The 47,857-nt window shown below is 35.4% G+C and carries 43 protein-coding genes; 39 read left to right on the top strand and 4 right to left on the bottom strand.

Features of this window, described 5'->3' with window-relative positions; translation table 11 throughout:
• Positions 1 to 355 precede the first annotated feature (355 nt).
• The 3 genes from FLJC2902T_RS14395 to FLJC2902T_RS14385 all read left to right on the top strand — a co-directional run bounded on the left by FLJC2902T_RS14395 (position 356) and on the right by FLJC2902T_RS14385 (position 2,533).
• Positions 356 to 787 (top strand): response regulator, encoded by a 432-nt coding sequence (locus FLJC2902T_RS14395; RefSeq protein ID WP_023580533.1) that lies wholly within the window; start codon positions 356 to 358, stop codon positions 785 to 787.
• Positions 788 to 791: 4 nt separating this feature from the next.
• Positions 792 to 1,781 carry a response regulator gene (locus tag FLJC2902T_RS14390; RefSeq protein ID WP_023580532.1) on the top strand — a complete coding sequence of 330 codons (990 nt, stop codon included), beginning with the start codon at positions 792 to 794 and terminating at the stop codon, positions 1,779 to 1,781.
• A 365-nt stretch (positions 1,782 to 2,146) separates the two neighbouring features.
• Positions 2,147 to 2,533 carry a response regulator gene (locus FLJC2902T_RS14385; RefSeq protein ID WP_023580531.1) on the top strand — a complete coding sequence of 129 codons (387 nt, stop codon included), beginning with the start codon at positions 2,147 to 2,149 and terminating at the stop codon, positions 2,531 to 2,533.
• A 450-nt stretch (positions 2,534 to 2,983) separates the two neighbouring features.
• Here the strand turns inward: FLJC2902T_RS14385 and FLJC2902T_RS14375 are convergent, their stop codons facing one another.
• From FLJC2902T_RS14375 to FLJC2902T_RS14365, 3 genes are read right to left on the bottom strand one after another with little or no spacing between them, the layout of a single operon-like run.
• Positions 2,984 to 5,626, bottom strand: a complete 2,643-nt coding sequence (locus tag FLJC2902T_RS14375) for an alpha/beta hydrolase family protein (RefSeq protein WP_023580530.1) — start codon at positions 5,624 to 5,626, stop codon at positions 2,984 to 2,986.
• A 2-nt stretch (positions 5,627 to 5,628) separates the two neighbouring features.
• The gene (locus FLJC2902T_RS14370) at positions 5,629 to 7,056 is read right to left on the bottom strand and encodes a RagB/SusD family nutrient uptake outer membrane protein (protein ID WP_023580529.1); all 1,428 of its coding nucleotides are present in this window, start codon (positions 7,054 to 7,056) and stop codon (positions 5,629 to 5,631) included.
• Positions 7,057 to 7,073: 17 nt separating this feature from the next.
• Positions 7,074 to 10,106: a SusC/RagA family TonB-linked outer membrane protein gene (locus FLJC2902T_RS14365; protein ID WP_035678996.1), complete on the bottom strand. Its 3,033-nt coding sequence runs from the start codon at positions 10,104 to 10,106 to the stop codon at positions 7,074 to 7,076.
• 561 nt (positions 10,107 to 10,667) lie between these two features.
• Between FLJC2902T_RS14365 and FLJC2902T_RS14360 the strand changes: the two genes are divergently transcribed.
• On the top strand, positions 10,668 to 10,889 hold the full coding sequence (locus FLJC2902T_RS14360) for a helix-turn-helix domain-containing protein (protein ID WP_035678994.1): 222 nt from the start codon (positions 10,668 to 10,670) through the stop codon (positions 10,887 to 10,889).
• A gap of 53 nt (positions 10,890 to 10,942) precedes the next feature.
• On the opposite strand, the gene FLJC2902T_RS14355 is transcribed toward FLJC2902T_RS14360, so the two are convergent.
• Positions 10,943 to 11,701, bottom strand: coding sequence for a hypothetical protein (locus FLJC2902T_RS14355; protein WP_023580527.1), 759 nt, complete (start codon positions 11,699 to 11,701; stop codon positions 10,943 to 10,945).
• A gap of 534 nt (positions 11,702 to 12,235) precedes the next feature.
• Here FLJC2902T_RS14355 and FLJC2902T_RS14350 point away from each other — a divergent pair.
• The 35 genes from FLJC2902T_RS14350 to FLJC2902T_RS14165 all read left to right on the top strand — a co-directional run bounded on the left by FLJC2902T_RS14350 (position 12,236) and on the right by FLJC2902T_RS14165 (position 47,786).
• Complete coding sequence (locus FLJC2902T_RS14350; RefSeq protein WP_023580526.1) at positions 12,236 to 13,096, top strand: ABC transporter permease; 861 nt, start codon at positions 12,236 to 12,238, stop codon at positions 13,094 to 13,096.
• A gap of 68 nt (positions 13,097 to 13,164) precedes the next feature.
• Positions 13,165 to 14,454, top strand: coding sequence for an ABC transporter ATP-binding protein (locus FLJC2902T_RS14345; protein ID WP_023580525.1), 1,290 nt, complete (start codon positions 13,165 to 13,167; stop codon positions 14,452 to 14,454).
• A complete protein-coding gene (locus tag FLJC2902T_RS14340; RefSeq protein ID WP_035678991.1) occupies positions 14,454 to 16,337 on the top strand; it encodes a DCC1-like thiol-disulfide oxidoreductase family protein in 1,884 nt (627 codons plus the stop codon). The genes FLJC2902T_RS14345 and FLJC2902T_RS14340 overlap by 1 nt, the downstream gene beginning before the upstream one ends.
• Before the next feature lie 5 nt (positions 16,338 to 16,342).
• Complete coding sequence (locus FLJC2902T_RS14335; RefSeq protein WP_023580523.1) at positions 16,343 to 17,038, top strand: class I SAM-dependent methyltransferase; 696 nt, start codon at positions 16,343 to 16,345, stop codon at positions 17,036 to 17,038.
• A 147-nt stretch (positions 17,039 to 17,185) separates the two neighbouring features.
• On the top strand, positions 17,186 to 18,028 hold the full coding sequence (locus FLJC2902T_RS14330; protein ID WP_023580522.1) for an NAD-dependent epimerase/dehydratase family protein: 843 nt from the start codon (positions 17,186 to 17,188) through the stop codon (positions 18,026 to 18,028).
• Positions 18,007 to 18,984, top strand: a complete 978-nt coding sequence (locus FLJC2902T_RS14325; RefSeq protein ID WP_035678988.1) for an ATP-grasp domain-containing protein — start codon at positions 18,007 to 18,009, stop codon at positions 18,982 to 18,984. Before FLJC2902T_RS14330 ends, FLJC2902T_RS14325 begins: the two co-directional genes overlap by 22 nt.
• Before the next feature lie 2 nt (positions 18,985 to 18,986).
• Complete coding sequence (locus FLJC2902T_RS14320; protein WP_023580520.1) at positions 18,987 to 19,625, top strand: HAD family hydrolase; 639 nt, start codon at positions 18,987 to 18,989, stop codon at positions 19,623 to 19,625.
• Positions 19,622 to 20,251 (top strand): acetyltransferase, encoded by a 630-nt coding sequence (locus tag FLJC2902T_RS14315; RefSeq protein ID WP_035678986.1) that lies wholly within the window; start codon positions 19,622 to 19,624, stop codon positions 20,249 to 20,251. The genes FLJC2902T_RS14320 and FLJC2902T_RS14315 overlap by 4 nt, the downstream gene beginning before the upstream one ends.
• Positions 20,251 to 21,375 carry a dTDP-4-amino-4,6-dideoxygalactose transaminase gene (gene rffA / locus FLJC2902T_RS14310; RefSeq protein WP_035678984.1) on the top strand — a complete coding sequence of 375 codons (1,125 nt, stop codon included), beginning with the start codon at positions 20,251 to 20,253 and terminating at the stop codon, positions 21,373 to 21,375. Before FLJC2902T_RS14315 ends, rffA begins: the two co-directional genes overlap by 1 nt.
• Positions 21,368 to 22,531, top strand: a complete 1,164-nt coding sequence (locus FLJC2902T_RS14305) for a TDP-N-acetylfucosamine:lipid II N-acetylfucosaminyltransferase (protein ID WP_035678982.1) — start codon at positions 21,368 to 21,370, stop codon at positions 22,529 to 22,531. Before rffA ends, FLJC2902T_RS14305 begins: the two co-directional genes overlap by 8 nt.
• Complete coding sequence (locus tag FLJC2902T_RS16095) at positions 22,524 to 23,501, top strand: glycosyltransferase family 2 protein (protein ID WP_023580517.1); 978 nt, start codon at positions 22,524 to 22,526, stop codon at positions 23,499 to 23,501. The genes FLJC2902T_RS14305 and FLJC2902T_RS16095 overlap by 8 nt, the downstream gene beginning before the upstream one ends.
• On the top strand, positions 23,498 to 24,406 hold the full coding sequence (locus FLJC2902T_RS14295; protein WP_051364426.1) for a glycosyltransferase family 2 protein: 909 nt from the start codon (positions 23,498 to 23,500) through the stop codon (positions 24,404 to 24,406). Before FLJC2902T_RS16095 ends, FLJC2902T_RS14295 begins: the two co-directional genes overlap by 4 nt.
• Before the next feature lie 4 nt (positions 24,407 to 24,410).
• Positions 24,411 to 25,304 carry a glycosyltransferase gene (locus FLJC2902T_RS14290; protein WP_081712574.1) on the top strand — a complete coding sequence of 298 codons (894 nt, stop codon included), beginning with the start codon at positions 24,411 to 24,413 and terminating at the stop codon, positions 25,302 to 25,304.
• Positions 25,301 to 26,527: a hypothetical protein gene (locus FLJC2902T_RS14285; RefSeq protein ID WP_023580515.1), complete on the top strand. Its 1,227-nt coding sequence runs from the start codon at positions 25,301 to 25,303 to the stop codon at positions 26,525 to 26,527. Before FLJC2902T_RS14290 ends, FLJC2902T_RS14285 begins: the two co-directional genes overlap by 4 nt.
• Positions 26,511 to 27,200, top strand: coding sequence for an FkbM family methyltransferase (locus FLJC2902T_RS14280; protein ID WP_081712573.1), 690 nt, complete (start codon positions 26,511 to 26,513; stop codon positions 27,198 to 27,200). Before FLJC2902T_RS14285 ends, FLJC2902T_RS14280 begins: the two co-directional genes overlap by 17 nt.
• A 6-nt stretch (positions 27,201 to 27,206) precedes the next feature.
• A complete protein-coding gene (locus tag FLJC2902T_RS14275) occupies positions 27,207 to 28,223 on the top strand; it encodes a glycosyltransferase family A protein (protein ID WP_023580513.1) in 1,017 nt (338 codons plus the stop codon).
• Positions 28,224 to 29,135 (top strand): glycosyltransferase family 2 protein, encoded by a 912-nt coding sequence (locus FLJC2902T_RS14270; RefSeq protein WP_023580512.1) that lies wholly within the window; start codon positions 28,224 to 28,226, stop codon positions 29,133 to 29,135.
• Complete coding sequence (locus FLJC2902T_RS14265; protein WP_035678979.1) at positions 29,125 to 29,787, top strand: acylneuraminate cytidylyltransferase family protein; 663 nt, start codon at positions 29,125 to 29,127, stop codon at positions 29,785 to 29,787. Before FLJC2902T_RS14270 ends, FLJC2902T_RS14265 begins: the two co-directional genes overlap by 11 nt.
• 41 nt (positions 29,788 to 29,828) lie before the next feature.
• Positions 29,829 to 30,869: an N-acetylneuraminate synthase gene (neuB, locus tag FLJC2902T_RS14260; protein WP_023580510.1), complete on the top strand. Its 1,041-nt coding sequence runs from the start codon at positions 29,829 to 29,831 to the stop codon at positions 30,867 to 30,869.
• A gap of 149 nt (positions 30,870 to 31,018) precedes the next feature.
• A complete protein-coding gene (locus tag FLJC2902T_RS14255) occupies positions 31,019 to 31,231 on the top strand; it encodes a GIY-YIG nuclease family protein (RefSeq protein ID WP_316929382.1) in 213 nt (70 codons plus the stop codon).
• A 209-nt stretch (positions 31,232 to 31,440) separates the two neighbouring features.
• A complete protein-coding gene (gene neuC, locus FLJC2902T_RS14250; protein ID WP_023580509.1) occupies positions 31,441 to 32,571 on the top strand; it encodes a UDP-N-acetylglucosamine 2-epimerase in 1,131 nt (376 codons plus the stop codon).
• A complete protein-coding gene (locus tag FLJC2902T_RS14245) occupies positions 32,561 to 34,012 on the top strand; it encodes an MBOAT family O-acyltransferase (protein WP_035678976.1) in 1,452 nt (483 codons plus the stop codon). Before neuC ends, FLJC2902T_RS14245 begins: the two co-directional genes overlap by 11 nt.
• A 4-nt stretch (positions 34,013 to 34,016) precedes the next feature.
• Positions 34,017 to 34,931 carry a hypothetical protein gene (locus tag FLJC2902T_RS14240; protein ID WP_023580507.1) on the top strand — a complete coding sequence of 305 codons (915 nt, stop codon included), beginning with the start codon at positions 34,017 to 34,019 and terminating at the stop codon, positions 34,929 to 34,931.
• Between the two features lie 155 nt (positions 34,932 to 35,086).
• Positions 35,087 to 35,482, top strand: a complete 396-nt coding sequence (locus tag FLJC2902T_RS16445) for a glycosyltransferase (RefSeq protein ID WP_023580506.1) — start codon at positions 35,087 to 35,089, stop codon at positions 35,480 to 35,482.
• A gap of 13 nt (positions 35,483 to 35,495) precedes the next feature.
• Positions 35,496 to 35,681 carry a glycosyltransferase family protein gene (locus FLJC2902T_RS16440; protein ID WP_023580505.1) on the top strand — a complete coding sequence of 62 codons (186 nt, stop codon included), beginning with the start codon at positions 35,496 to 35,498 and terminating at the stop codon, positions 35,679 to 35,681.
• A 610-nt stretch (positions 35,682 to 36,291) separates the two neighbouring features.
• Positions 36,292 to 37,275, top strand: coding sequence for a polysaccharide deacetylase family protein (locus tag FLJC2902T_RS14220; protein WP_035678971.1), 984 nt, complete (start codon positions 36,292 to 36,294; stop codon positions 37,273 to 37,275).
• A complete protein-coding gene (locus FLJC2902T_RS14215; RefSeq protein WP_035678968.1) occupies positions 37,275 to 38,108 on the top strand; it encodes a GNAT family N-acetyltransferase in 834 nt (277 codons plus the stop codon). Before FLJC2902T_RS14220 ends, FLJC2902T_RS14215 begins: the two co-directional genes overlap by 1 nt.
• Before the next feature lie 6 nt (positions 38,109 to 38,114).
• Positions 38,115 to 39,506 carry a hypothetical protein gene (locus FLJC2902T_RS14210; RefSeq protein WP_023580503.1) on the top strand — a complete coding sequence of 464 codons (1,392 nt, stop codon included), beginning with the start codon at positions 38,115 to 38,117 and terminating at the stop codon, positions 39,504 to 39,506.
• A gap of 652 nt (positions 39,507 to 40,158) precedes the next feature.
• Positions 40,159 to 41,004 carry a class I SAM-dependent methyltransferase gene (locus FLJC2902T_RS14195; RefSeq protein ID WP_245594758.1) on the top strand — a complete coding sequence of 282 codons (846 nt, stop codon included), beginning with the start codon at positions 40,159 to 40,161 and terminating at the stop codon, positions 41,002 to 41,004.
• Positions 41,001 to 41,813 carry a hypothetical protein gene (locus FLJC2902T_RS14190; protein ID WP_035678961.1) on the top strand — a complete coding sequence of 271 codons (813 nt, stop codon included), beginning with the start codon at positions 41,001 to 41,003 and terminating at the stop codon, positions 41,811 to 41,813. Before FLJC2902T_RS14195 ends, FLJC2902T_RS14190 begins: the two co-directional genes overlap by 4 nt.
• Positions 41,814 to 41,818: 5 nt before the next feature.
• A complete protein-coding gene (locus FLJC2902T_RS14185; RefSeq protein WP_245594757.1) occupies positions 41,819 to 42,895 on the top strand; it encodes a glycosyltransferase family 4 protein in 1,077 nt (358 codons plus the stop codon).
• Positions 42,892 to 44,040, top strand: coding sequence for a glycosyltransferase family 4 protein (locus tag FLJC2902T_RS14180; protein WP_035678955.1), 1,149 nt, complete (start codon positions 42,892 to 42,894; stop codon positions 44,038 to 44,040). The genes FLJC2902T_RS14185 and FLJC2902T_RS14180 overlap by 4 nt, the downstream gene beginning before the upstream one ends.
• Positions 44,040 to 45,581, top strand: a complete 1,542-nt coding sequence (locus tag FLJC2902T_RS14175) for a glycosyltransferase family 2 protein (RefSeq protein ID WP_035678953.1) — start codon at positions 44,040 to 44,042, stop codon at positions 45,579 to 45,581. Before FLJC2902T_RS14180 ends, FLJC2902T_RS14175 begins: the two co-directional genes overlap by 1 nt.
• Before the next feature lie 4 nt (positions 45,582 to 45,585).
• Positions 45,586 to 46,584 carry a glycosyltransferase family 2 protein gene (locus tag FLJC2902T_RS14170; protein WP_035679001.1) on the top strand — a complete coding sequence of 333 codons (999 nt, stop codon included), beginning with the start codon at positions 45,586 to 45,588 and terminating at the stop codon, positions 46,582 to 46,584.
• Complete coding sequence (locus FLJC2902T_RS14165) at positions 46,581 to 47,786, top strand: glycosyltransferase family 4 protein (protein WP_035678950.1); 1,206 nt, start codon at positions 46,581 to 46,583, stop codon at positions 47,784 to 47,786. Before FLJC2902T_RS14170 ends, FLJC2902T_RS14165 begins: the two co-directional genes overlap by 4 nt.
• Positions 47,787 to 47,857 lie beyond the last annotated feature (71 nt).

Raw genomic sequence — 47,857 nt, 5'->3', positions numbered from 1 at the left:
CAGACTCCGCAGATTTTCGCAGATTTTGGGCATTATAAAAAGGAACATGATAGGACTTAATTTGTGGAATGTTTTTTTGCCGCAGATTTCTGAGATTTTTGCAGATTTTATGGGTGTTTAAAAAAGGGGGAGTAATTAAATAAAAAGTATGTGGAAATTTGTGTCAGGATTTTTTTAAGGCAAAAAAAGCGGATTTTTTTTAACAAAAAAAATGCTTTATAGGTAAAATCTTTCGTATATTTAACTCAGCAGTAGTGCGTTTTGGAATAATTTTGCCGTGGAAACTTTTGTTTCCGAATAGAAAAATAAATCAAAATGATTGGCCCCAAATCAATCAGAAAATCAAACTAAAGAGATGAAATCAGCAGATATTTTATTAGTTGAAGACAATGAAGGCGATATTATTCTGACCATAGAAGCCTTGGAGGAGAGTAAGATCGTAAACAAGATTGATGTTGTGCGTAACGGGAAAGAAGCCATTGACTATGTTTTCAACGATGGAAAATACAAGGATGTCACGTTACCGGATCTGATATTGCTGGATGTGAATTTACCTCTCAAAAGCGGTCACGAAGTACTTTCCATTATCAAGGAAGATGAAAGAACCAAGCACATTCCCGTAATTATGCTCACCACCTCTTCCTCTGAAAGGGATGTCAATCTCTCCTATAAGCATCATGCTAATTGTTTTATCACCAAACCTGTGGATTTAACAGATTTTTTTGAAACTGTTACGAGTATTGAGCAGTTTTGGTTTAATATTGTAAAATTACCTGTCGGAAAATAAAACAATGCATAAAGACAAAAAGAAATACAGTATAATTGTTGTCGAAGATAATGCGGGCGATTTTTTTCTCCTGCAGGACTATCTCGAAGAAATGATTCTGATTCCGGATATCATTCATGTGAAGTCTTTTAAAGAACTGGAATCGTTTCTGGGTTCGAATACGGAAGCCATCGATATCGTTTTACTCGACTTAAGTCTGCCCGATAAAAGAGGTGAAGAACTTATAAAAGATACACTGGCCCTGGTAACCACGACGCCTATCGTCGTGCTAACAGGTTATCCCGATTTTTCTTTTGCCGTAAAATCACTTGCCTTGGGTATTTCAGACTATCTTCTTAAAGATGATCTGAATGCCGCCACGCTTTACAAGAGTATTATTTACAATATTGAGCGGAACAAAAACCTGGTCAAGTTAAAGGAATCGGAACAGCGGTATTCAGATCTGTTCCATCTGAGCCCTCAGCCGATGTGGGTTTACAATCCGGAAAGCCTGCGGTTTCTGGATGTTAATCTGGCAGCACTTACCCATTACGGTTATGACTACGATGAATTTCTTTCGATGACCACAGCGGATATTACCTCCGAAACTGCCGATGAGGCCATGTTTTTTGATATCATTTCCGATAATTTCAAGGATGTTTCCCGCCACAGGAAAAAGAGCGGAGAAGTAATCTATGTTGACACAAGAAGTAATACCATTACCTATAAGGGCAGTGATTCCAAAGTGGTACTGGCGCGTGATATCACCGAGAGTTTAAAACATCTGGAGGCGATCGAAAAGCAAAACGAACAACTAGTGGAAATCGCATGGACGCAATCGCATGTGGTCCGGGCTCCTCTGGCACGCATTATGGGGCTTGTTGAACTGATGTCTGATGCGACCACACCGACCGAAGAAAAACTGGAACTGCTTCCGCATGTTTTGAATTCGGCCAACGAACTGGACGAAATCATCAGGGAAATCGTTGTGAAGTCGAAATTGATTATTCCTTAGAGGGGGTGTGAATTGCGAATTGTGACTTATGATTTGTGATTTGGAAACAAGAAGCAAGAGACAAGAAACAAGAGACAAGAGACAAGAGACAAGAGACAAGAGACAAGAGACAAGAAGCAAGAAACAAGAAGCAAGAGACAAGAAGCAAGAGACAAGAGACAAGAGACAAGAGACAAGAGACAAGAAATAATATAACATATAGGGACATTGGGAAAAAGAGGGAATACCCATTCTTGGTTTTACATAGCTTATAATTGGCTATAATTAAGTGAAAGGCCTTGAAAGAGATTCTAAAAAAGATGTTTCTATGTGGTTGAGAAAAATAAAATAAATTAAGCCCAACGGGTTAAAACAATACATTACTTATGCCGGTACGACACGTTTTTATCGTAGATGATGATCCCATTGCGGTTATGATCATGAAAAGGTTAATAGCGAAAAGTGATTTTCATCCCTCGCCGATGCCCTTTGAAAACGGCCTGACGGTGTTGAATCATCTGAAAGGAATTTATACTCCGGCTGACCAGTATGTAATTTTTCTGGATATCAATATGCCGGTGATGAACGGCTGGGAATTTCTGGATGCCATCACTGATTTTGCCGATACCGGAAATACAATCGTTTTTCTGGTAACTTCTTCTACGGATGAGGCAGACAGGGTTCGATCCGAACAGTATTCTTTAGTGGCTCGCTATTTATCTAAGCCAGTTTCTGTTGCTGCTTTGGAGGAGTTGAAGGGTAGTGTTCAGTGAGTAGTCTCAGTTTTCAGTCTCAGTTTTCAGTCTCAGTTTTCAGTCTCAGTGATCAGGATTTCCCTGTAGGGATTTTTATTTATTGTCTTTGCGGGTAGGAGTTACTTATCTGCACTATCAGGATTGCAATTCCTCACCATCAAATCCTTAAAAATTTTAAAAAACAAGGATTCAAATCCTTAAAAGTTGTATTTCCGTATTAGTATATCCAGTAAGTATTATCATCCTATGTTTGTACTTTGATAAGATTGTTTAGAAGTTCATTATTCAAGCTGTATGTCAAGACAGGTAATGCCATGATAGGTGTGCAAAAGAATGGCATTAAGGAGTATAACCTTACCCTGTATAATGTGATCCACTAAAGATTTTCTAAATATGGGAAAAACAAGAGGCTGTCCGAAAAGTAATTTCCAGACAGCCTCTTGTTTTTTTATTTTACACCATCCGTCTTTAATCATTGTAATTGGCAGCCATCCATGAAGGGAATTCTTTTCCTTTCAGGTAATAATCAAACCAAGCTTCTATCTTGTTGGTTAAGTCTTCTGTATTGGTACTTTCACTTAGGGCGTGTTCTTCGCCGGGATAGATCAACATTGTGCTTTTCTTTTTTAAGCGGCGAAGTGCCAAATAAAATTCATAACTCTGTTTCGCGTTAATCTGTAAGTCCAATTCTCCTGTCCAAATCAACAGTGGTGTATTAACCTTTGGGGTGTGAAGTACCGGTGAATTCCGCAAATATCCTTCAGTGTCTTCGAATAACGATTTACCCATACGGAACTGATGGTGTTCAAACCTCCAAAAATCGGGTTTTGAATAGTTCCATGATACCCCAAGATAAGCACTTACAAAATCGGACAGGCCTGCTCCAGATACTGCAGCAGCAAACATATCAGTTTGGGTTATGATGAAATTTGTTTCAAACCCGCCAAAGGAATGCCCGATCAATCCGATTTTGTCCCGATCGATAACTCCCATATCAATTACTGCCTGTGTAGCAGCAGTTGTACAATCTGCAGCCGAAGCCCCTGTATTGCCTATTTCATAAACTATATCCGGATACAATATAAAATATCCTTTTGTAGTGAAATTTGTATGGTTCCATCCTTCATTGTTATGCAAAGAAGGATTTAAATACTTGTGGAATTCTCTTGACTGTTTTTGGTATACATGTACTACCATTGGATATTTTTTATCCGGACTGTAATTGGCAGGATAAAAAAGTACTCCTGTTAATGGTATACCGGAAGCGTTCTTATATTTTATCTGAACAGACTTACCCCAAAAATAGTCCTGTTGCTGAGGATTACTGTTGACTATATCCTGTTGTTTTTGGTTCTTTATATTGCTTATTACCAAACGTGGAGAGACATCAAAGTTTTCCTCGACATACATCAGGTCTTGTTTGTTACCAGCCAATTGAAGCCGGCTGATTCTCATTTCTTTGTAAACTATTGGCTCTTCACCCTGTGAGCGTTGCCAATAATAATACCCCGAAGCAACATGATCTTTTCCTGTGGCTTGCAAAAGCAGTATTCCACCCGTATCAAATAACCCGGTTCTGTTGCCATCGTATTTGACTTCGGGTTTTTGAATAGCCGACTGTTCCGATATTCTGAATGTGATTTCTTTTTCTTTTCCATTGGTTAGACGGGTACATACACTTCCGTTTACCGATACCTCCCATATATCGTATTTATCATATATCAAAACGGATTTTTCATCCTTTGTAAACCCCGGGTTGCCATAGGGTATCCAATCTGAATTTAGTTCAAAATCGGGTTTTGACAATTCTGCTATCCTGCTTTGAGTGATATTGGTATGTTTATCCTTTTTTATGTCATATATAAACCAGTTGGACTCTTTGAAATAGGTGATGTACTTCCCTTTTGGAGACATTAACACCATTTGATTAGCACCTGAGTATTTTTTCAACAACAACTTTTTTGTTCCTGTTTGCAAATCAACTCCATAAAAATCGCGGTCGGCTTCTCTTTTTTCCTGTGGTTCGTAAATTTCCTGATTAGAAGTAATAGCATACGTTTGATTTCCATTGAGTGCCACATGTGGTAAATCATTGTCTGCTATCTGAAAAAAACGATTGCTATCGGGATACCAAACTGATAATTTTTCTATTTTATCCCATCCGCCAAATTGGTTTTTCAAAGGGTATAGTGATTTGTCATGGGTATTCCAAACCTGTACCGTTGCTTTGGAAGTGCCTCTTGGAAGCTGCTCTTTTTTTACGCCAAAAAATACGCGCTGCCCGTCTTCTGACATTGTTATCGGAATTAAATCGTTTGCTGAAATGTTGTAATCCTTTGGAAAATTTACTTGTTTATCCGGATTGAAAACAACTAGTTTTTTGTCCTTCAAAGTGTATCTGAACAGTTTTCCTTTGGTGTTTTGTTTCTGTTGCTGCTCTAATGGATGATGCAAAAAACAAAACGCCTGGCCGTTACTTTGCCATGCAAAATTGTGAAAGCCAAGATTGTCTTCAATTGCTACCCTATTATTTTCTAAGCTTTTGTCTGTATGTATTACCTCGACCGTATGGTGCATCCCTTTAGCCGTTACATAAGCTATTGCAGTATTTTGGGGATTGGGATACCATACTTTGACATTCTCAATACTTTTTAGTACCTGTCCTTTCCAATCCTGTACCACCAAACTATTGGTATTGTTTGCTGTTGTTTTCAGTATCGCCAAATAGTTGCCGTTTGCTGCAATTTTATAATCTGCAACATCGGAAACGGTTTGTTGTTTCCCTGTTTTAATATCCAGTATGTTTAGTTTGTTATCCGGCTGCAGACAGACAAACCACTCTTCCTTACTAAAGTTACCGTTTTTTCCTTTTGGGAATGCGGTGGTTTTTCCGTTGCGGTTTTTTACAAATAAGGTATCTTCTCCCGACTCGTATCGGAGTGCATAGCTTACCCAATTGCCATTATCTGAAATTTTATCGGGATGCAACTCACTCCATAAATGGTAGTCCTGAGCCGTTAGGTGTTTCTTTTGTTTCACCTGCCCCCATAAGGGACAGGCTACAACTAACAAAAATAAAAAAAACGAGGTGTGATATTTTATTGCTTTCATGATTAATAACCGGGGTTTTGGGGATTGAGATTTGGATTCATAAGTAATTCCGATTCGGGTAGCGGTAATAATCTATCGGTAGTGTTCCATCCGTTTTTGATTCCCGACAATGCCGCATCGAGGTTGCCTGTCCTTTTTAAATCGAAGAAACGATGCCCTAATTCGGTGAAGAATTCTACCCTTCTTTCCTGAATAATGGCTGTTATAATATCCTGTTGGGTTACAGCAACCGTATCGGGTAAACCGGCAGTATTCCTGATTTTGTTCAGATCTGTCTTGGCTCCCGCAAGGTCGCCCAATTGTGCAAGAGCTTCGGCACGTATCAGATACTGCTCTGCCAAGCGAAATATAATGGAGTATTCCTGCGACGTTCCGGTGTTTGAGAACTGTTTATATTTATAGGCGTGGTACCAAGTATCCACACCATCGGTTACGGCATTTGTCCAAAGGTTTTTACGCTCATCGCCCACTTCAAAAGCCGTCATAAGATTATTGCTTAATGCAACTACCGGAGGAGGGCCTTGGGTGAAGATAAACGTACTGCCCTCTTCCGTATTCCTGCCTTCCGATTGCGGTATGAGCTGCCAAATGGTTGTGGTACTTTCTTTCAGGAAAATGTTATCCAGATTGTTTTCCCAAACATATAAACCCGTGTTGTTTATTACCTCTGAAGCTTCATTTACTGCCGCTGCCCAATCGCCTGTATAAAGATATACCCTGGCTAATAGTGCTTTGACAGTTGCTTTGTTTGGTCTTACCCTTTCCGACGTAATGTAATCCTCCGATACCATTGAAGACGACAGCAACAAATCTGATTTTATATGTTCATAGACCTCTGCTGAAGGCATACGGGACACTATACTGTTTACCCTATAATCCGTAGTGGTGATATAAGGAATATCCCCAAAAAGATTGAGCAAATAAAAATGCAGTAACGCTCTTGTAAAATAAGCCTCTCCCAATAACTGATTTTTTTCTGCTACCGATAAAGTTGTTGAATTGGTAACGCCTTCAATAACGGCATTGGTTGCATAGATTTGGCTGTAACTGCTATTCCACATTGTTGAAATATCGGTATTGGAAGCAATCAGGGTATTGTTATAGAAATTCATCGTTCCCAGAGAGCTGTTGCCGTAAAAAGTGAGTTCATCGGTGTAATTCCCCATTTGATTGGAGACTCCGGTAACGGTTCCTGCCAGCAATCCGTTATTTCTTATCCGGGCATAAATATCGACCATGGCAGCAGTTGCCGTGGTGTAGTTTTCGAATACTGCGGGTGATGTTAATTGTGACGGTGGTAAATCTACCTCAACAAAACTATCACAAGCAGCCAATAGCCCCATTAAAGTGATACACACTAATCGCAGTCCCTGTTTTATCAGATTGTTTTTTAAAGAAGCAACATTGCCACTTATATTATGATGGTTCATGATCCTTAATTTTAATGTTAGAATGACAATTGAATTCCGGTGGTGACTATTCGCAGTGGCGGCAAGAAGCCTAAAGCGGTAAACTCGGGGTCGGCGCCTTTATAAGCCGTAAACGTTAATACGTTCTGCCCCTGCAACGAAACCTTACATTGAACATTTTTCATCCATTTCTTAGGCACTTCGTAAGACAATGCAATATTTTTGAGACGAATGAAAGAAGCGTCTGTAATTGCGGCATCGCTGCTGATGTATTTGTAAAAAGCATCTACCGCAGCACTGTTTGCTCCGGAACTGTATTGCTGGTATGGTGCCGAATCGCCCGGATTTTGCCAATGATCTGTAACCACCGTTGACTGATTGGACATTGTGCCCGGTAAAGCCAATGTGGCGGCCGTATTGTAATTTTCCTGCTTTACAAACTGGAAAAGGAAATCCAGTTGCCACTGTTTGTATTTCAGTTGGTTCTGCAAGCCTCCGTAATACTGCGGGTTCAGGTCTTTTATTGTTTTCCTGTCCTCGGTTGCGGAAATTATCCCGTCGTTATTTACATCTTCGAACTGATAAATCCCTGTTTGCGGATCTACTCCGGTAAAATGATAGACTTTTTTGATATTTAAAGGCTGTCCGATTACCAACTGGTTGGCATAGGTTGAAGTTTCCAAGCCGGGGAAGGACACCAATTTATTTTTGGTTGATGTAAAATTCAGACTTGTTGTCCAGCTGAAATCCTGTTTCTGAAAATTAACGGTTCGCAGTGTGAATTCCCATCCTTTGTTTTCGACAGCGGCATCCAGGTTTGCCTGTATGGAAGTAAACCCTGTTGTGCCCGGAAGCGGAATACCCACCAATTGGTTTGACGAGCGGTTGTTGTACCAAGCCGAAGTGAGGGTAATCCGGTCGTTGAAAAAACCGGTTTCGAGTGCCGCTTCCAACTTTTTGTTTATTTCCCAACCGAAATCGGGATTGTATAAACGTGTTGGTTGTAAACCGATAGTACCCTGATAATTGTTACCCGAAGTACTGTACGTATTTAAAAACTGATAATTCCCAATCTGGTCGTTACCTGTAGTTCCGTAGCTGGTACGCAGTTTTCCGAAACTTAAAAAGTTTACGTTATCGTTAAAAAACGTTTCGTCTGAAAAAATCCATGCCGCTCCTATGGCACCGAAATTGGCGTATTGTTTTCCGGGGCCGAAACGGCTGGAACCATCGCGACGCCCTGTGATGTTTATGATGTACCGCTTGTCCCAATTTAGGTTTACCCGACCGAAAAACGCCTGGTATTTGTATACCGTAGCCTCGTCTGTAAAAACGGAAATATCTGAAGCTGCCGACAGATTATAAATAAGGCTGTTACTTATAAAACCACTTGCCTGTTGTACCAGTTGTGCGTTGTTTTGCTGTTGGAATGTACTCCCTAAGAGCGCTTCCACTTTTGCTTTCCCAAACTGTCTGTTCCAGTTTAATTGCGGTTCTATAATCCAAGAATTACGGGAAGTGTTGTTTGCGAAAAGAATTGAATATTCGCTGCCCACACCATAAGCAGGATTGTAGATTGTTGAAGGGAACGTACTGCTCTCGGTATGGTGCAAATCCGTGTAGCCGAAACTAGATTTGAGTTCCAGATTCTGCAAGAATTTGTATGACAAAACCATATTTGTCACAAGGTCTTTTGTATTTGCCAATGACTTTCCTTCGAGATTTCGCAGTGGATTGTTAAACGTATTATTCTCCCAGTTTAGGTTTCCGTTTTCGTCGTACAGCGCGGGAGCATTGGGAGCGATTGACCATGCTTCGGGTGTTAAATCAGTCGATGGCTGGTTGTTGTCCTGTACTGTATAGCCAGCGGTGAAATTTATCCTGAACTTTTTGTTGTCTGACTCGTGGTTTAGGTTGGTATGCAAATTCCCTTTCTTATAACCGAAATCACCGGGAAAAACCGTTGTTTCCTTACCGAAATTACCGCTTACCAAAAACTGTGTTTGTGCGGTTCCCCCGGAAAGCGCCGTTTGGATATTTGTAATTTCGTTTGTACCGCCTAAGAGTGTTTTTTGCCAATCGGTATACCTATTTTGATCCCAAGTACCGTTGATGTCGTAAGCATCGGCAGGATATGTGGTGATACCGTCATTGGCATAAGCCTCGGCACGCATTTGCAGATACTGCTCGGTTTTCATCATGTCCATGAAACGTGCTACTTTACCCAAACCGCTGTTTATGCTTGTTGTGAAGGTTGTTTTGCCTTTCTTTCCTTTTTTGGTGGTGACAAGTACCACACCATTTGCTCCACGGGAACCGTAAATAGCGGTAGCATCGGCATCTTTGAGGACTTCGAGGCTTTCTATATCTCCGGGGTTTAAATTGTTTAGCGGACTTGTGAGTGCGGGCATGACCGTTGCCGTGATACCGCCACCAATCGCTTCAGAGGAATACGGAACCCCATCGATAACATACAAGGGTGCGTTACCGTTTGCCCGAAGACTGTTTTGCCCACGTATCTGAATATCGAAACCCCCACCGGAAACACCGGTGCTTTGTGTTACGGAAACCCCTGCCATTTGCCCCTGCATGGTAGCCAGCACATTGGTAACAGGTTGTTTTTCGATATCCTTCGAAGTCATTCTTGCGATACTGCCCGTGCGTTCTTTTTCCTTTACGGTATAATATCCCGCGTTGATTTTGACTTCCTGCAGGGATGTGGCATCTTCCTGTAGCTGTGCATTGATAACCGAGCGTCCGTTTACCGGGACGTAAAGCGGCTTATAGCCAATGAAAGAAATAACGAGGGTATCTGAAACTGCGGCGGCGATTTGATATTTCCCGTTTATATCGGACATAGTGCCTGTGGTTTTTCCTTTTATGGTTACAGAAGCCCCGGGGAGTGTACCGGTAGTATTGGTAATTGTACCGCTGACCTGATGTGTTTGTTGCAGGAATGCGGCATTTGGCAATGGTGCCAATGCCCTGACGGATGAACAAGTAAAGAGCATGCCTAAAATAAAGGAATACCATAGCCTGCTCCATCCCTTGTGGAATGAAAAGTTTTTCATAATATTGGTTTGGTTAAATGAAACGTTAGTTTTGTTTGCTTGGGCCTTCTGTACTTATGCGCCAACACTAGGCAGGAGGCTCTTTTTATTTAAAATTATTTTATCATAGGCGATACTGTTACTGTTTAACATTGTTTAAAACAATGCCACTATTAGCCTAAAGCAGCTAAGCCATAGTGGCATTTAGCGACACAGAAAAAATGATTTCCAGTCGTGTTTATTTAATACTTGCGAGACTGTGAAAAGAGAAGTTTTGCTTTGAAAGGAAGGAGAGTTTAGGGCATAAAAAAGCGTGGAACTCAGCTTATCCGCTATCAAGGCACTGGTATACCCTACGCACGAATAAGTGAGCCCACGCCAAGGACGTGAGCATCTTAACTTATCATCTCGTGCGTTAAAAATTACCAGTTTTTGATAACGAGATTCAAAGCGAATGCTTCAAATGTTTTCTATATGAAGGATCGCAAAAATATGTATTTCATTACAAATATAAGAAAATATTTTAAAATGCGGATTTCGCTCCGAATTATTTTTCCTATTTAAGAGTTCATTTGTAATTCTATGGTAGAAGTTAATCGCAAAATAGTTGATTTTATAGCAAATGAGTGGATTAGTCAAGCTAAATCCCAAAGGTCTTTTGCTTTAGATCACGGGATTGACGAAAAGACTGTTCGAAGCATTAAGAATGATGAGAACTATAAAATTAGTCTAGAGACAGTCATTAAAATCTGCGAGGCTAGAAATATTAAACTCTCCGACTTTTTTAAATTTATTGAATTATAAAAAAAGATACTGGTTAGACTGCCCCAAAAAGTAAGACACTAATAGGGGAAGAATTATGTTTTATGACAATTGATTATTGTTGCGGTGTTATTCTTTCTGTGTAAAATTTTAAATTTTCTTCTTTGTTGCAGGGCAAAACCGATGTATAAATAGACGATCTTCCAGTTTTTGCCTTCGAGTGTATCTGTTTTGAGCAGGATGTCTGTTTTTTGATTTTTTTCCAATGTTATTTCTTCGCTATAGTTGGTTTCGAAGGTTTCGGTTGTGGCGTCCCAGTCTGCTACTGCCATTTGGAGTTGGACGTGAGTAGCTTCTTCTTCTGGCCATTGCAGGTGTTTTTCCGGATCAAAGCCGGATAGAGTCAGGGTGTTTTCTCCCTCGTTATACTGGTAAGCGGTTTTCAGAACTTTGTCCAATGGTCTGTTTTTATTGCCTTCGAATCCGATGAGGATTTCGGGAATGTATTCCGATTTTATGCCTTCTTCAAAAGTTCGGGAACCTTTAGGGTTAACGGAATCTTCTTCAAGTATTTCTAACAGTATTTTGTTGCTGCGACCCGCGAAGCTGCCGTCTTTTGCTTTTTTGTATAGCTGCACTGCCATTTGCCGGAAACTGACTGCTTTTTTTGCACAGTAACCCCATTCTTTTCCATGATCCCTTATTCTGTCGAATATGGGGTTGTTGTTGAACTCTTCTGATGTTACACCTGTTTTTCCTTTCATCCTGGCGTAGTTGTTGCCGTCTGCGGTGACCGAAAAATTGATGTCGTCAAGGGTGCCTGAAATTTTGAAGGGAGCTATTATTTTTGCCATGGTTTGTTTTTTTTGTAGTAAAAGTATGAAAAATAGTAATTAGTGGTTAGTAGTTAGTCGTTAGTGGGGGCAGATGGTAGTTTCAGATGGGAAGGGGCAAGAGAGGGGGATTATAGAGTATAGATAATAGAGCCAAGAACCAAGAGGCAAGAGGCAAGAAACAAGAGACAAGAGACAAGAGACAAGAGATAAGAGATAAGAACCAAGAGACGATAGGGATAAGGAAGAATGTGAGAAATTTTCCTTTAATGTAGTGAGCGTGATGGTCTTTGGTGGGGTTTGGGGAAGGGTTTTCTTTCGTTTGGATGACTATTGTTATCGTGTGAATTCACAATTCTGCATAATAATTTTAAATTTCTTTTCAGTTCTTTAAAGTTTACTATATTTGGCACTAAAGGAAAAAATAATTTTTATTAAAAACGATTGCTGTCTGAATGCCTAAAAAAGGCTTTGAAAATCACTCGGTTCGGCAAATTACAGACTGATTGTTGTTTATATGTGCTCTATAGCATTCGGGCAAATGATTTACGATTTATGAAGGAATATAATGATGCGGGAGGAGCGGAGTGGGATCATGTGATTCAATCGCAAACGTCACTTTTTGATTTGCGACTGAGGGAAGTCTGGCATTACCGTGATTTGCTGGTGTTATTTGTGCGCAGGGATTTTGTGACGGTGTATAAGCAAACCATTTTGGGACCGCTTTGGTTTTTTATCCAACCCATACTTACTACTATTACGTTTACCATTATTTTTGGGAATGTGGCGCAATTGTCTACTGACGGAGCGCCTAAGGTGGTTTTTTACATGGCGGGAATTACGTTGTGGAATTATTTTTCGAATTGTCTTACCAGTGTTTCGGGGGTTTTCAATAGCAATGCGGGGATTTTCGGAAAGGTTTATTTTCCGCGTTTAATCATGCCGCTTACTATTGTGATATCCAATCTTATGAAGTTTGGTGTTCAGTTTTTACTCTTCCTGTGTTTTGTGGGGTATTTCTTTTCGCAGGGACAAATTCAGTCAAACTTATGGATACTATTAACACCGGTTGTGGTTATTTTGATGGCAGTTATCTCTATGGGAATCGGTTTGATACTATCTTCCATGACGACAAAATATAAAGATTTGAATCAGTTGATAGGGTTTGGTATTCAGTTGTTTATGTATGCCTCTCCTGTGATTTATCCGAGTTCTTCTGTTCCTACGGATTATCAATGGGTAGTTCATCTTAATCCTTTGGTAGGCTTGTTTGATTTTATGCGTTTTGCCTATCTTGGTGTAGGGAATTTTAGTCTGACGTCTTTATTGTATCCGACGTGTTTCGCTTTTGTGATATTGGCGGTGGGTGTTGTGGTGTTTAATAAGACGCAGAAAACGTTTATGGATACGGTTTAGCAATCAGAGGGCTAGAAACAAGAGACAAGAGACAAGAAAAGAAGAAGAATAAGAGTAGATAGATTTTAATGAGTAAAGTAGTAATAAAAGCAGAGGATATTTCCAAGCAATATCGTTTGGGGTTGGTGGGAACCGGTACCGTAAAAGACGATATGAAGCGTTGGTGGTACAACCTGCGCGGTAAGGAGGATCCTTTTCTGAAGATAGGGGAGGCTAACGACCGATCGGTGAAAGGAGAAAGCGATTATGTGTGGTCCCTTCGGGATATTAATTTTGAGATTCATCAAGGGGACTCTGTCGGGATTATTGGCCGTAATGGTGCCGGGAAGAGTACGCTTTTAAAAATATTGAGTCAGGTTACGCAGCCCACTACGGGTAAAATTTATACCAAGGGGCGTATTGCTTCCCTATTGGAAGTGGGCACCGGATTTCATCCCGAGATGACCGGAAGGCAAAATATTTTTCTCAACGGTGCCATTTTAGGCATGCGTAAGCATGAGATCCAGCGAAAACTTGATGAAATAATTGCCTTTTCCGGGGTGGAGCGCTATATTGATACTCCGGTAAAACGATATTCTTCGGGGATGTATGTGCGTTTGGCCTTTGCTGTAGCGGCGCATCTGGAATCGGAAATACTGATTGTAGATGAGGTATTAGCGGTGGGTGATGCGGAGTTTCAGAAGAAATGTCTTGGAAAAATGAACGATGTGAGTAAAGGTGAAGGAAGAACCGTTCTTTTTGTTAGTCATAATATGGCTGCTGTTAAGAGTTTGTGTACTAAAGGTATTGTGTTAGAAAACGGGAAAGTAGTTTTTGGAAGCGATGCTGAAAGTGCGGTAAATTATTATTTGACTAATGCTTCGCAAGTAAAAGATACTTCTATTGCAGATAGAACAGATCGTATAGGTAGTGGTGCAATAAAAGTTATTGGAATAGATTTGATCAATCAAAAAGGAGAAATTGTTGATCAAGTGATTTCTGGTGATTGGTTAAAAGTGCGATTGAATTTAAATATTAACTTAGGGGTCATTGATTATTCCAAGTTATTCGTTGGTATTGCTTTACGGGACCAAGAAGAAACCCGTGTTGTCTCTTTTTTTAGTGATGAAATGGGAACCGATTTTACGAAATTTAAAGACAAAGATTATATAGATTTAGTGATACCTCAATTTAATTTAAGGGGAGGCATGTATGATGTGGCCTTTCAATTGAGTTTGGGTTCTACTCGAGTAGACGATTTTATTGATGGGCTTGAAAAGGCAATGAATATTGACGTTTTGCCAGGTGATTTTTGGAAGTCAGGGAAATTAAATAGAACAGGGAATTATGCTATTTTAACTTCTAATTTTGAGAATTGATGTTTAAAAAAGTTTTTCAATCTTTATTTAATACAAAGGTTGATGCCATAGGGCTTTCTATTTTTAGAATGTTTTATAGTGTTGTTTTGTTTTTTGAGTTACAACAATTATATACTTTTAGAAGTATCATTTATGACAAAGAACCATCAAAATATGTTGGAGAATTAGATGTAAGTTTTATCTTTTATTTTTGGTTTGTTGTAGTCGCTTTTTTATTTTTAGGAGTGTTTACCCGGTATATTACGCTGCTCAATTATATTTTTGGAGTAATAATTTTTAGTTCGGCTATAAAGTTTGAATATCATGTGTTTTATGCTTATGTAGGGATTAATTTTTTATTAATATTTATGCCAGTTTCAAGAGTTTTGTCTCTTGATAGTTTATTACAAAAATTGAAATACTCCACTTTATACAAACCCTTTATTGTTGATAGAAAAGTATTAAAGATTAATTATGTTGTTCCCGTATTTGTAGCAATTGGGTTAGTGTATTTTGATTCTATTTTTCACAAATTTTCCAGCAAAATGTGGATGGATGGGCTAGGGGTTTGGTTGCCTTCCAGCTTGCCAATGGTTACATGGAATGATGCCAGTATTTTACTGAATCAAAAATGGTTAATGCTTTTTTTAGGCTATTTGGTTTTGGTTTTTGAAACCGTTTTTATATTCCTGTTTTGGTTTAAAAAGTTTAGATTGCCATTTTTTATATTAGGTGTTTTTTTTCATGTCGGAATTTTAATAGCCTATCCTATTCCTTGGTTTGCGTTAACAGTTATCGCTGTTTATTTATTGTTAGTTCCTGTTAAGTATTGGAAATTTCTTGCGTCAAAAATTAAGTGTAAAAAAACATCTTATACTTTTTATTATGATGCCGAATGTCCTTTATGCAACAAAGTAGTAATAATAATTCGTCATTTTGATGTTTTTAATACAGTTGATTGTTTGACGGTTCAAGGTAACTATAAAAATAACCCTTATTTGACAACTTATGAAGAAGAGTCTTTGTTAATAAATATTCATGGAGTAACAAATTCCGGTAAAGTTGCCTCAGGTTTTTGGGCTTATGTAGCTTTGTTGAAAGCTATGCGTTACACCTACATGTTAGGTTTGATTGCTTCGCTTCCTTTAATTTCTTCAGTTGGACAAAAAATATATAATTACATAGCAGGGAACAGGCTAACGGAACGTTGTACTTCTGAAAATTGTGCTATACCTGTTTATATGCCGTCACCAAACGAGCGTGATGATTTTTTACTTAAAGGATGGAATCAAATTCGCCTTACTGGAGCTTTCTGGAAGTTTGTCATTTTAGTTTTAAGTTTTGGACAACTTTTAATGATTTGGTTTTCTCCATTTATTCAAAATAATATGCCTAAAGTTACTCATTTAAATAAAATTGTTACTATTCCCTATGAAAGTTCAAAATGGTTTTATGAAGATTACATAGGTATTACACATCATGCAGTGTTTATGTATGGCTATCATTTTGAAAAATACAATTATAATTTTAAAATTGAAGCAGTAGACGCAAACTCAAAAAGTAATGTTGTTCCGCTGTTAAATGAGGAAGGATTAGTAAAAAATAGTTTTGCAAATGGAGCTTTGTGGGTAAATTATACTTTTAGGGTTAATAGCCCTAGATTTAAATTGAAACAATTTGAAGAATGTATAGTGCCCTATTTAAAATATTATCAAAATACTAAATCAGAACAAATTTCTCATTATAAAATCTATATGAAATCTATTAAACCTGTTGAAAATTGGAAAAAAAATTTCTTGAAAAATCAAATTAATAAAAAGTGGGAAGAAATAGGTAAAATTGAAGTAAATGAAGGTGATTTTTATTATGTCTGGAATAGAGAATTGTTAGAAATTAATAATTAAAAAAAATGGAAAATAAACCTTCATTTTATCATAATAATAGAAGATTTTACAATTGGGTAGTTTATGACGTTGCTGATGAATTTATAACCAAATATTCAAATCATTACCAAGGTGTTTTATATGATTTAGGTTGTGGAACAAAACCTTATGAAGAATATTTCAAACAGTTTTGTAACTCCTATGTTGGGGTCGATTGGTCCAATACATTACATGATTTAAAAGCAGATATAGTTGTTGATTTAAATAAGGTGTTTCCAATTGATGATGAAGTTGCTGATACTTTAGTGTCATTCTCCGTTATGGAACATTTGTGCGAGCCTCAGTTGTTTTTGAATGAGTCCTATAGGATATTAAAAAAGGATGGTGTTTTCGTTTTGCAAGTACCTTTTATGTGGCATGTGCATGAAGAGCCTTTTGATTTTTATCGCTATACAATATATGGACTTAAATATATGTTTGAAAAGGCAGGTTATACAAATATTGAAGTTGAAGCATCAACTGGTTTTTGGGTGAATTGGTTTTTGAAATTAAATTATCAATTAATAAGAGTATTGCCGGGCAACTCTTTAAAAAAGAAATTATTAAGAAGTGTTTTGAAGCCATTTGTAAAATACAATCAAAAATTAGCTGTTTATTTAGATAGAAGATGGCCTAAAACAGATAAAGAGACACAGGGCTATTGGGTTGTTGCTAAGAAATAGATTAAAGCAGAAAACAGCCATCTATAATTCCATTTTATAAAATGAAGAAAATAATTTGATCTTATTGCAGTTGTAGATGAAATTATTAATACTGATAAAAATTAAGATGTCAAAAAATCGTTTTTCACCTTATTAATTAAAATTAGAATGAAAATACTTGTAACAGGCGTTTATGGTTTTTTAGGTTTTCATTTGGCTAATTTTTTAGCTGAAAAACATGAAGTTTTTGGGTTATATCATATAAATAAAAGAGAAGGACTATCCAATGCAGTTTGCGTTTTTTCTGAACTTTCACAGCTCAATATACAACCTGATGTTGTTGTGATGTGTCATGCCGCAGTAGCTTCAGGTACTACTGTTTTGTCTGAAAATGAATTGGAAATTGGAAATGTATCTTTAACCCGAGAGATTCTTAATTATTTTCCTAAGGCTAAATTTATTTATATTTCTACAGTTGCTGTTTATGGGGATTCAGAGGTAATACTTACGGAAAATACAAAAGAGAATCCACAATCCACTTATGCATTATCAAAATTAAAGGCTGAGCAGTTGGTGCAAAAGAGTCCTTTACACGCTATTATTCGATTTTCTTCTTTGTATGGAAATGGAATGAAAGAAAATACAATTATCCCAATTTATTGTAAACAAGCGTTACATGACGGTAAAGTTTCAGTATGGGGTGATGGTACACGATTACAGAATTATATTCATGTTCGTGATGCGGTAAGTTTGATTCATAAAATAATTCAGAATACTATAGAAGTTGATTTTCCAGTATTAGGCGTAAGTAATAAAGAATATGCAAATGTTAAATTGGCAGAATTAATTGGCGCTTACACAGATTCAGAAATTGTTTTTGAAGGGAGTGATTTTTCAAAATCAGTTCAATATAACAACACTATTTCACAAAAAGCTGTAAATTGGCATCCTAAGACGGATTTAGAGACAGGAATAAAACAATTTTTAGAATGGAGGAGAAAACAGTTTTAGTTACTGGAATCGGAGGCAATGTTGGACAAGGGGTGTTACGTAATATTAGAGATTTAAATTATAATATTTACCTTATTGGAACTGATATTGCAAACTTTACAGCGGGTAACCATTTGTGTGATGTTACTTATCAAGTTCCTTATTCTTATGATGCTGATTTTATCAAAGTAATTGCTGACTTAGTTGGCAAGCACAATGTAAACTTGATACTTCCTACAACTGATTATGAGGCGTATTATTTGTCTTTACATCGAGATAAAATCAAGGCAGAAATAGCTGTAAGTGAAGCTGCAACAGCCAAAATATATTTAGATAAATACTTGACTTTTAAGCACCATTTTGCTTTAAAAATACCATTTGCTAAAACTTGGCTGCCCAGTGAATATGAAAATGATGAGAGTGAAATTATTGTAAAACCAAGGGAGGGAAGAGGATCAAGAGGAATTGAAATAAATCCAAAAAATCCTAATGCTTTTTCTGATGACTATTTAATTCAACCGTTACATAAAGGAAAAGAAATTACGACTGCTTTTTATGTAAAGAGAAATGGAGCTTTACACGGTTTGTTTACCATGGAACGTGAACTTGCCAATGGAGCTACTTCAAAGTCCAGAACTTGTAAAGATTATGATTCCGCTTTGGAAGTCATTATTCTGCAAATGATTTCCCACACAGGATTACGAGGCAGCATTAATCTGCAAAGTATTGTTGAAGAAGATGGAACGATAGTTCCCTTTGAAGTAAACTGTCGTATCTCCGGAACAAACTCAATTCGTCATAATTTAGGATTTCAAGATATTAAATATACCCTTCAAGAATATTTATATCAACAAGAACCAGATATTGTTGCACCGATTGAAGGAATAGCAGTCAGACTGTTGTATGATGTAATTTATCCGAAAGTCTCAAATGAAGACGGTTTAAATAATAATTCCAGTAACTTTAAAATCTACTAACTATGAAATATTTGCTTTTGGATGTTTCTGGAACCCTTTTATATAAGCCTGTTTTGTTTAAGAAAATTGAAGATGTTTTATTTGATTTTGGATATGTAATTCCTATTTCAAAAATTAAATACCATCATAAATTACTTTCAGAAACTATCCACTTTCCTGACAGAACTGACGAAATTTTTTATAATTTCTTTAATTCTGAACTATTATTGTCTTTGGGTGTTATTCCTAATCCTATAATTTTGAAGACACTTTTTTCATCATGCTCTTATCTGCCATGGGAGAAATATGAAGATACGATTGTTTTGGAAGACTTTCCATTACCTATAGGGATTCTATCTAACTTCAATAATTCATTAGAAAATAAGTTACATCAGTTTTTTGGTACTGTTTTTTTAGATATTTTTATTTCGGAAGTTGTAGGATTTGCTAAGCCTTCTATCGAATTTTATAAGTATGCATTGAATAAATTGGAGCTTTTACCAGAAGAAATTATATATGTAGGAGATTCGTATAAATTAGATTTTAAACCTGCTAATGAATTAGGAATTACTACTCTTGTGATCGATAGAGATGGATTTTATCCTGAAAGTAAAACTACCATTCGATCGTTGTTTGATTTAAAAAATAAATTGGTTAAATGAAAACACTTGCTATAATAGGTTCGGGTGACTTAGGTCAGCAAATGGCACATTATGCGCTTAGCGATAAGCATTATGGTAAAGTGTTTTTTTTTGATGATTTTACCACACAAACTGAAGTAAATGGTTGCAGGGTCTTAGGTAAAACGTCGGATGTTATCAGCTCATTTGAAGACAAGCAATTTGATGAATTGCTAATTGGGATTGGTTATAAGCATTTACAAGTTAGAAAAGACCTATTTGAAACCTTTTCTACAGCTATACCCTTCGGGACAATTATTCATTCCAGTTCTTGGGTTGATGACACAGTTGTAATTGAAAAGGGGTGTGTTGTTTATCCAGGTTGTATAATTGATGCAAAAACTGTAATACGAGCCAATACTGTTTTAAATATAGCTTGCAGTATTGCACATGATACTGAAATTGGTTCGCATTGTTTTTTATCGCCAAGAGTAGCCATTGCAGGATTTGTAAACATTGATGAATGTTGTGTTTTAGGCATCAACACAACCATAATTGACAATGTTAAAATTGTTGCACATACTCAATTAGGAGGAGCAACTGTAGTTATAAAATCAATAAATAAAAGTGGATTATTTGTAGGTAATCCAGCCAAATTTGTACGCTAATGATTCCATTCAATAAACCTTTTTTAACGGGTAAAGAGACTTACTATATAGAACAAGCCGTTCAGTCCGGAAAGATTTCAGGTAACGGTGTTTTTACTCAAAAATGTCAGGCTTTTTTTGAAAATCAGTATGGATTTAAGAAAGCTTTGTTGACGACTTCGTGTACCGACGCTTTGGAAATGTGTGCTTTGTTGATAGGCTGCGGCCCTGAGGATGAAATTATTGTGCCTTCTTATACTTTTGTTTCTTCTGCGTTGGCTTTTGTGCGTCAGGGAGTCAAAGTTGTATTTGCCGATTCTGAAGCTCAAAATCCAAATCTTGATGTTTCAAAATTAGAAACTTTAATTACACCCAAAACCAAAGCCATTGTTGTAGTTCATTATGCAGGAGTAGCAGTTGACATGGATGAGGTTATGCGGTTGTCTCGAAAGTATAATTTGGTTGTGATTGAAGATGCTGCCCAAGCTATCGATTCTTACTACAAAGGAAAACCATTAGGAAGTATTGGGCATTTAGCTGCGTTCTCTTTTCATGAAACTAAAAATGTTATTGCCGGAGAAGGAGGTTTGCTAGCCATTAATGATAAAAAATATGTAGAGCGTGCCGAAATTATTTGGGAAAAAGGAACCAATCGCGCTTCTTTTTTTAGAGGAGAAATTAATAAATACGGATGGGTAGATACAGGTTCATCGTTTTTACCTTCCGAAATTATAGCTGCCTTTTTATGGGCACAATTGGAAAATTTAGTAGCCATTCAAAATAAGAGAAAAGTTCTTTGGGATTCTTATTGTGATGGATTAAAATCTTTGGAAGAAAAAGGGAAACTACATTTGCCTCAAATTCCGGAATATGCCTCTAACAATGCACATATGTTTTATTTGGTATGCGATTCTTTATCAACCCGTACATCACTGATTACTAATTTGAAGGAGAAAAATATTCATGCAGTATTTCATTATTTGAGTTTGAACAAAAGTGATTTCTACTTGAAAGATAATAAAAATGTAACCTTGTCAAATGCCGATCGTTTTTCAGATACTTTAGTAAGATTGCCATTTTACTACGATTTAACGACAACCGAGCAACAAAAAGTAATTCAAGCTATTCAAGATTTTTATGCCTAAAGAATGCCAAATATTTCATATTTGTGAAGACGAAAAGTTTATCAATTCGGCTATTGAACAGTTTGAACATTGTTTTCAAGGATGTAATACGTTTTATGTTTTACCAATTTCTTTGGAGGAAAACTTTAAACATGTAAAAATTCAAGATTTTGTACATAAAACAACTCCTGAAACATTAATTAAAATCAGCACAACTTTACCAGAAAAGGCAATTATTGTATTGCATAGTTTGTCGCCTCGGTTTTATGATTTTGTGTTACGACTTCCTAAATCGGTTAAAGTGATTTGGTTTTGTTTTGGTTTTGAGGTGTACAATGATGCTAACTATTTTAAAAACAGTTATTTATTGGATGTAATAACCCGTAAAAAATTCCCAGAACGAGTACTTTCTTCAAAAGAAAAACTCATGGAGCAAGCTCGACCTTTTTATCGTTTGGTTAAACCTAGTTTACCTTTATCTCCAAAAGAATACAAACACGAAGTAATCAAACGTATTGATCATTTAGGAAGTTCTTTTGAAGAAGAGTTTGCACAAGTTTGTAAAATAATAAAGCAAAAGAAAATTTTTTTCGATTTTTGGTATTATCCATTAGAACAAATATTAGATGTTACTTCTGAAATAACTATTGATAAAAAAAGTATAATCATTGGTAACTCTGGTTTTAAAACAGGTAATCATTTGGATGTTTTTAATACAATTAAAAATTATCCATTAGATAACATTGATATTATTGTGCCTTTAAATTACGGAGAGTCAAAATATATACAAGAAGTTTTATCCCAAGGAGAAAAGTATTTTTTAGATACATTCAACCCCTTGTTGGATTATATGCCTTTAGCAGACTACAATGCCATTCTAGAATCGGTTGGAGTAGCTATTTTAAACAATAAACGCCAACAAGCTGTAGGAAATACGATTGCCTTATTATGGTTTGGAGCTAAAGTTTTTTTGAGCCATAAGAATCCTTTTTATAATTATTTAAAACGCATTGGAATTCATGTGTATTGTTACGAAACCGAATTAAATGCCAAAAGTAGTGCGCAATTTTTATCTTTGGAAGAAATTGAACGCAATAGAAAGTTGTTGTTTAAAAAATTAAATAAGGAATGTTTAGCAGAATTGTTGAAAAATCAGATTTTAAAAATAAATGCATAATCACTTGGTTTCCATAATTATTCCTACATATAACCGTGCTCATTTAATTAGTGAGACCTTGGATAGTGTACTTGCCCAAACCTATACCGACTGGGAGTGTATTGTAGTTGATGATGGTTCAACTGATACTACCGAGGAAGTGGTAATGGATTATGTAGCTAAAGATACTCGATTTCAATTTAATATACGACCAAAGAACGCGATTAAAGGAGCTAGCTCATCAAGAAATTATGGATTATCTCTTTGTAAAGGATCGTATGTTTTATTTCTTGATTCTGATGATTGGTTGCTCCCGCATTGTATTTCACAAAGAACAAGTTTTATGTTTGAAAACCCAGATTTGAGCTTTATGGTTGTTCCAATGAATACAAAAGGTAATGATAATGTTGTCAGAGTTAAAAATATTCCATTATGTGATGATTATTTGAGAGAATTCTTGTCTTACAGATTGTATTGGGGAATAATGTGTACATTTTGGAAGAAAAATTCGTTAGTTGAATTAGGAGGTTTTAACGAACACTATCCTAGGTTAAACGATCCTGAAATTCATATTCGCGGAATGTTACATTTTAAAGACAGCTATTTTATTGCTAACAATTTTCCAGCGGATTCCATTTATAGAATGGAAGAGCAAAAAAAAGGGAAGAAGTTTAGTATTAAATACATTGCTTCTTTGACTTTATTTCTTAGGGATATTGTAAAAGAATTAAATGATAATAACTATCAAAATTATAGGACTTATCTAAAATATTACTTGGTTGACTATTTAAAGAATTTTTCCTATTGTATCCCAATAAAAGAGAATTTGAAATTATTAACGTTAGCAAAAAAAAAAGAAATTATCAATGTTAAAGAGTACTTGTTGATAATGTTTTGGTCTGTAATTAGAGTTGTTCATTTTAAGATTACGAACTATTTGAATTCAAAATTGAACGTTTCAATTTATACAATTATAAAACTTTCTAAATGAACCCCTTAGTTTCAATAATAATTCCTTGTTACAATCAAGCTAATTATTTGCCTATTAGTCTGGCTAGTGTGTTATTGCAAACTCATGCGAATTGGGAGTGCATTATCATAAACGATGGTGCAACAGATAATACAAAAGAAATTGCTGAGGAATGGTGTCAAAAAGACAACAGATTTACATATGTTGAAAAAGACAACGGAGGTTTAAGCAGTGCTAGAAATTCAGGATTAGATTTAGCCAAAGGCGATTATATTCAATTTTTAGATGCTGACGATATTCTTGTTAATACAAAATTATCTGACTCATTAGAGTTGCTAAAAGATAATGAGTTTATTATAATCTCTAACTTCGCTTCTTTTGAAGATTTTAAAGGAGGACAATTAATCCCCCCCTATTGTAAATTAACGCAAGAGAAATTAAATTTTTCTTCTATTTTACATAAATGGGATATTACTTTTACGATACCGATTCATTGTGGTTTTTTTCCAAAAGTACTTTTTGAAACTATTCGTTTTAACGAAACGTTAAAAGCAAAAGAAGATTGGTTATTTTGGATACAAATAGCCCAAAAAAACATTGCTTTTCTTTATTTAGATAAAATGTTAGCTTTGTATAGAAAGCATCCAGCCAGCATGACCAAAAATAAAGGGCACATGTTTTCCAATCGAATAACGTTTTTTGATGCTTTAGAAAATTACATTCCAAGTGAGGAATACAAAAGCTTCTTTTTGCATCGTTTACAAGATAATTATGAGTACATTCATCAATTGAAAAAGCAAAATAGCGATTTAAAAAAATCCAACACTTATCAATTCGGATTGCTGTGCAAAAAAGTACTTAAAAGAATACGATTGTTGCCTATTGCCAAAAGAGTCTTTAAGAATTTAGTTCCTTTAAAAAGATAATACTTTGTTAGCCCTAGTTATCCCTTACTATAAATACGATTTTTTTGAAGCAACCTTACACTCTTTGGCTTCACAAACAAATAAGCAGTTTCACGTTTATATTGGAGATGACGCTAGTACGATACCTCCAAATGATTTATTACTCAAATACCAAGGGCAGTTTTCGTTCTCCTATCATCGTTTCCCGACTAATTTAGGTGGAATATCATTAGTGCAACAATGGGATCGTTGTTTGGAGTTGGTAGAAAACGAAACCTGGGTACAAATTTTGGGAGATGATGATACTTTGGCTCCAAATGCTGTGGCTTCTTTTTATGAACATTTAGAAGCCATAGAAAAAGAGAAATGTGCAGTAATTCGTTTTGCTACGCAAGTGATTAATGAAAATGATGTTCCAATTTCAGTTATTTACCAACATCCTCAATTAGAAACCGCTATCGATTTTTTAATTAGAAAATTTAAAGGAGGTACTCGGAGCTCGTTGAGCGAATATATCTTTAAAAAAGAAAAAGTTGATAGCATAAAATTTAAAGATTTTCCTTTGGCATGGTCTACTGATACTTTAGCGGTTATTGAATTTTCTGAAAGTAGAAATATCTACACTATTAATGAAGTACTTGTCTTTTTTAGACGCAGTGGAAAAAATATCACAAGTCAATCTGATTCAATTGAAAAGAATACTGCTTGGTTTCAGTTTTATTACTATGTGCTTTCTAAATATGGCAAAAAGTATCCTAATTTCTTAATAGATTCTTTATTTGACAAACTTGAAAAAACACAATTTAACAATAAGAAAACACCATTTCGTTGGATTAAACTATTTTGGCTATATTTGACTTTTGCCAAGTATTCAAGATTTTTTTCCTTGTCAAGTAAAATTAAAAAAAGTATCCAATGAAGTTTTTAGTAATAGTGCAGGATTTAAGAATTAGCGGTACAAGTGCTGGCATTGGTAGAAGATCATTATTGGTGAAAATCAGAAAAGCTTATCCGTTTTCACAAATAGATGTTCACTACCTTATTCATCGGAATACAGATGATAGACTAGATTTGTTGCCAGTTAATTCAATTAAAAAACATATCGTAAATGTAAAAACACCTACCTATATCACTTTTTTAAATCGTTTTTATTGGAGATTGTTTCATGTTTCTTTAAAAGAACGATACATTTATAAACAATATGCTAATTATATTGCCGAAATTAATTACTCAAATTATGATCATGTTTTAGTAACTAGTTCTGGAATTAATCATGAGACTATTTTAGCGTTGCATGGTTTGCCTATTTTGAGTAGAGCTAATATTGTTTTTCACGATCCCTATCCTTTGGCTTGGTATGTAGGCACAAAACAATCTCTTTCTAATTTAGACTTGTTTCGTTTGAAGCGCACTATTGAAGTTGTTGCTGAAGCTAAAACGTGTTCTAGTACGGCTTTAAACATGTCCCATGATTTACAGCATTTATACGCAGCTAAAAAGAAATTCTATACTTTACCTCACCAATTTGATGCTTCAGTTTTTGATTTATCTGATAAAAGTCAAGTATTAAAAAAGAGCAAAAAAGTTGCTATTTCTTATCATGGTGCTTTGATGTTTGGCAGAAATATTGAAAATTTATTGGTGGCTTACGAAGAATTATTAAAGGAAAATCCCAAATACATAGAACAAACTGAAATTATTTTACGTGTTAAAGGAGAGGGAGTTAGCAAGTTAAAGAGTCGTTTTGCAACTGTTTCCAATATACAAATTTTAGATACTATTAATTTTTCCAATTCCTCTAATGAGCAAATTCATGAAAGTGATATCGTGGTAATATTAGAAAATGGACCATTATATTGCAATATATTGGTTGGGAAAGCGCCTTTTTTAGCGGCTTATCATAAACCGGTATTGTGTATTTCTCCCGAAAAAAGCGAGTTAAGAAAAATTATAACTGATGAACGTTGCATTGCCAATATGAATGATGTTTCGGAAATCAAACAAAAATTGCAAGTATTAATTGAGGATAGGTTAGTATCTCAAGAGCCTTTTTATCCTTTTGGCGATTATTTTTCAGAAGATAATTTCAAGCTGAAGTTAGATGTAATACTTCAAGATACAACTTATGTTAGAAAGAATTAAAGAATATATTAGACGGATAATTTATCAAAGGTATAATATTAGCTTTTCCAAGTCGGGAGAAGATATGCAGTTGAAGCAATTATTAAAAGTTAATCGAAAAGGAGTGTATGTAGATATTGGTTGTTGGGATCCTGTTAAAGCATCTAATTCGTATTATTTTCATTTACGTGGTTGGAAAGGTATTTGTATTGATCCAAATCCTAAAATGCAAGAATTGTTTGCGCAAAAACGGAAATCAGATATTTTTGTGAATAGAGCAGTAGGTTTAGGAAATGAAAAATTAACCTATTATATGCTAGAAGATTCTCTTTCCTCAATGAATACGCTTGATTTTAATTTTATTCAACATCATCAATTAGAAGATAAGGTGGTTGCAAAAAAAGAAATACAGACCGTTAGCTTACAGTCTGTATTAGAGCAGTATATAAAAGATGGAGAATTAATTGACTTTTTAGATGTGGATGTAGAAGGATTTGATTTAGAAGTGTTGCAATCAAATGATTGGGAACGTTTTCGTCCGAAAGTAATTTTAATTGAAACAAATAATTTTTTAAATGAGGATTTTAATAGTGACGTAAGTTTGTATTTGATGAATAAAAATTATAGTTTATTGAGCAAGACTTTAATTCATAAGAAATTAGGAAATTTATTTTTCATCGATAATTTTATTTAAACTAGAATGCGAGTTGGAACAAATCCAAATAAAGAAAATCCGGTTGTGCATTCTGATTATTTGCATCAGGTAATCATACCGGTTTACATACCGAACCAGGAAGGATATTTTGAGGGAGCATTTTCAGTGTTTAAATTATGTTTGGAATCATTATTCAAAACAATTCATGATAAAACATTTATAACAATTGTAAATAACGGATGTTGTGATGAAGTGCGAATGTTTATTGATGGTTTGTTTTTAGAGAAAAAAATTCAGGAAGCTATACACACTGAAAATATTGGAAAGTTAAATGCCATCTATAAAGGTTTGGTAGGGAATAATATTGAGTTAGTAACCATTTCGGATGCTGATGTATTATTTCTGCCAAATTGGCAATCCGAATCAATAAAGGTATTCCGTAAAATTCCGAAAGCTGGAGTAGTTGGGATTGTACCTCAATTTAGTTTGTTTAAATCCAATTCGGAAAATATATTACGGGCTAATTTTTTTAGTTCGCGGCTTAAGTTTTTACCGGTTAAAAGCCCAAATGCTTTGATCCGTTTTTACGATAGTATCGGGTGGAAGCGCGATTATAATCCTGATTATTTGAAAAATATTTTGGGATTGGAATATAAGGATGGTTTTAAAGTGATTATTGGCTCCGGACATTTTGTAGCGACATACAAGAAATCCATTTTTACAGAGATTCAAACTTACAATAGACATAAAATGGGGAGTAAAGGTTTAAATTATTTGGATACCTTACCATTATTGAAAGATTATTGGCGTTTAACCACTTATGAAAATAATGCATATCACATGGGCAACGTATCTGAACAGTGGATGTATGATTTGGTTGGGCAAATGAAGCCTAAAATGCTAGACGACTATTGTTTCAATTTTACTGAAAGTTCAGTATTCCAACCCAAATGGGTATTGTTACGGAATAAAATTTTCAGAAAGTTGGTCATGAATAAAAGCGTATTACCTTTACTTTATGCTAAATGGCAATTGCCTAAAAAAAGTATTAAAAACTATTAGATGAGCATTAAGTTTTCTATACTCATCACCACTAAAAATCGCCTAACGGATTTAAAAATTACGTTGGCACGCTTAGCATCATTATTAAATCGAGAGGATGTGGAGTGTTTGTTATATGATGATGCTTCTTCTGACGGAACCGTGAATTTTATAGCATTGCATTATCCTCATATAAAGATTTTTAAGAATAAAACTTCTTTAGGATTGATTCATAATCGTAATGTCTTGTTGAAAAAATGTTTAGGGAATTATGCTATTTCTTTAGATGATGATGCTCATTTTTTATCACAAAACGTACTAGAGAATATAGTTGATTATTTTGAATTGCACCCACGGTGTGGCGTTATTGCTTGTCGTATTTTTTGGGGAAAGGAAGCCCCTTTTTCAATGCACACAAATGAAGTAGCAAAAAGAGTTAAAGGATTTGTAGGTTGTGGTCATGTATGGAATTTACAAGCATGGAGAACAATTCCTGATTATCCGGAGTGGTTTGTTTTTTATGGTGAAGAAGAATTTGCCAGTTACCATTTGTTCAAAAAAGAATGGGAAGTACATTATGTGCCACAATTGCTAGTCCAACACCGAGTAGAAGTCAAAGCTAGAAAAAAAGACGCCGACTATGCACAACGTCAACGCAGGAGTTTTCGTTCGGGTTGGTATTTGTACTTGCTGTTTTTTCCATTGAAGACAATTCCTAAAAAAATGGTGTATACGCTTTGGGTACAAATCAAAACTAAAGTTTTGAAAGGAGATCTTAGAGCTTCGAAAGGATTGGTTTTAGCACTTTTTGATGTAATCCTACATTTGCCACGATTATTTGGAGAAAGTAATCGATTTACTGTCAATGAATATCAGGAATATAGTAAATTAGAAGAGACAAAAATATATTGGCAACCAGAGAATGAAAAATAAAACAATAGCCATCATCCCGGCCCGAGGCGGTTCAAAACGCTTACCCGGCAAAAACATACGGTTACTTGCAGGTTTGCCTTTAATTGTGTACAGTATCCTTTATGCCCAAAAGCATAATTTTATTGATGTCGTTTATATTTCAACAGACGATGTAGCCGTAAGAGAAATAGCGCAAAAATATGGTGCAAAAGTGATTGATCGGCCAGAAGCTATTTCGGGAGATTTCGTACCAACAGTCTCTGCTTTAAAACATGTTTTGGAAATGCTTGACGGGGACGTTGAAAACGTAATTTTACTTCAACCGACTAACCCTTTGCGTCCTGAAAATTTGCTGAGTGAGGCGTTTGATATTTACCAAAACGGAAATCACGACAGTCTATTTACAGTAACCCGAAATCATCAGAAGTTTGGTAGAATTGAAAACAACAAATTTATTCCTTTCAATTATACCATCGGCCAACGTTCTCAGGATTTAGAACCCCTGTATTTTGAAAACGGATTGTTGTATATCAGTAAAGCGTCACTGATTTTAAAAGATGTCATTGTCAGTGAAAACGCTTTCCCGATGGTAGTTACCCATCCTTTTAGCAATGTTGATATTGATACGCTGGAGGATTTTGATTATGCCGAATATCTTTTGAATAGAAAATAGAAAATAGAAAAATAGAAAATAGAAAAATAGATAGTTTGACTATGAATCCATATATAGAAATTGCCGGTCGTAAAATCGGTTTGGATTACCCACCTTTAGTCATTGCCGAAATCGGAATCAATCACGAAGGTTCACTTCAGGTTGCAAAAGAAATTGTAGATGCTGCTTTCCGTGCCGGTGTTGAGGTGGTAAAACATCAAACTCATATCGTGGAAGATGAAATGAGCGGGGCAGCCAAAAAGGTAATCCCGGGTAATGCAGATGTTTCCATTTATGAAATTATGGAGCGTTGTGCTCTGGATGAATCGGAAGAATTGGAGTTGAAAAACTATGTGGAAAGCAAAGGGATGATTTTCATTTCCACACCCTTCTCCCGTGCCGCTGCCGAGCGTCTGAAGAAATTTGACATTCCAGCCTATAAGATTGGTTCGGGTGAATGTAATAATTATCCGTTATTGGAGCATATAGCTTCGTTTGGGAAACCGGTCATTTTGAGTACTGGAATGAATACTGTCGACAGCATTCGAAAGGCTGTTGCCATTTTTGATAAGCACAACGTTCCAGTGGCTTTACTACATACTACTAATCTGTATCCGACTCCCATTCATCTGGTGCGCTTCGGAGCCATGATGGAAATGCACAATGCGTTTCCGGATAAAGTTTTCGGATTGTCGGATCATACTTTAAATAATAATGCTTGTCTGGGGGCAGTAGCCCTTGGGGCTTCTATTTTGGAACGTCATTTTACGGACCACATGAGTCGGACCGGTCCGGATATCGTTTGCAGTATGGACGAACAAGCTACAAGAGAACTGATTGTAAACAGCGCCGAAATAGCCTTAATGCGGGGAGGAACCAAAAAACCGGCTGCAGAGGAACAGGTGACCATTGATTTTGCCTTTGCCACTGTTTGTTCGATAGCACCCATAAAAAAGGGGGAGGTTTTTACCAAAGAAAACATTTGGGTGAAGCGACCAGGAACCGGGAAGATTTTAGCCGAACATTTTGAAAGGCTTTTGGGTAAGACAGCTACTCGGGATATTGAAAATGATGAGCAATTGGATTTTTCGGATGTGGAATAGGTTCTCGATACAATTTTTCTCCATTGCATTGCGCAAAATCATTTGAACTGACGGAGGTATTTTTAAGGACGTCACCTCGAGTGTTTTTATGGAGAGTAACGGCATAAAAATGTATCGAGAGGCTTTATTTGTTTAAAAAAAAAAGCGACATGAAACAATCCTACGTTTATATTCTAAAATGGTCAGATAGCAGTTATTATACAGGTGTTACCAGTAAATTAAATCAACGATTGTTTCAACATGAAAGCGGTTTTTATCCAGATTGCTATACTTTTACAAGGAGGCCGATAGCGTTAGTGTTTTATTGTGAATTTACTGATATCAATCTGGCAATAGAAAAGGAGGAGCAGATTAAAAAATAGTCGAGAGCTAAAAAGGAAGCGTTGACTAATGGCGATTTTGATTCATTAGTTAATTTGGCTAAGATGAAGTTTTAATTTTCTGAAGTTCTCGATACAATTTTGCTCCAATTCATTGTGCAAAATCACTCGAACTGACGGTGAGATTCGATACAAAGTACAATAAAACTAATCTAGCTACTATTATTTAATAGATAAATATAATTGCAAGAATGAAAAAAATACTATTTCTAACAGGAACCCGAGCGGATTTCGGTAAAATAAAATCATTACTTCAAATACTGGAAAACCATCCGGATTTTGAGGTTTTTGTGTTTGTTACCGGGATGCACCTGCAACAGGAATACGGTTATACTTTGCTGGAAATAGAGCGTTGCGGGTTTTCTAATGTGCATATTTTTGAAAACCATACCCATGAAACCACCATGGATTTAACGTTGGCTAAAACCATTAAAGGGTTGTCTGCCTATGTTAAGGATTGTAATCCCGATATGATCGTGATTCATGGTGACCGTGTGGAAGCTTTGGCTGGTGCTATAGTGGGTTCGCTGAATAATATTCTGGTGTCTCATATTGAAGGCGGCGAAGTTTCCGGTACGATTGACGAGCTTATCCGACATTCCACCAGTAAAATGAGTCATGTTCATTTTGTTTCCAATCAACAGGCCAAAAAACGACTTATTCAAATGGGGGAATTGTCGGAATCGGTTTTTACCATCGGTTCTCCCGATGTGGATATTATGTTTTCTGATAACCTTCCCGATTTGGCTACAGCAAAAAAGTATTATGAAATCAATTTTGATGCTTATGCTATCGTCATGTTCCATCCGGTAACGACCGAAGCAAGATTTATGCAACAGTATGCGGACAATTTTGTGGAAGCTTTATTGGAAGACAATCATAATTATGTCGTCATCTTTCCCAATAACGATTTGGGAAGTACAGCCATTTTAAAGGCTTATGAAAAACTTAAGGGTAATTCACGATTTAGAGTGTTTCCATCTTTGCGTTTTGAGTATTTTCTGGTATTGTTGAAAAAATCGCAGTTCATAATCGGAAACAGCAGTGCCGGTATCCGTGAGGCACCTTATTACGGTTTACCCATTATTAATATCGGAACTCGTCAGCAAAATCGTGCGCTTCACGCCGATATTATTAATGTTGATTATGATAAAAAAAGTATTGTTGAAGCTCTTATAATTATTGACAGCCATAGAGTACAGCCAACAAAAAGTGATTTTGGTAATGGAAACAGTGCCCAGTTGTTTTTGGAATCGTTAGAAAAAAACGATATTTGGCAATTGAATCATCAAAAACAGTTCAGAGATATATATGCTTTTTAATTCTCTACAGTATTTAGTTTTTTTACCGTTAGTATTTGCCATTTATTGGGGAGTAAACAACAAGTCCTTAAAACTTCAGAACTTATTTCTTTTAGCAGCCAGTTATTACTTTTATGCCTGTTGGGACTGGCGTTTTCTCTTTCTTTTGATGTTTTCCACAGGGCTGGATTACTATACCGGACTGAAAATGAAGGATGCCTCCACTGTCGGAATGAGGAAATTCTGGTTTTGGCTTAGTATAGGTATTAATGTCGGGTTTCTGGGGATATTTAAATATTACAATTTTTTTGCCGAATCGTTTGCCGGTTTGTTGTCCGGTTTTGGATTTCAGGCTAACTTTTGGACTTTGCAGGTAATTCTTCCTGTCGGGATTTCCTTTTATACCTTTCACGGATTGTCTTATGTGATTGATATTTACAAAAACCGTATCGAACCTGAGCGCAATATTGTGGACTATTCGCTTTTTGTAAGTTACTTTCCCTTGTTGGTGGCAGGTCCTATTGAGCGTGCGACTCATTTATTACCTCAAATAAAAAAGAGGCGGAATTTTGATTACACAAAAGCAGTTGACGGATTGAGACAAATTTTATGGGGTTTGTTTAAAAAAGTGGTGATTGCTGACAATTGTGCTAAATATGTTAATGTTATTTTTGATAATCCTGAAAGCTACTCCGGAAGTACCTTGGCTTTAGGTGCGGTATTGTTTGCTTTTCAGATTTACGGAGATTTCAGCGGGTATTCCGACATCGCTTTAGGGACTTCCCGATTATTCGGAATTGAATTGTTGAAAAACTTCAATTATCCTTATTTTTCAAGAGACATAGCTGAGTTTTGGCGTCGTTGGCATATATCACTTTCCACATGGTTTAGAGATTATCTTTATATTCCTTTGGGAGGTAGTCAGGGAGGAGCATTAATGAAAGTACGCAATACATTCATTATTTTTTTAGTTAGTGGTTTTTGGCATGGCGCGAATTGGACCTTCATTGCTTGGGGATTGTTGAATGCGCTGTATATTATGCCGTCTATTGTTTTGAACACAAATAGGAATAATTTAGATGTTGTCGCCAAAGGGAAGTATTTTTCAACTTTAGGAGAATTAATTCAAATAATAATAACATTTGCTATAACGTGCTTTGCTTGGATATTTTTTAGAGCTAAAGATTTGGATAGTGCGTTTAGTTATATTAAAAGAATTTTTACAAGTAGTTTATTTACCATTCCGAAATTCAATTCAAATCAGTTTTCGACGAAAGTGTTATTAATTTTGATCCTATTTTTTTTATTGATAGAATGGATCGGCAGATCATATAATCATGCTTTAGAAATAAAAGATTCAACTTCGTTTTATTTAAAATGGACATTGTATTTTTTTATTTTTATGACTATTATGATATGGGGTGTTACAACAAAAACTGAGTTTATTTATTTTGCTTTCTAATAGTATGATTAAGAAGTTTGTTATCAGAACCCTTATTGTAGGTGTGATTTTTTTTGGAATTCTCATTGTTGTTTTATTAGCAACATCGCAATATGTGGAAAGGAAAGGATTTAGAAATTCGCAAACCGAGAGTAATACATTAGTTATTGAATCAAATCGGGAATATGATTTAATGTTTATGGGGATTTCCCATGCAAGGAATTTTTCCAGACACGGTAATCATGAAGTAGTAGAAAGTATATTGAATAAGAAAATTATCAATATTGGACAAGGTGGAGGAGCTTGTGGGATAAATGAGCAGTTGTTTTATTTAGATTATTTTTATTCAAAAGGAAACAAAGTTGATACCGTTTTTTTTATACTAACCCCTCCAATGTTAACTTCTGAAAAACTTCCGTTTTCGTCCAATACATTTGATTCAGAACTTTTTGATCTTAAGTTTTTCTGTCAGTATTTATCTTTTGACTCTGAAAATAAGTATGAAAGGATCGTACAGTATATGCAAAGTAAGCTAAAATCTAAATGGGTAAACTCAGAACCTAATCATACAATAGGTAAAAAAGATTCTCTGGTAGAGGTAGATATGGAGGCAGTCAGAAAAGGAATGCAGCTTGTACATGGAAGAAATATTAATGTAGAAAGGTTCACTAAATCATGTATCGGCGTAGAAAAAATTATTAAAACAGCAAAAAAGCATAATTCATTTATTGTTATGATTATTCCTCCTGCTTTATTTGGAAAGTGGCCGGAGCATAATCTTGTTGTTAATTTTGCACAAAAATTAAAGAAAAAACAAGGTGTTGATTTTTATGATTTTTCTGAATCGGTTTTAATTCCAAAATACTATTATGATCACCATCATATGAATACAAAAGGAGTCGAATATTTTACGGCTGTTTTTTTAAAACCGTTACTTTAAAATCTTTAAAGAAACGATATGGTAATTAAATCATTCAAAAAGTTTAGAACTTTATGGTCTCTTAAATATTAATAAATCCTTTTCGTTTACTATTGGGGGAGTTTTTTAATACATTTAAGAACTTTTCAGAATTCTTCATTAATAGTTTAATAAGAATGGATATTAATCCAATGATTTCATTTGCGATTCCGGTTTACAAAGCCGAAAAAATACTTGACACGTTGATTGATGAAATCGATAAGGTAATGATGGAAATCAGTATGACTTATGAGGTTATAATGGTTGACGACGGAAGTCCGGACAACAGTTGGGAGATCATGAAGCGAATTTCTGAAAAGCGTCCGCATGTACAAAGCATGAAGCTGAGCCGGAATTTCGAGCAGCATCCCACCTCAAGGCAGGGCTTTTTCAGGTTTCAGGTGAGTGGGTTGTGGTACTGGATTGCGATTTGCAGGACCAACCCAAGGAAGTTGTTAAATAATACAATAAGACTTTGGAAGGCTATGATGTGGTTTTGGCCAACAGAAAGAACCGACAGGATGGTTTTTTAAGAAACTTTCTTCAATGCTATTCTCGGTTATTTACAGCTATTTAACCGATACCCAATTTGATTCCTCTGGCGCTAATTTTGGAATTTATAACCGAAAAGTAATTATGGAAGTACTGAGAATGAACGACACTATCAAATCATTTCCATTATTTGTAAACTGGGTAGGTTTCAGTAAGGCAACCGTTGCTGTGGAACATTAACAGCGTCATTCAGGTGCTTCCAGCTATACTTTTTCTAAATTGTTAAGCCTTGCTTTTAACACCATACTTTTCTTTTCCAATAAACCGTTGAAGCTTTTTGTGAAATTTAGACTATTGATGTCGTTTATTTTCGTGGTATTGGGGTTTTATACCATCTACAGATGCAGTATAGGAGAAATTAAAGTGATGGGGTACAGTTCACTGATTGTATCCATCTGGTTTTTATCTGGAACCATCATTACAGTTGTAGGTGTGGTGGATATTTATTGGGGAAAATTTTCGATCAGTCCAAAAACAGACCTTCTTATATCATTGATGCGGTTTGTAACAATAATGAGTAGTTCTCTATTTAGGCAGAAGGAATTTTATCGGAATTAATTAGGTATAAAAAAGAAGACTTATTGCCTTTAATTACAAAACAATAGAAGAATTTAATAGATGAAATAGTAATCACAAAAAGTGTTGCTTAACTTGAACTATAATTTTATTTCCATATCCAACTCCCGATGTGCTATGAATTAGATGTGTAAAAAGTAATTTTTAAGGATTAAGCTGTTTCAAAAATAAAACCCAAAAATTAAATTTTATATAGAAATATAATTTTAAAACCATGCTGATTGTTGAAAAAAAACGATATTTGGTCGCTCAAGTTCAAAAAAACAGTTTAGTTATATATAAAATGTTAACAGTAAGTAATTATCACTATATAAGGGAAAGTTATACCTCGAATTACCCAAGTATATTTGGAGTGACCCCCCCGCAGTTTGAAAATCAGTTGAAATTGCTTAAAAAAATAGGCGATTTTATAACGTCTAACGAATTAATTACTAATTTGGATTCAGTTTTATCCTCTAATGATAATTATCTTTTCGTAACATTTGATGACGGTTTGAAAGAACAATTTGATCATGCGTTACCAATTTTAGAGGAATTGGATATTCCGGCCATTTTCTTTGCCAATTCAAGAAATTTTGAAGAAAAAAAGGTAAGTACCGTTCATAAAATTCATTTGTTGCGTTCCATTTTAGCTCCTAATGTTTTTTTAGAGCAATTGGCTTGTTTTAAGATGGATGTTTTAAATGACGTTGATGCAATCAGGGCAAAAGAAATTTACAGGTATGATGATGATAAAAGTGCAACGCTTAAATATTTATTAAATTTTAAATTAGATTTTCGAACGCAGGAAGCGATTATTAAAAGTATTTTTGATTTGCATTTTGATGAAAATACAGTTTTAGATGAGCTTTATATGAACGAGGAAAATATTATTGATTTAGCTAAAAGAGGATATTTGGGAAGTCATACTCACAGTCATTTTCCCGTTGGATTATTAGATGCGCAGGAAATTCGTTTTGAACTGAGTAATTCAAAATTATATTTTGAAAAATTGACCGATTCAATCATCAATATGACAGCTTATCCATATGGTACAGATGAGGCCTGTACGGATGAAGTGGCTTCGATAGCTAAAACTATTGGTTATCAGGCAGGCTTTACAACTAAAAGAGGTACAAATACAAAAGGTATTAATAGATTATTGATGAATCGTTTCGATTGCAATGATTTGCCCGGAGGAAAAAACTATATAAAGTAATGATTACAAGAGAAGCAAATCTAAGTGATTGGGAAAATTTGCAAGAATTTTTTTTGAGGATTTACAGAAAAAATCATCCGCTGCAGAATAAAAATTTCTGGATATGGCAGTTTGGTGATGAAAAATACGGACGCTCTTTTATTTGTTTAAATGACAATGGTAAAATTGTAGGTCATATCGGTGCCAACTTTGGAGGAGGTATTGCATGGATTATCAATGCCTACCTTGATGAAGAATGCAGGGGTAAAGGGATTTTAGGAAAACTATATGCTCTTGCAAGAGAATATTATCCTTTAGCAGCTACTGCGGCTAATGAAGCGGGTCTTGGATTATATAGAAATATGAGATGGTACCGTTATCATGATTTGGTTCGCTATGTAAAAATAAACCCTGATGTTTCGGAGATTACTTTTGAGAATATCTGTAAGGAAATATCTGTTGATGTTGATAATTTTGTTATTAAGGAGGGGCATTATTTTGAACAACCTTCAATTAAGGGCATTAAACTCGATGATGGGTCTACTGCCGTAAGTCAGGAAAAAAATGGGGGGCTGCGTGTGGTTGATATTGAAAGTCTTTCTTTGTTAGAACAACAAGTTTGGGGATTGGGGTATTTATGGATGGACTATATCACTTCTTGGAATGATTTGAAGTCCAAAGATTTGGAAAAAAACGGTTGGGTTTTAGATTTCAAGAGTATTGTGCCCTGGAGATTGGATCCCATAGAGAAAGGATATTTTTGTGATATTACCTTCCTTTCAGAAGATATTTTAGATCGAGAGTTAGTTGTACACCGGTCGTTTTCTGATCATGGAAGAATAGGGAGTTTATAGAAAACTATGAGGAATTTAGGAGTAGTTATAACCGATGGAGTAGGTTATCGAAATTTTATTTTAAGCGATTTTATCACTGAAGCACAAAAGCAATTTGATAATGTCATTGTTTTTTCCTGTTTACCCAAAGAGGTTTATGCAAATTTTAATTTAAAATGTACAATAATAGAGCTTGATGTTTTTCAAGAGAACTTTAAGACTTGGTTTTTTAGGAAAGCTAAAGAATTGGGACATTTGCAATTGCATAAAAATGGAAATTTTGGAATAATTGATAATCTCAATACAAATAATTCTAAAACAAAAACACCAAGAGGGTATGCCACGAGATTATTAATAAAGTGGTCTGATTGGTTTCATTCTGAAAAATGGATTCTGCGTTATAACAAATGGCAACAGCAAACTTTTAAATCTCATCCGATCACATTATGCTACAAAAAGTTGTTAAGGGAGTATGATATAGATATCTTGTTTTTTACCCACCAACGACCACCCTATATCGCTCCATTAATTTATGCCGCAGAGCAATTGAATGTAAAAACAACTGCCTTTATCTTCAGTTGGGATAATTTAGCGTCAAAAGGAAGGATGGCCGGTAATTTTGATTATTATTTGGTGTGGAGCGATTTTATGAAACAGGAATTACTTCATTTTTATCAGTCTGTTAAGCAAGATAAAGTTGATGTCGTTGGAACCCCGCAATTTGAACCTTATATTTTGGATAGATACTATCTTTCAAAAGCAGACTTTTTTCAAAAGTTTAAATTAGACTTGGGTAAAAAAACAATTCTATTTACATGTAATGATGCAAGCAGCGAAAATGATCCTTTTTATTTGGAACTTTTAGCATCTTTTGTGGTTAATAAGAAACTTAGCAAAAATGTAAATATTATCGTTAGAACATCACCGGCTGAAGAACCAACAAGATTTCAGCATATTGTTTCAAAATATCCTTTTATTATTTGGAACTTTCCTGACTGGAAATTATCTCGTTCGAATCATCAGGAGTCGTGGAGTCAAAGAATTCCCTCAATGGAAGACGTTGTAAATCTTAGAGCAATGTTGGCTTATAGTGATTTATGTATAAACGTTTTGTCAACTATAACTCTAGATTCTTTTTTATTTGATGTACCTGTTATTAATCCAGTATTTGGAAATGAGGAAAATGGAATGTTTGATGATCAGAAGTTTTTAAAATATGCACATTTAGATTATGTTGTGAAAAGTGGAGCTATTAATTTAGCAAAAAATGAACTTGAATATTTATCGGCTATAGAGTATTGTTTAACAAATCCTGATCAAAAAATAGCTGAACAAAAAGAACTAATCAAATTGCAGATAGGTAAGCCATTGCTAAATACTAGTAAAAGAATTGCCATGACTTTAAAAAACTGGTGTTAATGGAAGAGAAAAAATAACTGTACTCTGTAATTATGGCCTCATGCCAGAACGTGTAGGGGTATGGACCGATTTTATTGGTTGTTTGACAAGGAATGTAAGGAAATGGATTACGAAGTAATTTGGTTTTTTCCCAGTGAAAGCAGTGACGGAGAATATAGCAATCTATCTATTGTTTCTGCAAAGGGTCAAAGTGTTGAGGGCTTTTTTTTGGATTATATAAACGAGACTAAAATAGACTTTGATGTAATAATCACTCATTTTTTAGAACTATGTACTCATTTTTTTTTTAAATAAAAACAAGTTTTACCGGTAAAGTAATTACTGTTGATATTAATCGGAGGCCTGTTGAGGGGCATCCCTTAAAAGAGAGAATCAATAAACGGATTAAGGGGGGGATGCGAACTACATTGATGTATTTGTTTGTGTTTCTGAAAAATACACGAAAATGTTTAGTGATTGACTTTGGGAATCAGGTATCTGGAAAAATCAGAGTAATTTTTAATGAGATTGATGTTAATAAATACCATGTTAAGAAGAATTATCGTAAGACAAATAACTATATTGTTACCTCTAATTTAAGACTGGAAAAGGGAATTCAGGATTTAATTTCAGCGCTAAAGGATTTTGGAACTTTTCCCATGAAAAAGAATTGTTGGAAAAGCAAATAGGAGCACTATTAGAAGGTACTAGTAAGAGAATAGTAGAAGCAATAGAAAACTTTGTAAAAAAAAATAATGGAATGACGAATTTTTTTAAAAATAAATTGACTACAGAGAAAAAACTTTTGTTAAGATATAAGTTACGTACAATTATGGCTTTTTTTTATCCATTCAATTTGAATAAATTAGCTCAAATCCACCGTACAGATAAATTTGGAGGACATTATTATACCCCTCACTACCAACATTTTTTTAAAAAGTTTAAATTTAGAAGAATGAATGTTTTAGAGATTGGAGTAGGAGGGTATGATGATCCTATTAGAGGTGGAAATTCATTACGAATGTGGAAGTCTTATTTTCCTTTCTCGAAGATTTATTCCATTGATATTTTTGATAAGTCAAAACTTCAAGAAAATCGAATTAAGATTTATAAAGGGAGTCAGGTTGACACTGATTTATTAAATAGCATATGTAAAGAAGTAGGTGAATTTGATTTAATTATTGATGATGGTAGTCATATCAATGAACACGTTATTCAATCCTTTGAATATTTATTTCCAAAATTAAAAAAGGGAGGCTATTATGTTGTTGAAGATACTCAAACCTCCTATTGGAGCCAATATGGAGGGACTTCTACTGATTTTAATACGAAGGGTACAATTTATGAATATTTTAAAAATAAGATAGAGGCCTTAAACTTTATGGAATTTGAAATTGAAAATTATGAACCTAACTATTATGATAAAAATATAGTTGCTATGCATTTCTTTCATAATATGATTTTTATTCATAAGGGAGCAAATATTGAACCTTCTAATTACAATAAGATTTCGCGATGATGTACGATAAATCTAAAATAGTTATATTAACGACAGTGATTAATTGGGATTTATACAAGAAAAGTTCTCAATATTTTCCAGCAGGAATTCAAAAATATGTTATTGATGGTCGTGAAGGCATGTTTGGTATTGATAGTATCTATTTTATGATGGAAAAATTCGAGGCATTGGATGTAGATTGGCTGATAATGGCAGATGAAGATGTTTTGTTTTTATATCCTGAAGGTATTTACAAAACGATGGATTATATGTTAGAAAATAATTTTATACTAAGTGGAGTTAGAGATGGTGGTGATATACCCAATAGAACGTACAGTCCTTATTTGATTAATACTTTTTTTTCAATAGTCAATTTAAAAAAATTAAAATCTATTTGGAATAAAGTAGAAGTTAAAAAAAATCATTATATCTTAGAAAATGAATTTGAAGAGGACTATGCTAAAATGGGAGAGAAATATGATGTGATGAGTCTTTATGAACCTTATTATTGTTTTTATTTTTGGTTACGTAGAAAAGGGGAAAAGATCCTTTTTTTAGAATCGGAAGCACCATTTGAAGATAAGATAACCACATTAGCTTACACTCCAGATAACAAAAAATTATTTTATCATACGTGGTATGCGAGGTCTTATGGAAACAACAAAAAGCATACCGTGAGAATAGACAAAGTATTCGATTTATTAACATTTCATCCTTCAAATTATGAGGAGCCTATTATTTGGAAGGATAATTTGTTTTTCATAAAACGTTTTTTGAGAAAGCAGAAAAGACGTGTTGAGATGAAATTAGAAAAAATCTATAAAAAATAGGCTTCTTGAAAACCCAAAAAAAAATAGCAGTACTGTGTAATTACCGCCTCATGTCTGAACGAGTTGGGGGTATGGACCATTTTTATTGGTTGTTTGACAAGGAATGCAAACAAATGGGGTATGAGGTGATTTGGTTTTTTCCTAATGAAAGTGATCATGGTGAGTATAATAATCTTACCATTATTTCTGCAGAAGATCAAAGTATTGAAGCTCTTTTTCTGAAGTATATCACCAATACTAAAATAGTCTTTGATGTGGTGATTACTCACTTTTTAGAACTATGTACTCCTTTTTTTAAGAAAATAAAAACAAATTTTACCTGTAAAGTAATAGCTGTAGATCATAATGCAAGACCATTAAATGGATATCCATTAAAAAAAACAGTATTAAAAAGAATTAAAGGATTTCTTTTTAGCAAACACATAGACGTTTTTGTGGCAGTTTCAAAATACACTACTAACTTATTAGTAGATGATTTCGGGAAACAAATAAAGACAAAAACAGTTTTGGTTTATAATGGGATAAATACAGGATTATTTGAAAAGAGAACTTTTCGGAATTTTGTTCATCCTACTTTTTTGGTAGCAAGTAATCTTGGATATCCAAAGGGAATCCAAGATTTAATTGAAGCTGTAAGTAAACTACCTGAAAACTGTATGTGTAAATTAAAGATTGATGTTTACGGAACGGGAAATTACGAAAAGCAGTTAGAAGAATTAGTGCGTAAATATAATTTGGAAGAAACATTCTCGTTTAAAGGTAGCCGTTCCAATTTGTTTGAAATATATAATCAATACGATTATTTGCTACAGCCCACGCATATGGAATGTTTTAGCCTCTCAGTGTTGGAGAGTCTGAGCGCTAACGTTCCCGTTATTACGACGTCCGTTGGAGGTAACGAAGAAGTGATCAAAAACGGTGAAAACGGATTTATTTTTCCACCGCAGGACATTAACAGACTAAGCGAAATTTTAGAGAGTGTTTTTATTGGTAAGTTGCGTATAATTCAGGATACCAGTGTACTTATTGAAGAACAATTTTCAATTCAAAAAATGGTGAAAGAACATATTGCATTATTATGAAAATAGCATTCTTAACACCGGAATATCCGCATCCGAAAACCGGAAATTCAGGAGGTATTGGTACCAGTATAAAAAATTTAGCGGAAAGCCTGGTTCATTTAGGGCATGAAGCCCGGATTTTGGTTTACGGGCAAAAGGAAGAAGGTGTTTTTCAGGATAACGGAATAGTTATTCAGCGAATAAAAAACGTCAAAATAAAAGGGTTATCGTGGTATTTTACCCGGAAGAAGATCGAGAAAATCATCAATCTGCTTTACCAAGAAAAGCAGATTGATTTGATAGAGGCTCCCGACTGGACTGGGATAACTTCATTTATCCAGCCTAAAAAATGCCCTGTCGTGATTCGGTTGAACGGTAGCGATACTTATTTTTGTCATTTAGACGAACGTCCCGTTAAGTGGTGGAATCGTTTTCATGAAAAAAAAGCTTTACTAAGGGCAGACGGACACATTTCTGTCAGTCAGTTTACAGCTATAAAAACAAATGAGTTGTTTGGTCTGCAAATTCCCTTTACTATAATTCCAAATGGAATAAATCCGGAAAATTTCCAAATATCCAATACTATGGAACCGGAAACAAAAACGATTTTGTATTTTGGCACCCTCATACGAAAAAAAGGATTATTGGAATTGCCACATATTTTTAATGAAGTTGTTGTGAAGCAACCTGATGCCAAATTAATTTTGGTGGGTAGGGATTCCAGCGATGTTGTTTCCGGAAACGGATCAACCTGGAAAATGATGCAAAAGCTGTTTTCGGAAGAAGCATTAAAACAAGTGCAGTATATTGGAGGAGTGCCTTATGAAGAGGTTCGAGGTCATATCGCAAAAGCAACTGTTTGTGTGTTTCCAAGCTTTGCCGAGGCCTTACCGGTTTCCTGGCTGGAGGCTATGGCCATGAAAAAAGCAATAGTAGCTTCTGATATAGGCTGGGGCCCCGAAGTGATTTCTGACGGCAAAGAAGGATTGTTGGTAGACCCAAAATCACATCAAGACTATGCAAACGCCATTTTAAAGTTATTGATAAACCAAGAGTGTAATAAAAGAATTGGAGAGAATGCGTGCGCTAAGGTGGCCAAAACTTTCGCAAACACTAAAATAGCATCACAATCCATAGCTTTTTATCAAAAAGTAACAGTTAAATAATGAAGAGTCCTTTTAAAATACATACCAACTCAAAAGGTGAGGAGATTTTCTACACAGGCTGTCCCGATCTTGATAAGTTGGAACAATTATCGTTTGGTGCTGCCGATGTGTGGCATAGTTCTTTTGAACAGGGGTACAAAAATGCATTTCCTGAAATTGTTTACTTTGCTGTAGTATTTTCCTGGTATGTTCATGATTTTGATGATTTGGAGGAATGTATCAGCTGGCGAATAAATCCGAATAACTTTGCAGTCCGTAAATCGGTATGGGAAGCAATTGGCGGTTTTGATAATGAACTTACCAATGAATCGTTGCAAGCTTTGGATTTCGGTTATAATCTGTTGAAAAATTCCGGAGGAATTCCTTTATATGTAAAGGGACTCTATAAGGAGACCACAAATGACCTAAAATCGATTACTGCAAAAGAGCGGCATGTTTTTTTTAGGAAAAATTTCAAACCAGAGCATGCTGTTTATATGAACTTTCGAAAAGGGTTTTGGAAAGTTTCAGAATGGGACGCTTTACTCGAGGCAAAAAAGTACGAAATAAGAAATAACTACCCTTTAATTGCACCGCGAAAACTTAACGAAATTGTTGGAAAACCGAGTGTGAGTTATATAATTCCAACAATGTTGCGCCAAGATTTTACATTGACGTTACTCGAAGATTTAAAAAAGCAAACCTATTTGCCTTCTCAGGTAATTGTTGTGGATGCCACACCTGAGGATAAAAGAGACGAACAGTTGTATAATGAAAAGCAATACCCGTTTGAAGTCATTTTTAACTGGCAAACCACAAAGGGGAGTTGTCGTGCCAGAAATGAAGCTATTGAATTATGTTCAGGAGACTATATCGTTTTTGGGGATGATGATATTCGCATACCATCCGATTTTATTGAAAACCATATTCGTTTGTTACAGACCTACAAAGCAGGTGCCTGTAACGGTTTAGACATTAGAGCAGATCATCAAAAACAAACACTCGAGGATTTAGATATAAAATTAGCTGCCTTAGGGAATGCGCGTTGGAAAGTTGGGGCGACGCCTAATTTCAGTAATGCGAATTCTTGTGTTAAAAGAGAGTTTGTTTCTCTTCTGGAAGGGAATGATATTAATTATGATGGTGGTTATGGTGAGGATGGTGATTTTGGAATGTCACTCGTAAAAATTGGAGTGACTGTTTTATTCAATCCATTCGCGGCAAACCTGCATTTAAAACCGCCAGCCGGAGGATACCGTTTTTGGGGGAATCAGGCAAAAATACTCGGTAAAAAACGAAAACAACAGCCCTGGGAATTGGATACGCCTGTAAAAAGGATACGCCCGGTTCCGAGTCCAACCATAATGTATCTTATTCAAAAGCAATTTGATAAAAGTGCTTTTTATGAATACCGAGTAAAATATTTTGTTTTGTATTTTTCAAAAGGAAAGGTATGGGAGATACCTTTAAAATTAATTAAGTTGCCTTATCGTATTTTGCAGTTTAACAAATCTGTTTTTTACGCAAAAAAATTAGTTGCACTTGGAAAAAGGACCAAATAATAAAATGAGTTTTTCATTAGTAATATGCACTTACAAAAGGGCTCTGCCTTTGCTAAAGCTATTACATTCCGTAAAAGAACAATCGCTGTATCCAGATGAAATTTTAATTATTGACGGTTCTCCGGATGAGACTACCGCTGTTATGTTGCGTGAAAATTTGTTTAAAGATTTAAGCTATCATAAAGTCACACCAGAACACCGAGGATTAACCAAGCAGCGTAATTATGGTATTGCCAAGGTAGCCGCTACTTCGGAAATTGTTTGTTTTTTGGATGACGATACTGTTTTGGAAGGCAATTATTTTGAAGAAATTATAAATACATACCAACTGTACCCAGAAGCATTAGGGGTAGGTGGGTATATTACCAATGAAGTCAATTGGACACAGGTTGAGCGTAATTATGCTCCCAAAAACCATGAATTTTATTATGACGGATTTAAAAGGAACGAAGGATCCCGTTTTGTATGGCGTAAGAAACTAGGACTTGACAGTAATTGCCCTCCAGGATTTTTACCGGCTTTTTCCCATGGACGTAGTATTAGTTTTTTGCCACCTTCGGGTAAAGTGTATGAAGTTGAGCAGTTGATGGGAGGGGTGTCTTCTTTTCGTAAAGATGTTTTTGATTCGCTTCAGTTTTCTACCTATTTTGAAGGTTACGGATTATATGAAGACGCTGATTTTACCCTTAGACTTTCGAAACAAGGAAAACTATTCGTTAACACCTCGGCCCGTTTAGGGCATTTTCATGCACCATCCGGAAGGCCAAATCAATATCATTACGGTAAAATGGTTGTTCGTAACGGATGGTATGTGTGGCGTGTAAAATATCCAAACCCATCCCTAAAAGCTCAATTAAAGTGGCATGCGATAACGTTACTACTTACTTTTATCCGAATGAGTAATGTGTTTACCAAATCAGATCGGAAAAAGGCTCTTACAGAGACTCTCGGAAGATTGTCGGGTTGGGGCAGTTTGTTGTTTTATAAACCTCAGGAACAATGAATTTTACCATAATCACCCATGTTGTTCACGAAAAAAAAGAGGGACAGTATTTTGGATACGGTCCTTATGTGCGCGAGATGAACATCTGGATTAAGTATGCGCAGGAAATTACTGTCGTTGCTCCTTTACAGCCAGTAACGGATGATGCTATTTATCTTTCCTACGAACATGATCAACTTAGTTTTAAGCCTATCCGTTCTTTTTCATTCACTTCTTTTAAAAATACTGTTACTGCTTTTGTGAATTTTCCCCGCATTTTATGGGTGCTTTTTTTGGCCATGCGAAAAGCGGATCATATCCATCTTCGTTGTCCCGGCAATGTCGGGCTGTTGGGCTGTCTGGTACAGGTTTTATTTCCTAATACTCCCAAAACGGCCAAATATGCCGGTAATTGGGATCCGAATGCGAAGCAGCCGTTGAGTTACCGTTTGCAAAAGTGGATTTTATCCAATACTTTTCTGACCCGAAACATGAAGGTGTTAGTGTATGGGGAATGGGAGGGAAGTAGTGAGAATATTAAGTCTTTTTTTACGGCTTCTTATAGTAATCAGGAAATTACAAATTACAAATTAGGAATTACGGATTCTAAATTAGGAATTCCAAATTATGAAAGTCAGAATTCAAATTACGAAAACCAAAATTCAGGCCTGAGGGATGTGGATAGTATCCGGTTTTTATTTGTGGGTACCTTGTCCGAAGGGAAACGGCCGTTATATGCGGTGCAGTTGGTAGAGGGGTTGATGGATTTAGGCTATCCTGTGTGTTTGGATTTGTATGGGGAAGGGAAGCTGCGATCTGTGTTGGAAGCGTATATGAAAGAAAAAGGATTGGGCAACCGTATAGTGTTGCAGGGGAATCAGACATCTGAAACCATTAAGAGGGCTTATCAGGAAAGTCATTTTCTGGTGCTACCTTCCAAGAGTGAGGGTTGGCCAAAGGTAGTGGCGGAAGCGATGTTTTGGGGATGTGTTCCTGTGGCTACTCCAGTCTCTTGTGTATCGTATATGATGGATAATGGGAGCAGGGGGATTGTTTTAAAGATGGATGAGGATGTAGATGTTGAACAATTGGTGACTTGTATTGAAGATGCGGACAACTATTCCCAAAAAGCAAAAAAAGCGTTACATTGGTCGCGGCAATATACTCTGGATTATTTTGAGGAGGAGATTGAGAAGTTGGTGAGGAGTGAGGAGGGAAAATAGAAAATAGAAGATAGAAGATAGAAGATAGAAAAGGGAAAAGGGAAAAGGGAAAAGGGAGAAGGGAGAAGGGA

It is taken from the genome of Flavobacterium limnosediminis JC2902 (assembly GCF_000498535.1).
Classification (GTDB): domain Bacteria; phylum Bacteroidota; class Bacteroidia; order Flavobacteriales; family Flavobacteriaceae; genus Flavobacterium; species Flavobacterium limnosediminis.
Note: the sequence above shows the minus strand (reverse complement) of the source record. Positions and strands in the feature narration are given on the sequence as shown.

What these genes read in the sequence shown, in the direction of transcription:
- FLJC2902T_RS14395 (WP_023580533.1), top strand. Translation starts at nt 356, where the DNA reads ATGAAATCAGCAGATATTTTATTAGTTGAAGACAATGAAGGCGATATT.
- FLJC2902T_RS14390 (WP_023580532.1), top strand. Translation starts at nt 792, where the DNA reads ATGCATAAAGACAAAAAGAAATACAGTATAATTGTTGTCGAAGATAAT.
- FLJC2902T_RS14385 (WP_023580531.1), top strand. Translation starts at nt 2,147, where the DNA reads ATGCCGGTACGACACGTTTTTATCGTAGATGATGATCCCATTGCGGTT.
- FLJC2902T_RS14375 (WP_023580530.1), bottom strand. Translation starts at nt 5,626, where the DNA reads ATGAAAGCAATAAAATATCACACCTCGTTTTTTTTATTTTTGTTAGTT.
- FLJC2902T_RS14370 (WP_023580529.1), bottom strand. Translation starts at nt 7,056, where the DNA reads ATGAACCATCATAATATAAGTGGCAATGTTGCTTCTTTAAAAAACAAT.
- FLJC2902T_RS14365 (WP_035678996.1), bottom strand. Translation starts at nt 10,106, where the DNA reads ATGAAAAACTTTTCATTCCACAAGGGATGGAGCAGGCTATGGTATTCC.
- FLJC2902T_RS14360 (WP_035678994.1), top strand. Translation starts at nt 10,668, where the DNA reads ATGGTAGAAGTTAATCGCAAAATAGTTGATTTTATAGCAAATGAGTGG.
- FLJC2902T_RS14355 (WP_023580527.1), bottom strand. Translation starts at nt 11,701, where the DNA reads ATGGCAAAAATAATAGCTCCCTTCAAAATTTCAGGCACCCTTGACGAC.
- FLJC2902T_RS14350 (WP_023580526.1), top strand. Translation starts at nt 12,236, where the DNA reads ATGAAGGAATATAATGATGCGGGAGGAGCGGAGTGGGATCATGTGATT.
- FLJC2902T_RS14345 (WP_023580525.1), top strand. Translation starts at nt 13,165, where the DNA reads ATGAGTAAAGTAGTAATAAAAGCAGAGGATATTTCCAAGCAATATCGT.
- FLJC2902T_RS14340 (WP_035678991.1), top strand. Translation starts at nt 14,454, where the DNA reads ATGTTTAAAAAAGTTTTTCAATCTTTATTTAATACAAAGGTTGATGCC.
- FLJC2902T_RS14335 (WP_023580523.1), top strand. Translation starts at nt 16,343, where the DNA reads ATGGAAAATAAACCTTCATTTTATCATAATAATAGAAGATTTTACAAT.
- FLJC2902T_RS14330 (WP_023580522.1), top strand. Translation starts at nt 17,186, where the DNA reads ATGAAAATACTTGTAACAGGCGTTTATGGTTTTTTAGGTTTTCATTTG.
- FLJC2902T_RS14325 (WP_035678988.1), top strand. Translation starts at nt 18,007, where the DNA reads ATGGAGGAGAAAACAGTTTTAGTTACTGGAATCGGAGGCAATGTTGGA.
- FLJC2902T_RS14320 (WP_023580520.1), top strand. Translation starts at nt 18,987, where the DNA reads ATGAAATATTTGCTTTTGGATGTTTCTGGAACCCTTTTATATAAGCCT.
- FLJC2902T_RS14315 (WP_035678986.1), top strand. Translation starts at nt 19,622, where the DNA reads ATGAAAACACTTGCTATAATAGGTTCGGGTGACTTAGGTCAGCAAATG.
- rffA (WP_035678984.1), top strand. Translation starts at nt 20,251, where the DNA reads ATGATTCCATTCAATAAACCTTTTTTAACGGGTAAAGAGACTTACTAT.
- FLJC2902T_RS14305 (WP_035678982.1), top strand. Translation starts at nt 21,368, where the DNA reads ATGCCTAAAGAATGCCAAATATTTCATATTTGTGAAGACGAAAAGTTT.
- FLJC2902T_RS16095 (WP_023580517.1), top strand. Translation starts at nt 22,524, where the DNA reads ATGCATAATCACTTGGTTTCCATAATTATTCCTACATATAACCGTGCT.
- FLJC2902T_RS14295 (WP_051364426.1), top strand. Translation starts at nt 23,498, where the DNA reads ATGAACCCCTTAGTTTCAATAATAATTCCTTGTTACAATCAAGCTAAT.
- FLJC2902T_RS14285 (WP_023580515.1), top strand. Translation starts at nt 25,301, where the DNA reads ATGAAGTTTTTAGTAATAGTGCAGGATTTAAGAATTAGCGGTACAAGT.
- FLJC2902T_RS14280 (WP_081712573.1), top strand. Translation starts at nt 26,511, where the DNA reads ATGTTAGAAAGAATTAAAGAATATATTAGACGGATAATTTATCAAAGG.
- FLJC2902T_RS14275 (WP_023580513.1), top strand. Translation starts at nt 27,207, where the DNA reads ATGCGAGTTGGAACAAATCCAAATAAAGAAAATCCGGTTGTGCATTCT.
- FLJC2902T_RS14270 (WP_023580512.1), top strand. Translation starts at nt 28,224, where the DNA reads ATGAGCATTAAGTTTTCTATACTCATCACCACTAAAAATCGCCTAACG.
- FLJC2902T_RS14265 (WP_035678979.1), top strand. Translation starts at nt 29,125, where the DNA reads ATGAAAAATAAAACAATAGCCATCATCCCGGCCCGAGGCGGTTCAAAA.
- neuB (WP_023580510.1), top strand. Translation starts at nt 29,829, where the DNA reads ATGAATCCATATATAGAAATTGCCGGTCGTAAAATCGGTTTGGATTAC.
- FLJC2902T_RS14255 (WP_316929382.1), top strand. Translation starts at nt 31,019, where the DNA reads ATGAAACAATCCTACGTTTATATTCTAAAATGGTCAGATAGCAGTTAT.
- neuC (WP_023580509.1), top strand. Translation starts at nt 31,441, where the DNA reads ATGAAAAAAATACTATTTCTAACAGGAACCCGAGCGGATTTCGGTAAA.
- FLJC2902T_RS14245 (WP_035678976.1), top strand. Translation starts at nt 32,561, where the DNA reads ATGCTTTTTAATTCTCTACAGTATTTAGTTTTTTTACCGTTAGTATTT.
- FLJC2902T_RS14240 (WP_023580507.1), top strand. Translation starts at nt 34,017, where the DNA reads ATGATTAAGAAGTTTGTTATCAGAACCCTTATTGTAGGTGTGATTTTT.
- FLJC2902T_RS16445 (WP_023580506.1), top strand. Translation starts at nt 35,087, where the DNA reads ATGGATATTAATCCAATGATTTCATTTGCGATTCCGGTTTACAAAGCC.
- FLJC2902T_RS16440 (WP_023580505.1), top strand. Translation starts at nt 35,496, where the DNA reads ATGCTATTCTCGGTTATTTACAGCTATTTAACCGATACCCAATTTGAT.
- FLJC2902T_RS14220 (WP_035678971.1), top strand. Translation starts at nt 36,292, where the DNA reads ATGCTGATTGTTGAAAAAAAACGATATTTGGTCGCTCAAGTTCAAAAA.
- FLJC2902T_RS14215 (WP_035678968.1), top strand. Translation starts at nt 37,275, where the DNA reads ATGATTACAAGAGAAGCAAATCTAAGTGATTGGGAAAATTTGCAAGAA.
- FLJC2902T_RS14210 (WP_023580503.1), top strand. Translation starts at nt 38,115, where the DNA reads ATGAGGAATTTAGGAGTAGTTATAACCGATGGAGTAGGTTATCGAAAT.
- FLJC2902T_RS14190 (WP_035678961.1), top strand. Translation starts at nt 41,001, where the DNA reads ATGATGTACGATAAATCTAAAATAGTTATATTAACGACAGTGATTAAT.
- FLJC2902T_RS14180 (WP_035678955.1), top strand. Translation starts at nt 42,892, where the DNA reads ATGAAAATAGCATTCTTAACACCGGAATATCCGCATCCGAAAACCGGA.
- FLJC2902T_RS14175 (WP_035678953.1), top strand. Translation starts at nt 44,040, where the DNA reads ATGAAGAGTCCTTTTAAAATACATACCAACTCAAAAGGTGAGGAGATT.
- FLJC2902T_RS14170 (WP_035679001.1), top strand. Translation starts at nt 45,586, where the DNA reads ATGAGTTTTTCATTAGTAATATGCACTTACAAAAGGGCTCTGCCTTTG.
- FLJC2902T_RS14165 (WP_035678950.1), top strand. Translation starts at nt 46,581, where the DNA reads ATGAATTTTACCATAATCACCCATGTTGTTCACGAAAAAAAAGAGGGA.